We start from the raw sequence: 57,671 nt of genomic DNA on the forward strand, positions 1-57,671 counted from the left end.
TACTTGAAATTTCAACCATTGCGTGACTTTAGTTTAATCTTTAAAGTGAACTGGCACCCACTGATAGCTTTGTCCATCTTTGGAATAAATGTGCCCAAGCCCCGGGAATGGTAAATGCGGTGCTGCAATCAACTGTCCATCTTTGGCATATTCAGCAAAGTACTTTAAGCGAGTTTGGATTGCCGTTTGTGGATCGATATCAAACTCAATCGCGGTTTCAGGTTTGTCGAACTGCAAGGTATGTGAATGTACGATGTCACCAATAAACACCACTTCTTGTCCATCAGCTTTCAATTTAAAGCTGTAATGTCCTGGTGTATGACCAAAGGATGGTTTAAATTCGACATCGCCGAAGCGTAAAGATTTGTCTGAGAAGACTTTAATCTGTTTGGCTTTTTCATATGGTGCAAGCGCTGCTTTGATTTTTTCTACTGTTCCTAAAAAACCTGCTTGTTTGTCTTTTGGTAGTTTTTTAACCGTATTTGGACTCATCCAATAGTCATATTCCGTTTTTGAAATATGCAGGGTGGCGTTTGGATAATTCGCTACGCCATTGTTTGAAATACCGCAAACATGGTCAGGGTGTAAGTGAGTGAGGAAGATGCCATTCACTTGCGTAGGCTCATAGCCCGATGCTTTAAGGTTGTTATAGATTGAACCTAAATGAGTGCCAAAGCAGCTAGCCGCACCGCTGTCGACCATTAAAAGTTGATTGCCTGTATTAATGAGAAAGGCATTGACTGAGGTTTGGATGCCTTTGTCATTCACCGCAGCGTATTTTTTAAGAATCTCGGTTTTTTCACTGTCGCTTAAGCCTTTAAACATAGATGGATTGAGGTAGTTTGTACCATCGAGTAGGGCGGTGATTTGGGTATTACCGATTTGGTGATGGTAGTAGCCAGCGACTTGTTTTTGCGCTGGGATGGTAGTGGGTTCAACTGCTTGGGTGGTGAGGGCTGTGGTGCTTAGAGCAAATATAAAGAATAAGGGTTTTAAAGTTTTCATATGTTCTTTTCGGTTTTAAGGGATTGCTTCTTTTTATCATATTTATCGCGAAAAATTAAAACTAGTGGAATGCTCCTTCTCCCTTTGGGAGAAGGTTGGGATGAGGGAATTCTAATAATTAAAATGTTTGCCTTACTTTTGTCGGGGCAAAAGTAACAAAACCCCTTTGTTCGTTAGAGGGCACGTCCGTGTTCCCCTAACGAACGGGCGACATCCATGTCGCATGTCATGTGATTAAATACTGTTTTAGCTACTTAATAAATTTGATTAAAATCTTTTTTATGAACCGTAATTTTTATTACATTTTTACTATCATGAGGTCGTTTTTGGCGAAAATCTTCAACAATTGCAAATACTGTTGAAAAGATGGCAGATCGAGTAAATTGAAGTAAATTTTCAAGGCTACTTTCAAATTCGTTGATTTTTACATAAGTATGAGTTGAGTCATTAGTGAACTCATATGAATCAGGAACTAAAAATAAAATGTGATGTTCTAATGCATTTCGCCAATTTTTATAAAATCCAAATTGCCCACTTTTTTCATTCAGATCATATATAAGACTATTGATCGCAATCAAAGCAAAATTTTCTTTTTCTTCAAGTTTTACTTTATTTGTATGCCAAAAATTATTAAAAGCCGTATTTTTATTAATTGTTAATCCAAAATATTGGCAAAGAAAAATTGCTAACTTATCTAGTATAGAAAAGCATAATCTAAAACAAGTTCTTAATTTTTCAGATCTTATGTTAATAATCTCTTGATCATATAATTCTGAGTAACAACTTTCAAAATCAAGCTTCGAGCTCTCGGTAGATTTAGATTCATAGTAGAGAACGCGAACCAAAGAGAACTCAGCTTTAATACGGTTTAAGTATTGTTCGTATTGAAGAATTTTGTCAGAAGAAATCACACCTCCTAATAAAGTGAGATTATCTCGTTCATTAGCGATGCATGAACAATACATTCCATGGACATTTAGTGTTAAATTTTCATCTATGCACCATTGTCGAAATTCACTCATTGAGTAATATTCTTTATGGGTTTCTAATTCGTCAATATCTAAATTTTTGGAACTTAATTTTTGAGTTAAATAATCTATTTTACTATTGTAATAGGGAATCCAAGCCTTAGGTATTAAAGGAGATTCGCTAGCAAACTTATATCCTTTGATTATTTCAGTAATCATTTTTTCAGTGCGATGATCTAATAATTGGTCGAATTGCTCTAAACATGATGTTCGATTTAACCATGCTTGAGGGTAGGGAGTATTTTGTTCAATTACGGAATTATAGAGTTGTAAAGCTTCTGAAAAACGAAATTGTTGTTTGAGAGTATTTGCAAGATTAATTATATTTTGCTGGTATAAATCGTAGTTATTTTCCTTTTTAATTAATTTATATGCTTTCCAATATAGGTTTTTAACATCATTATATAAATCTAAATTTTTAAAATTTACTTTTTCTTCGGAATAACCACAGTCATTTGCTAAAGATAATTTTCCATTTGCTAAATTATAATAATAGTTAATATTTGATTGAGTTTCATAATGCTCTGAGTTGGTTTCTAAAATTTGGATACCTTTAGAAACAGCATTTTTATTTCTTAAAGATGTACCTACGTCTATAAACTGCGCTGCTAAATTAAACAATAAATGTAATACTGATTCGGAAGTTTCATACTTTTCGAGTTCATTTAAGATCTTCTCCGAATCTAACAATGCTTCATCATATTGTTCAGCATCAATAGAGTTAGAAATAGCATTTATGACATCATTAATTTCTTGTAATGTTAGTTTCATTTAAATCATTTGTATAAAAAAGCCCCACTAAGAATATAGCAGGGCTTTTTATAAGTGTCTAAAAATTAAGAAACTTTATCACCCGGTTTAGCACCAGATTCAGGTGAAATCACCCAAACACCTTCGCCATTACCCGCAGCTAACACCATACCGTTAGAAATACCAAAACGCATCTTACGTGGTGCAAGGTTAGCAACCATTACCACCAATTTGCCTTTTAAGTCTTCAGGCTTATAGAACTCACGAATACCGCTAAACACGTTACGTGGTTCAGCTTCACCAACATTTAAAGTGAGTTGTAAAAGTTTATCCGAACCTTCAACGTGAGCGGCTTCAAGAACTTCCGCTACACGTAGGTCAACTTTCATAAAGTCTTCGATACCGATAATTTCAGCTTCACCCACTTTCGGCTCAGCTTTCTTCTCTTTGGCTTTCTCTTTTTTCTTCTCAGCTTTTGGTGCTTCAGCAGGGGCAGCTAAAGAATCTTTAGATGCATCCACCATGGCAGCAACCGCTTTCGGATCAACACGTTGCATCAATGGTTGGAACAATGCAATTTCATGTGCAACCAAGATTTGCTTACGAGATTCAAAGTTGAAGCTGTCAAGCTGTAAGAACGCTTGAACTTGTTCTGCCAATGTTGGCAATACAGGCGCAAGGTACACCGCCAATTGACGGAATAGGTTAATACCCACTGAACACACATCATGAACTTGTTGTTCTTCGCCTTCAATTTTTGCTAAAGCCCAAGGCTTTTTCTCATCAATATATTGGTTAGCTTTGTCCGCAAGCGCCATGATTTCACGAATCGCAGTTGAGAACTCACGAGCTTCATAAGCCTGAGCAATTGAATCACCAGCATCAATAAAGCTTTGAACCAACTCAGGCTCTGCACAAGTCGCAGACAATTTATTGTCAAATTTCGTGTTAATGAATTTCGCACAACGACTTGCGATGTTCACCACTTTACCAACAAGGTCAGAATTCACTTTTTGAACGAAATCATCAAGGTTCAAGTCAGAATCTTCAACTTTGTCAGAAAGTTTAGACGCAAAGTAGTAACGTAAATATTCAGGGTTTAAATGCTCTAAATACGTTTCCGCTTTAATGAACGTACCACGAGATTTTGACATCTTCTGACCGTTTACAGTCAAGAAACCGTTTACGAATAGGCTTGTCGGTGTACGGTAGTTGGCACCTTCAAGCATTGCAGGCCAGAACAATGCGTGGAAATACACGATGTCTTTACCAATGAAGTGATACACCTCATTTTTAGAATCTTTTTTCCAATAGTCATCAAAGCTTAAGTCAGGACGTTTAGTTTTGATGTAATTTTCAAAGCTCGACATATAGCCGATTGGCGCATCCACCCAAACGTAGAAATATTTGTTCGGTGCATCAGGGATTTCAAAACCAAAGTAAGGCGCATCACGCGAGATATCCCAATCTGACAAACCTGCTTCAAACCATTCATCAAGTTTGTTGGCAATCGATACAGGTAAACGACCTTCGTCACGTGTCCATTTTTGTAGGTATTCACCAAAGTTAGGCAGTTTAAAGAAGTAGTGATCTGAAGATTTCTCGACAGGTGTCGCACCGCTCAAAGTTGATTTTGGATTGAGTAATTCAGTTGCGTTGTAGGTTGTACCACATACTTCACATGAGTCGCCGTATTGATCTTCCGCTTTACATTTCGGGCAGGTGCCTTTAATAAAACGGTCAGACAAGAACATGCCTTTTTCAGGGTCGAATAACTGGGTTACAGGACGAACTGCAATATTTCCTGCTTCACGGTTCTTAATATAAATCTCAGAAGCACGTGCTTGGTTTTCAGCGCTGTTGGTTGAGTCGTAGTGATCGAAATCAACCTTGAAGCCGGCAAAGTCACGCTCATGTTCTTTTTGCACATTGGCAATTTGCTGTTCTGGAGTAATGCCGTTGGCTTCGGCACGTAGCATAATTGCTGTGCCGTGAGCATCGTCCGCGCAGACATAAGTCACGTTATGACCCATTGCACGCATCGCACGTACCCAAATATCTGCTTGGATATAACCGAGTAAGTGACCCATATGGATCGGGCCATTGGCGTATGGAAGGGCGTTAGTGACTAAGATATTACGCACGGATCTGACTCTCTCATTCGTATTTTATGCAATGGGCGATAATTTTACATGAGATAGGCGAGACTTGCATAAGCCTTTTGATGAATTCTTATTTATTAACAAAGTTAGAGCACGTGGAAAGGCTACTTTGTTACATACTTATCAGGGATAATAGATATCCTGCTATTCACCTGAGTGTTTGACGATGTATGACGATTTTGATGATTATGAAGATGAGCAACCTGTAAAACGCATCAAATTGAATGTGCAGGGCTTACCAACTCTGGGTAAGCAAATTCTTAATCAGGCACAGGATTATCTTGATCAAATCTCACAAGGCGAACATACACTTTTAGTCAATCATTTACGTGAACTTGCCCAGCAAGATGAATATTTTAATGTGCTTGCCGATCAGTTGGATCAACCTGTCGGTTCGAAAGTTGCCAATGATGCGTTAAATCTGATGCGCTTTTGGCAACAAATTCATGCTTATGAAGATGTGCAAAGTTTTAACTTACTTGATGTTATTAACACTGAAGCTTTTCAAAAAGATGTGTTGACCGCTTTCGATGCTATGCAGATCGATGAGCAGAATAAAGCCTTGCGTCGTCCTGTGATTATAGAAGCTTTTAAAATGTATAAACTCGGCTGTTATGCAGGTTGTGTACCATTACTTTATGCCCAACTTGAAGGTTTACTGACAGATGTGCTGATTCAACAAGGTTTCTTAAAGCAAAATGGCACGAAGTTAGTCGATGTTTATAAAATTGTACCGGGTTTGAAAGGCAATGAAATTAAGAGCCTCTGGCATAAATCTAAGATTGCCATTGAGCTTAATCCGTACTTTGCAGAACTCGCGGCTTATAAAATGGATTCAAGCTCGAATGTGACTGCGACACGTCATAATATTTTGCATGGCACGGATGTCGAGCATTTCACACAAGCACGAAGCTTTATTTTATTTATTTGGTTGTTTTCTGCATTGAACTTTATGTCGAGTATTCGCTCCTAAATTCATCATTTTCAAATCAAAAGTTACAGCGTAGTGTTGTTCTACATCATCATGTGAGAAATTGTAGTGATTCGAAACATTTACGATGAGCACTGCAAATCTTCGATATAACTAAGATTCACTATCAAAGCGATAAAGAGGATTGAAGATGTCGAATAATAAAATTGATGACTTAAAAAACAAAGCTTCAGAACTCGGCGATGATCTGAAATTGAAGGCGAAAGAAGCTGAGCTGAAAGGCGAGAAAGCATTGGATCAAGTGAAGCATGGTGCAGCAGAAGCCAAGCTTGAAGGTGAAAAAAAACTGAATGATCTTAAACATGACACGCAGCAAAATTCTTCTGAAGCGCATTCAACTTTAGATGATTTAAAACATAAAGCGGTAGATTTAAAAGAGCAAGCAGCAGATAAATTGCATGACCTTAAAGATCAAGCGAGTGAAAAATTTGCGGATCTTAAAGCAAAAGCATCAGAGAAAATTGATCAACTGAAAAAGTAAATTGATCACAAAAAAGCTCATCATCAGATGAGCTTTTTTTTTAATTTTTTCTAATCCATTCGATTTTTCTAATTTCATTATTCACCACAGTAAACGTGTAAATCAGATCATGAAATTCGTAGGTATAGCTATAAGCCGTAAAACGATTTTTTCCTTCTTTTCATTCATAATGTTGTGTTGAAGTCGGCGTCTGCTTCATGTGTGAGCTTAATTTTGCATAAGAGTCACCTAAGCTGATGATTTGTCCTGAAGGAGTACGAAAACTTCGGGATTCATTGGCGGCATAGCCTAAAATTGGTAGAAGGAGCATTGTGCTCATTAAGGCAGTTATTGAGCGTGTTTTTAATTTAAGTTTCAGATTTATTTGTTTTAAAGACATATCGAAGTGTTATCTTGGTTTTATATTCTTTTCAATTTTAATGTGAAAAATTCGCTATTGTGTTGGTATTTGTTGAAGGAATGAATCACTTGCAACATGAATCAAGGTGTTTAACAGTGAAATCAAGTTTATAGCCCTTATCAATGACAGCATCGGAAATACACCAATAAAAATAATAAAAAAGCTGACTAATTTAGTTGGAATTCGACTAACATATTTCTATTCAAACGGGGATCAATATATTGTTGCTTAACCTTGTTGATATTTCTCGTTAAACTATTCCTTTATCAGTTTCTGTCCAGACTTGGAGTACGGTATGTCGTGGCTTTCTTCACTCAAATCTGTTTTTTCACCCTCAAAGGAGGTGAATGAAGAGTCTGTACAACACGTATTACAACACTACGTTTTGCCGAATTCTGACAATTTTTTGAAAGATCGAATCACACAGGTCAATGTTGAAGGTGATGTACTGCAAATTACCATTAATACCGTGCCAAGTGAAAAAGATCAGTTACAGCAAATTCACGATGAACTCGCTGATGCTTTGGAAAAGTGTGGGATTAAAGAGCTGAATATGCATGTCATTCAGCAGAAAACAGGAAGTCATGCTCAACAACAAGGTGGTTGTGGGCACAACCATGCAGCAGGTGAAAGCTGTTCAAGCAAAAAAGCCGAAGCCCCAAAATCCAATCTGCCTCCTGTTGTAGATGCATCTGCAAGCCAAGATGCGGTAAAACAAGCGAATGCGAATTACCAACCTCAACAAGAAGAAGCCCCGATTCAAAAAGCTGCACCACAGCAACGTGATGTACCTAAGCATCCACGTATCCAGAACGTGATTTTAGTTTCGTCAGGTAAGGGTGGTGTAGGGAAATCAACCACTACGGTAAATTTAGCTCTGGCATTACAAAAGCTCGGGCTGAAAGTAGGTGTGTTGGATGCAGATATCTATGGTCCAAGTATCCCAACGATGCTTGGCAATGCCGGTAAAACCCCAATGATCGAGGCAGAACATTTTGTACCGTTGGATGCTTTTGGTATGGCGGTGTTGTCGATTGGTCATCTGACAGGAGATCACAATACTCCTGTGGCTTGGCGTGGTCCAAAAGCAACAGGCGCATTGATGCAACTGTTCAACCAAACCCTTTGGCCTGATCTTGATGTATTAATGATCGACATGCCACCAGGAACAGGGGATATTCAATTAACTCTGGCACAACGTATTCCAGTGACCGGTGCAGTGATCGTGACGACACCACAAAATGTCGCATTGATGGATGCGACCAAAGGTATTGAATTGTTTAACCGTGTTCAAATTCCTGTGATGGGCGTGGTGGAAAATATGTCGACACATATTTGTTCAAACTGTGGCCATGAAGAGCAAATCTTTGGTACTGGTGGTGGCGATAAGTTATCGGAACAATACGATATTCCATTACTTGGACGTTTACCATTGAATGCGAAAATCCGAGAGCATGCCGATGAAGGTAAACCATCTGTATTGATTGGTGATGATGCCGCAGATAGTTATATTGAAATTGCACAGAAGATTGCAGCTGCATTGCCTAAAGCTGAAAGAGATCAAAGTCGGATTTTCTAACTATTTGAAAAGACTCAATGTTAAACCTGTCTAAGTCTTACTTAGGCAGGTTTTTTTGTTGACCGTTCGTCGTTTTAGGATTATTTACTCTAATTTTTCTACCTAAAATATTTTTTGAAATTTCACGTTATATGGGTATAGAAATGCGTTCAATCACTGCAATGAAGATGGTTATGATTTCTCTCATTCTGTCAACGACAGCTTCTGCTGCCATTATTCCTTATGTTGATTATCCTGAAGAATTCCAAAAGAAATCTTTAAATATTCAGGTTCAAGAAGCTGAACAACAGTCAAATTAATGCTTGAACTCAGCATCACAGCGTGAATGGACTGTGATGCTGAATTTCATCGATGAAGAACGTGCTATAAGCATTTTTGCAAAAGTACATCATGTTTTTCGTTTCGATTACATCGTGTGACTTCAGAGTTATAATTTAAATGACAAACTAACCTGATGAAAAATATTACAAAAAAAATTGTGTTTCATTCTTGAGAAATTTTCACACAAATAATATTTTGCCAATTGAAATAATCCTGATTAATCTGAGCGCATTATCAGCGAGGTCATCCTATGATTTCATGGCTCTTTATTGCGTTGGTTACCACGATTTTATTCACACCCGGACCAACCAATACTTTACTTGCATCTTCAGGCATACAGGTAGGTATTAAAAAGTCATTTCGCTTAATACCCGCGGAAGCATTAGGCTATCTTATTGCCATCACTGCATGGGGGTTTTTAATTGGTCGTGTCACCACTCATTTGCCAATTTTGCCAGTGATATTAAAATTATTTAGTTCATTCTATATTATCTATCTGGCCATCAAATTATGGCGCACTGCCAACGTAGAACATCAGTTGAACCAGCCCACCATCAAAGCTTCTGAATTATTCTGTGCAACTTTACTCAATCCTAAAGCTTTGCTTTTTGCCTCGGCTATTTTCCCTGCAATTGTTTGGGTGAGTGTAGATTATTATATTGCGCACATGTTGATGTTTATTTTATTGATCCTACCCATCGCTTTTATTTGGACACTCATTGGGTCGCTGTTAGCCAATAATAAAATTAAATGGTTAAACCAGTCCAATATGCAAAAAACAGCATCCTTAGTCCTGATGAGTTTCTCAATTCCAATGAGTTATTCGGCATTGTTAAGTCTTTAAGATGATTCACCGCAGCAGACTGAACAGGAATACAAATCGTGGGTTATTTCCATTGACGGGGTTTTCAGTTAAAGTACAGCGCAGTAATTGAATATGTATTCTGGGAATAAATAAATGGCTATTAAGTCTGATCGTTGGATTCGCGAAATGAGCGAAAAACACGGCATGATTGAACCGTATGCAGAAAACCAAGTTCGTTTAGACGAAAATGGTCAAAAACTCATTTCATATGGCGTTTCAAGCTATGGTTATGATGTTCGTTGTGCGCGTGAGTTCAAAGTGTTCACAAACGTTCACTCTGCTATTGTTGACCCAAAAAATTTCGATGATAAAAGTTTTATCGATATCGAAGCTGACGTGTGTATTATTCCACCTAACTCATTTGCACTTGCTCGTACAGTAGAATACTTCCGTATCCCACGTAATGTCTTAACGGTGTGTTTAGGTAAATCAACCTATGCGCGTTGCGGTATTATTGTAAACGTGACGCCACTTGAGCCAGAGTGGGAAGGTCATGTGACCTTGGAATTTTCAAATACAACCAATTTACCTGCACGTATTTATGCTGGTGAAGGTGTTGCTCAAATGTTATTCTTTGAGTCTGATGAAGTGTGTGAAACATCTTATAAAGATCGTGGTGGAAAATACCAAGGTCAAACAGGTGTAACTTTACCTAAAACCTAAGTATTGAATTGTAAGACTTCATGCAAAAAGCAAACTCAATGAGTTTGCTTTTTTTATAAGTGTCTGAAAAATTGAGCTTATTCATTTATCGGAAAAAATGCCAACCCAATCGCAATTTTTTGCAAATTCCACTTCATTTATATACTATAAACTGTGATGTAATCTTAATATTAAAAGAGAAGCATGGAATTCTTCTCTGAACAATTAAAAATATAAATATGGTGCAAGGCATCGTATACGGGAAGGTCGAGATGGCACTTAATTATACGAACATATTTAATCAGACTTTACTTGCAAGTTTAATGACGCTTACTACGGTTTCGGTCTACGCATTGCAGCCTCTTTCGGATGAAAATTTAAGTGCGACGACTGGTGAGGGTGTCGCCATGATTCCTCAAGATGCTTATTTTGTTTTTCAAGGGGAAAATTCAACTGCGGCAGATTTAATGAATCGCCAAAAAGATACTGGATATATTCATCTCATTCCAGTGGGTCCTTTAACAGATGCGGCATTGGATACCAATAAAAATGGAACAGTAGGGTCAGAAGATCATTCCGTCGGTAAGGCTGATTTGTTCGTATATGGTCTCGCATTATCTAAATCTGATAATAATCATAATACGCGCTTAGCTGCGACAGACAAAGATGCACGTATAGGATCATGGGGAACAGCAACCAATCCATGGCTACTTCGAGTCGGTACTGAAAATCAGGTTCCAAATTTTGATTTAAATAAAACATGTATAAGTAATGATCCTAGCTGTCAGGTTCCATTCTTGACGCTTGAAGCTCCATTAATGGACACAGTTCGTCCTACAGATGCAGCTAATGGTCTTGATGCTTATAAATTAAAGATGGCCATGTGGGCGGATGCTTTTGTGCTTGATCCTTCTCGTAAAGAAGGGGATCCACTACTTTACCAATTGGGGGAAAAAGCAGGAACGAGTAATGCGGATCGTGCTAATCGACTTCGTTTACAGGCCATTTGGAATAATTTTTCCATTAATGGAAGTAATATAAAAATCTTTCAAACTTTAAATGGTGCAAATAACCAAGCAGGCATGAGTGCATTTTATAACAACACCTTGGGTGTTGCTGGACTTGTGCGTTTGAACTCAGGTGATGGTCAAAATCTGACGACGGGGAATAAAACAGCCAATATTCTTAGACTGAGTACGCGTGAAACATCAGACACTCCTAATTTACAAACCCCTGCCATCAACAATACTCTGGCACCAGTATTTGATGCCAATGAGGGTATCTTTATTCATAATTTGAATGCCAATATCGTATTGGGTTCACTCTATCAGCCTTTGATTCTAGGCTCTGATGGTAAAAACTTTAGTTTGGAACTCACGCGTATTCCAAATAAACCTGAAATTTATAAAAAAATATACACAGATTATAGCAATCCAAACTCGACAGAATATGCGGGCTCAACCTGTAACTTTTATAAATGTGGTACCAATGGGTTGAATGGCTATCAAGGGACGAATGCAACACATAGCAGTATCACTATTGGAAGTACTTCTTATAACGCTGCGAATAATACTTTAAGTGCTTATAAAGGATCAGATGCAGTAGGTATAAGTTTTGGTGCAGTCAATCCAATTCCCCAAACGCCTAATGCCGCATTGCCACCGTCAAATTTTAAAAATATGGGTTCTGCGGTCATTGATGGTGTTCTTATTCAGCATATGAAAATCACCACAAAAGGATTATAGGAGAGCATTCATGAAAAATTCATTAGTCGCTGTCCTATTCAGTGTTATAGCATCAATGACTTATGCACTTGAGCCCATGTCAGATGAAGCTTTAAAAAATGTTGAAGGACAAGCTGGAGCTGATCTCTCATTAAAACTTTCTTTAAACCAAAAGTTAGTGACTGAGAATAATGTTCAACGTTATGTTTTTGATGATGCACTGTGTAAGGATGTGGAATATTGTCGTCTCGCGCTTGCTGTCAATAATCGCTATATCAAAGATGGTCAAGCAAGTAGTACAGATGGTTTTAAATTATGGCTTGTTTTTAAAGGGATTCAGGGTACTCTAAATATTCAAAAGATTGGCTTGGATGGTGTAGATCTCAGCTATAAAAATGATTCTGGTACTGATCAGCTTAAAGCAGCGATGCAACTAAGCTTTGATGCATCTAAGCCAATTCAAATTCGTAATTTTGGTTTTGATGCTTTGGCTTTTGGTCAGGATAAATTTACCAGTAATGCCACCACTGAGGGTGTAGGAACAAGTCCTGCTGACTATGGTTACCTGCAAGTGACACGTTATGATTCATCTAATGCTCCTCGTTCTGCATATGACCATGGGCGAGAAACTGGTTTTATGGGTTTAAAAATGAATGGTAATTTAGCTGTTCAGGGTAACGTCATGATGTTTGGTTGTGACGGCAGTCACCAGCGTTGTTGAAATTAGACATGCATAAGGAAATGTGATGAACAATAAAAAATATAATCACAGCTCATTGCTGGTTATGAATGCATTAAGCCTGAGTATCTTGCTTGCAAGCGGTCATGCCATTGCTTTAGAAGTGATGCATGACGAAGCTTTGCGAAATGTGAATGGTCAAGATGGTGTTCATATCTCGACAACATTGACTGAAGCCAACATGGATCAGGTCTATTGGCAAGATCAAGCAGGTCGTGGCAGTAGTGGAGCAACCAATAATACATTGCAGGCAACAGCAGATAATGTCTTTATTCGAAAAAGTAATGTATCTAATCAAACACTAGGGGCAGACATTAAAATTAACGCTGGAAGCAATGCGAACCAAGCAGGGTTAGACTTCAATGCCAGTGTGACACCTGCTTTAGTGACCATGAATAATCTTAGAATTTGTGATAATGAGAGTTCAAGCCGTTGTAGTTTTTCAATGGGTCAATTGGCTTTACAAACTACTTCGAATACTGATTTATCGCTTAGAACGATTCATGGATTATTCAGCAAAGAGAACCTTAGCGAAATCGCACTAGGGATTAAGAATGCCAATATCTATTTAGGGCAGACTGATGCACGAAATCAACTCAACCAACTTGTTTTAAACAACTTCAATTTCAACTTCAAAGCACGTGGTGCCATTTTTGTCGATGAGGTTGAGGGATTGAGAATGCAGTCGAATACACGTACAGGGTCGACAGATAATGTTGCCGGTATGAGTAGTACGCCTAATGATAATTTGGGTTATGTGGATTTAAACCGTGTTGCAAATTCGGCTTCAAAAAATGCAGGATTTATTAACACAGGAACCTATGGCAATGGTAAGTCAGGTGCTGAGGGTGAAACAACAAACTCAGGTCTAAATATCGAAGTAATGTTGAATAAGAACGTGAGCTCAAATGACCCATATGCTTTAAATAGCAATACAAATAATCCTCAAGGAGCTAAAGGACTCATCCGTGTAGGTGCCAGCGGGCGAATGGTCAATTCATCGTTGCAATTTCGTGGTACAAAAGGCAAGGAAAGTGTTCTAGGAAATGCCAATAGTCCAACGGCTTCATCCAGTAATAGTGTAATTGGTGATTCTGGAATCGGATTCCGTATGAAAGCTGACTTTACCAAAGACAATGATTCAATGCTCGGAAGTGATGGCCAAGCAACGACTTTAGAAATTGGTGGGGCAGGTCTAAATGCATACGGTTTTGAGTTTAGTAACTTAACAGGGTTAAGACCAAATACTCGAGCATCTTTTGACAGTGGTAATGTGTATCTCAATTTAGCAGATACAAAAACACTGCGCTTACCTGAAAACGAAGTGTTCCAAAAAAGTCGTTTTGGTAATGGAAGTTATTTAACCTTAGCAACTGATTATCAGCACCAAATTCATAATGCAGTAACAGGTGATAATCCATACAGCTTGATTGCTGCGATTCGTGGTGCTGAATTTCAGTCTATTTCCCGCCGTGGACGTTTTACCAATAGTGCAGGAACACCAGGAGCTAACTTGTTTGCGAATACAAATGTTAAAAATGAGTGGGGCTTGGCACTGCCTTTTTATAATCTGAATGCCAATCTTGCTCTATATGGAACATCAGTTCGTGCAGATCAAGCTTTTTATTACACATTAGCAGGCTCCGATGTTGTTAAAAACATGATTGCTACAGCGGGTAATACCTCAAGAATTGGTTTGTCTTTTGCAATGAGTACCTCTGGGGTAGATCGAGCTAATGGTCAAGCGCTAGGCAATAAAACCACGTCAATTTTAGTGGTTGATGGAGGTAAGGTAGGCAGTGGAGATACGGCAACTTCAACAGATTACTATATGGGTTTACGTAATATTGATCTGTACGCGAAGGGAACAGGAAATATGGGCGTAGAAAATGGTAGTGTAAATGTCAGCTTGCGCGATATGTTGATTGTTTTATCAACAGAAGTTGCTGCGGGATATCTGCCAGGTACCATTTATAAAACCTGTAAATTAAATAGTGGAGCAGCAGGATGTGCTACGCGAAGTTCATCACCAGATAACAATTTTGCTTTAGCTGATGATGTGATGTTTGTGGTGAAATCACGTCTTGGTGGTGATGTTGATTTTTCTTTAATTCCAAATAATGCTGCTGAAGATGGTCAGAACTTATCTTTTGTAGGTGAATTAGAGCTGAAAGGTGACAATAACACCTTCCAAATTACCGATCCTCATAATGGTTCAACACTTGGTTTAGACCGTTTGACAGGTAAAATTGCATTTAATAATGCATTGGTTGTTAGTAAAGATCAAAATGGTGCGGGACAATTTGGTGTGAATGCTGCCTTGATGTTCAATCCTCAAAAGACAACTTCGGGTGTTTTTAGAGCAAGAGACATCAACTTCTATCCTCCAACTGTAGGTGCTGGCGCTCGTTTAGGCGAATTGGCCATTACTGGCGGTCGCTTGAATAGTGAATTGCGCATTACACCTCGAAATTAATAAGTAAATATGGAAAGTTGAGGGATAGACTCATGAATATGATAAAAACAAAACGATTCAGTTTACTTATTTTGACCACTGCGGTGGGATTCCCGTGTTTTGCTATGCAACCATTAGATGATCAGTCTCTTTCGTCTACTACTGGTCAAGATGGGATTAGTATTGGTATTGGAATGGATAAGATCGAGTTCACACAGGTTGCGATCATTGATCAAGATGGAATTAAAGATCCAATATTAGGAAAAAATTATTCACAAGCTGCTGGCTTAGTGGTCGCAGGTCCAACTGGTAATCCAATTCAGGTTCAATTTTTAGGTCATACCCCTGGTTCGTCTACAATCAATGCAAAAATTGATACAGACGGAGGTAATGGCACGCCATTTGCCAATATAGGTATCACTTTTGCGGAGCAAATTACTGGGTTTAAATTGAGTCCATTCGCACTCTATATCGCCAGCAGTAATCAGGTGTCTAGCACTACGCAAACTAAATCGATTTATAATGATCTGAAGCAGTTGGTGCCCGGTGTCGCTAAAATTTTAGAAATAGGCAGTGCTGATCGAAACTTTGAAATTACATTAAATCAATCCCAACGTCCTCAGATCAATGTTCAATTAGGAAATGTGCCTCAAGGCTACATGGTCCAGTTTGGAGGCGCAATTCAATCAATCTGTGGCACAGGCTCAGGCTGTCCTATTGCATTCGTATCTGGTAATTCTTCTGCAAAATTCGATTTTCAGGCTAAAGCTACTGATCAAAACAATGGTTTTTCATTATCTGGTTTCCATGCAGGTGTTGCACCTTCAGGTATTTACATCGGAAATACAGGACAATCTAGTAAAATGAATGTTGGTCTCAACAATGTGATGTTGGGACGTGAGGGGGCGAGTAGTCCGACGGTCTTTAATGGTTTAGCGAATGGTTCAATGGGGAGCTTTGGGGCTATTGGTACATCTGTGAAAGATTTGAAAGTGAATATCAACGGTCTATAAAAAATCCCGCGAATCGCGGGATTTTTTATGCTCAAATTATTGGGCGATTTTAGTGAGTATTTCTTCTTTACTCAGGTTGCTTGATTCAGTATCAGAACGACCTTTGTACTCAAAAGTACCAGCATCTAAACCTTTTTCACCGATAACAATACGGTGCGGAATACCTGTTATTTCGATATCGGAGAATTTAACGCCTGGTCGTTCATCACGGTCATCTAAAAGCACGTCATAACCAGCAGCTTGAAGTTCTGCATAAAGTGCTTCAGCAGCCTCTACAGTACGAGGTGATTTATGAGCATTCATCGGAACGATTGCGATATGGAAAGGCGCGATAGCAGCAGGCCAAATAATTCCTTTTTCATCGTAATTTTGTTCAATGGCAGCCGCGACTACGCGAGTCACCCCAATACCATAACAACCCATTGTTACAGTGAATGGTTTACCATCCTTACCTAATACTTTGCAGCCCAGAGCTTCAGAGTATTTTTGACCTAATTGGAAAATATGACCAACTTCAATACCACGTTTAATTTGAAGTACACCTTTACCATCTGGAGATGGATCACCCTCAACAACATTGCGAAGATCATAAACTTCAGTGAATTGAGCATCACGCTCCCAGTTCACACCTGTCGCATGTTTGCCTGCTTCGTTTGCACCTGCAACAAAGTCAGACAATACTGACGCTGCTCGGTCAACGATGACATTAATCCCTTTTTCGACCAGACCTTGAGGACCAACAAAACCAGCGGTTAAGCCTAAAGCACTCAGTTGTTCTTCAGTTGCAAATGTAAGTGGTGATGCAATCAGCGGATGTTTCTCAGCTTTGATTTCGTTTAGCTCATGATCCCCACGAAGGAATAGTGCTACGACAGGCGCAGTTTTACCTTCTTCAGCGATTCCTTGTACCAACAAAGCTTTGACAGACTGTTTTGCATCGGTACCTAAGAAAGCAGATACATCAGCTATAGTTTTTTGATTTGGTGTTTCAACAATTTTTAATTCTTGAGTTGGTGCAGCACGTTCACCTACAAGAATCGCTTCAGCCATTTCGATATTGGCTGCGTAATCTGATTCAGTTGAGAATGCAATATCATCTTCACCGCTAGATGCCAATACATGGAATTCATGCGAACCTGAACCGCCAATTGAACCTGTATCCGCCTGAACTGGACGGAAGTCTAAACCTAAACGAGTAAAAATACGGCAATAGGCATCGTACATCGTGTCGTAAGTTTCTTGTAATGAATCTTGATCTGCATGGAATGAATAAGCATCTTTCATCACAAATTCACGAGAGCGCATAACGCCAAAACGAGGACGAACTTCATCACGGAATTTAGTTTGAACTTGGTAGAAATTAGCGGGTAATTGTTTATAACTTTTGAGTTCGTTACGCGCTAAATCAGTAATGACTTCTTCATGTGTAGGGCCGAGAACAAACGGGTTGTTGTGACGGTCATTAAAGCGTAAAAGTTCTGGACCATATTGCACATAGCGACCAGATTCTTCCCATAAACTTGCTGGTTGGGTCACAGGCATCAATACTTGTAGTGAACCAGCACGGTCCATTTCTTCGCGAACAATCGCTTCGACTTTATTTAACACACGTACGCCCATTGGCAACCAAGAATATAATCCTGAAGCCAATTTACGAATCATACCCGCACGAAGCATCAGCTGATGAGAGATTACTTCAGCATCACTTGGGGTTTCTCTTAACGTTGCAAATAAAAAGCGACTCGCGCGCATGGAATTTGTCCTAATAATGAGCGTTAAAGCATAAGATTATACGATAAAAAATGAGGTGAACATTTTGAATGACACCTCATGACAATTCTCTACATTATGACATGAATTTTCGTGTTTGACGTACCATAAAATTCTTAAAGTCATCTAAGTAGGTAAAGATAACGGGAACGACAACTAAGGTCAGCAGGGTAGAAGTAATGACGCCCCCAATGACAGCATGCGCCATCGGAGCACTTTGTTCACCTCCTTCACCCAAGCCTAATGCCAATGGCACCATACCCATGACCATCGCACTTGTGGTCATCAGAATGGGTCTCAGTCGTGTTTTACCTGCAGCAATAATGGCATCAAAACGTGTCTCACCGCGATCAATAGCTTTCTTAATAAAGTCAATGAGGAGAATCGCATTCTTGGTTACTAATCCCATTAACATGATGATGCCAATAATGGAAAATAAATTCATTGTTGAGTTAAATAAGAATAATGCAAGGAATACCCCGACCAATGACAATGGTAATGAGGCCATGATCGCCGCAGGATGAATAAAACTATTGAATTGAGAGCCTAAAACAATATAGATAAATACAATAGAAAGTGTAACAGCTGTAACAGCGTACCCAATCGATTCTTCCATATCTGCGTTTGCACCTTGTGTTTCAAAACCATAGCCGGCAGGCATCTCGAAGTTATCTTGCAATGCTTTAATATCTCGACCAATATCACCTGCAGGTCGACCTGAAGTATTGGCTTCAACCATGACTTCACGTGCTAAATCACGACGGTTGATTTGAGATGCACCATAACTTTCTTGTGTGCTTGTTACGCTTGAGAGCGGAACCAAGATCGGTTGATTATTCGCATCCACTTTTTGCGATTTTAAATATAAATTATTGATGTCACTTGGAAGCGTACGTTGATCTTCAGAGAGGCGCAAATTGACATCATAGGTTTCACCTTTTTCGTCTTTCCACGTCGTTACATCATCACCAGCAAGGAGAGGGCGGATCACATTGGCAATTTGGCTGACTGATAATCCTAAATCGTTTGCAAGTACACGATTTACATGCACTTCAAGGGTAGGTTTAGGCTCTTTGAGCGAGCTTTCTAAATCGACGACACCATCAATTTTTGCCATTTCCACCATGAAACGATCAGAAATTTTTTGTAATTCATCTAGCTCAGGTCCTTTGATGGAAATCATGACAGGCTTTTGACCACCAGACACAGTTTCATCTGCTGAAGCAATAGAGGTGAGGGTAATACCCGCCACTGTTTGTAGTCGATCACGAAACTCATTGGTTAAATCAGTCAGTGTCTGAGAGCGCTCTTGGCGAGGACTTAAACTGACTCGGATGCTTACGTGGTTTTTCCCGCGATCAGTCACCCCATTAATAACGCCGTACGTTCCTTTAACTTCTGGATGCTGTCGAATAATAGATTCAACTTGTTTTAACTTTGCCTGAGAGTATTCGAGTGAAGCATCTACGGGCGTTTCAAATTTGATCCGAATTTCACCTTTATCTGGAACAGGTACAAACTCTGTTCCCACCATTTTTGATAGCGTGAGCGCGCCAAACAGTGAGGCAACAGCAACGACAATTGTTAGAAAGCGGAATCTTAGAGCCAGTTTTAGCAGCTTCTCGTACACTTCATTTAATGAATCAAGTTTATTTGAGATCCCATTGAAGAAGCGTTTCAATGCGCTCGGTTTTTTATTTGGATGATGACGTTCAGCCCAGTGAGCTGATAGCATTGGATCGAGCGTAAAACTGACAAACATTGAGATCAGTACGGCGGTGCTCACTGTCACGCCAAATTGGTAGAAGAAACGACCGATAATACCGCCCATGAATGCAACTGGTAAGAACACCGCAACAATAGTTAAAGTGGTTGCGAGAACTGCCAGCCCAATTTCTTTGGTTCCATCTAAAGCAGCAGTCACATGATCTTTCCCCATATCAGCATGGCGAACAATATTTTCACGTACCACAATTGCATCATCAATAAGAAGGCCAATACTTAAAGACAGGGCAAGAAGAGTCATCATATTGATGGTAAAACCAAAAGCCCAAATGAACGTTAATGTTCCAAGTAAGGCGATTGGCAGGGTAAGGCCTGTAATAATCGTCGATCTAAATGAACCTAAAAAAAGTAGAACGATGACAACCGCAAGTACACCACCTTCAATAATTGTACGGGCAACATCACCAATACTTGCTCGTATGCCTCGAGATGTATCGACAACTACTTTCAATGTTGTCCCTTGCGGGAGTTGTTGTTCTATACGGTTTAGTGTTTTATAAGCCGCATCTACAACGTCAATTACATTTGAATCAGAGCTTCTGAGAATATCCAACGCGACAGCATTTTGACCGTTAATGAATGCACTCGACTCGAGTTCAGCTTGGCTGTCGTAAATTTCAGCTACTTGTTTTAAGTAGATTGGCGTGCCATTTTTACTCGCGACGATGAGATCCCCAAAGGATTGGGGATGAATTACTCTTGATTTAATTTCAACAACCAGCTCTGAATTTGACTGTTTGAGTGTGCCCCCAGGGACTTCAATGTTTTCGCCTTTTAGTGTGTTAATGACTTGATCAATGCCAACACCAAGACTTTGTAATTTTTGTGGATTAACTTCAATACGAATTTGACGCTGCGAGTCACCTAGCAGGTTAACTGTACCTACCCCACGAACAGTTCTCAATTGAGGAACAATTTTTTGATCTAAATAAGAGCTGAGCTCTCGGAGTGACATATTCTCAGACTCAAATACCACCGACATGATGGCACCTGCGGAAGGGTCATAGCGCTCAACAATAGGATCAGTAATTTCATCACGAAATTCTGCTGTCACTGGCGCAATTTTGTCTCGAATATCTTGCGCTGCAACGGTTGAAGGAACATCCAAATTAAACTCAGTGATAATTGTAGAGAGTCCTTCACTCGACTGCGATATCACTTGTTTAACACCTGAGATCGTATTGATCTGATCTTCCATCTTTTTGGTAATTTCAGATTCAACAGTTTCAGGAGAAGCACCTGGATAAGTGGTATACACGACCACAAATGGGAAATCGACATCAGGGAATTCTTCAACTCCCATTCGTTGCCATGATGATAAGCCCAATACCATCAGGCATAGCATCATCATGATCGTAAAGACAGGATATTTCACACTGATTCGAGTTAACCACATAGTTCAGATCCTGTCTTACTTTGAAGCAATTGAGACTGTTTTATTTAAGTCATCATTATTAAACTTAATTCTACTGATGTAATCCGTTGGCTGAAGACCACTGATCATTGCAATATTCTCGTTGGGTTGTCGATCCAGAATTCGAATATTAGCTTTCTGAATTTTCTGATCACGGATGATCCACAGATAAGGTTTGCCATCTGCATCTTGAATAGTATCAAGAGGAACTTTTTGCCCCTGAATTTGTTTGTCATCTAAAATGAAACCTTCGACAAAAGCACCAATACTCAGTGAATTGATTGATTCATTCGGTTGAGCAAAAAAATCAACCTGACGACTGATTTGATCGGCCATTGGGGAAATGCGTGTTAACTTGGCAGTATAATTTTGGGTAGTCCCTTGAATTTTATATTCAATGTTGTTTCCAATGTTGAGCGCATGTTGAGATTCGACAGGGAGTTTTGCTTGAATCTCCAATTTTTGTGGATCTACGATTTCAAATAATGTTTGACCCATTGAAACGGTTTGACCTGGTTCGACTTGACGTTTGGTAATTACGCCAGAAATGGGGCTACGAATTAATCCATCAGCATCGGCTTTCAGTGCGATATCCACATTTGCTTGCTGAGCTCGTACAGTTTCGAGTTGGGCTTTATGCTCCACTTGACTTTGTTCATATTCAACCTTAGAAATAAATCCTTGATCATAAAGTCGTTTTTTTCGAGTGACCATATTTGCAGCTTGTTGTGCCTGCGCTTGTGCAGAAGCAAGATTAGCGCGAGCTTGTGCGAGTCGGGCTGTATTATCTTGATTATTTAAACGTACCAAGACTTGTCCTTTACTCACCCTTTCACCGACTTGTACAGAGACTTGACTAGCAGTGGCAGTCACTTGCGCTTGAATTGTACTTTGATTCACAGCGCGTATGGTGCCTGTGAAAGCAAATTTCAGATTTGAGACCCCATTTTCAACTTTGACTAAGTCCTGTTGTATTAATTCAATTTTTTGAGGGGTAGATGAGGTTGGCTGTACACTTTCGTCATTTTTTTGACAAGCGGCTAAAAGACAACTCGTACACAGCGTTCCTAATACGAGATATTTCTTATACTGACTGCTGTGACGAGTCGCATTCGGCATGTGATAATTCCTTTCCATTCAGACAAACTCTTCTTTATTCAAGAGTTTTTAAGCGCTTGATAATATTGTCGTATTGTGACTGAGTATTTCGATAGTTTGTTTGTAAAGATTCAATATTTTTTTGGATATTACTCATATTCTGTGCATTATAAGTGATTCGATCTTGTAAGTTTTTAGGGACAGGGTTCCCTTTCTTGATATAGGTCTGTTCCTGCTTTTTAAACAATATTCGATCTTGCTCCAGTTGTTGGTACTGTTGTTTTTGAAAGGTGATTTGTTTGTTGATGTTTTTCAACATATCATCACGTTTGTTCGCAGCCACTTTACTAGAACCATAAGCGCGTTTTAAGCGTAGATCTTGTTCATGTTGTTTGGCTTGTTGCGTACGTACAGCACTTTGTTGCTGTTCTTTATCGGCATCATAAGGTCGATTTTTTTTAATCACTTGCATATTACGGTCAAGTGCTTCATAACCGTGACGAATATGCTCTGGTGTTACCGAACTACTAATATTAGCTACGCCATTTTTATCATAATAACGATACCAAGACGGTTTGGTCACTGTGGTATTAGCAATTGCTTCACTGATACATAAACCAAATGTCATCATGATCACTAAGAATGTTTTATGATGAAGATGCTTTAACCCAATTCTTGATTTGTGCGAAAGATTAAACATTGGAATTGGCCCCCGTGATATCAATTCAATTTTTTAATTTTTGCTTTTAATAACAAGCATTTTATGTGGTTCTGGTAAATTTATAAATATAAACCGTTAAATAATTTACGCTTAATCTGATTCACCCTTAAATTCTATGAAGCTTTGTGACACAATCTCTCCGCGAGTACTCAACTGCATTGAAAATCAATGTAATGTTATGTTAGAAAATAATGGTTATTCTCTAAATTAAGCGTTTCATTTTTCTTTAAATCTCATCTCAGGAAGGATCATTCAATGGATGATAATCTGCAAAATATTAAAGTGATGGTCATTGATGATTCAAAAACGATTCGTCGGACCGCAGAAACTTTATTACAGCGTGAAGGATATGACGTTGTAACTGCAGTAGATGGATTTGAAGCATTATCTAAAATTGCTGAAACTCGACCTGATATTATTTTTGTAGATATTATGATGCCGCGTTTAGATGGGTATCAAACGTGCGCACTGTTAAAAAACTCACAAAATTTCCAACATATTCCAGTGGTCATGTTATCCAGTAAAGATGGTATGTTTGATCAGGCAAAAGGACGAGTTGTTGGATCTGATGAATACCTCACGAAACCATTCAGTAAAGATGAGCTATTGAATGCGATTCGTAAACTTGTCGCTTCACGTTAAGTACTGGGAAAATAAAATATGACACGTATCTTAGTGGTAGATGACTCTCCAACAGAAATGTTTAGATTTAAAGAAATTCTGTCCAAAAATGGCTATGAAGTGCTAGAAGCAACCAATGGTGCAGATGGTGTTACCTTAGCGCAAGCAGAGCAACCAGATCTTGTACTTATGGATGTGGTGATGCCTGGTGTGAATGGATTTCAAGCAACTCGGCAAATTGCAAGAGCTGATGTAACGAAGCATATTCCAGTTGTCATTGTCAGTACCAAAGATCAGGATACGGATCGAATTTGGGGCAAAAGACAAGGCGCTGTCGACTACCTGATCAAACCTGTAGATGAATCAAGATTACTGGATGTCATTCAGCAATATTTAAATACAGGCACAGCATGATCATTCAAGATGAAAGTGATCAACAACACTGGTTAACGCAAGCCAGTAATGCTAATTCGGCTCAAGCAAATGAGTACCGTGATGTACAAAATCAGGACCTCTGGTCTGGTGTATGTTTTAAAGTTGAGCAGCAACAAATTATTACCCCACTTGGTGATATTGCGGAGGTTAGCCCTTTACTGAGCATTACTTCTTTACCACTTACGCCGCCGTGGTATTTAGGTTTGGCGAATTTGCGAGGTCGAGTAGTGACCGTATTAGATCTAAAGCAATTTGCTTTGGGTAAAACCACACAATTACACGCTAATGTTAAAATTTTATGTTTTAACGTGGGGCAAGACTGTGTTGGATTACTTGTGGATGAAGTCCTCGGTGTAAAACATTATAAGAATAATACCTATAGCGCCGGTTCGGATTTGATCGCAGAACCATATAGATCATTTTGCCAAGGTTATTTTCTCGATCATTCAACACCTGTAGCTGTGCTGATGATGAGTCAGCTATATGAGCATGATCGCCTAAAGCATATGTTCACATCTAATTCAATTTAATGTCTAGTCAGCAATAGTTTTTTGGGGGAGCTGAGTGAGTTTACGGTTAAAAAAGACCAGTCGGAATGTGAATGATTCAGATTCCAACACACAGGGATGGAAAGCTTCACTTAAGTTAAAACTTGAACAGTTTTCAGAGCTGTTTGGGCAATCTGCCCAAACGAAGTCTTATTTAATCATGGCTATTATTAGCCTCGTTTGTGCTTTTCTGATTTTATTGTTTCTCATGTTTAATCTCCCACGTACGGTGGAGCAAAGTCGTGGGGTGGGGGAACTGAAATATCTCAATCAAATGATGATTATTCAGATTCAACAGTTTGAGGATAATCCTACAGATTACACATTACAGATTCTCAAAAACTCTCAGCTTATTTTTAGTTCACAACTTGAAAATGTAAAATCAGTTTATTTTTATAGTCCGGCTTTAAATGAAGTAGATCGACTATGGTTAGAGTCTCAAAGCAATATCACGGAGTCTCAGTTACAAAAAATTCAAGTTGCTCTCAATGAAATTCGCACAGGTTCTACGTGGTTACTGATTTTACTGTCACTTTTATTGTTGATTAGTTTATCGAGCTTCACCTTTGCTGTAATTAAACTTTTTATTTTGAGAAGCCAAGAAGATCGTCTGCGTTTGATTGAGCTAGTGGATAAAGATAAGAAGAATCAAACCGCGATTTATCGGCTTTTAGATGAAATTGGAGATTTAGCTGAAGGCGATTTGACCAAATATGCTGCGGTTTCTGCAGATTTTACGGGGACAATCGCGGATTCAATTAATGTAGCGATAGATCATTTACGTGATTTGGTGATGAGAATTAATCAGGCTTCTCAACAAGTTACCCAATATATTCATCAAACTCAGCATATGAGTTCACAATTGGCTCAATCTTCAGAGCTGCAAGCTCGTGAAATCCAAAATACATCGCTCGCCATTCATGACATGGCAGACTCAATTGATCACGTTTCTGAAAATGCAGCGCAATCTGCAAAAGTTGCTCAGCGCGCGGTACTTATCGCAGCGAAGGGTGGGGAAGTGGTTGAACGATCAATAGATGGAATGGATCAAATACGAGGGCAGATTCAAGAAACATCTAAAAAAATTAAAAGGCTGGGTGAATCTACTCAAGAGATTGGAAACTTTGTTGCAACCATTGAAGACATTGCAGGGCAAACGCATCTGTTGGCATTAAATGCAGCCATTCAAGCCGCAATGGCTGGCGATGCTGGACGAGGTTTCGCTGGTGTTGCTGATGAGGTGCAGCGTTTAGCTGAACGTTCAACTGCTGCGACCAAACATATTGAGATATTAGTAAAAAATATTCAATTAGATACGCATGAGGCTGTTCGCTCTATGGAGCAAACAACTTCTGAGGTGGTTAAGGGGACTGGACTTGCTCAAGATGCAGGAGCAGCACTTGCAGATATTCAGTTGATTTCAAAACAGTTGGCTCAACTGATTGCGAATATTTCAGCATCTTCAAAAGTTCAGTCAGCTGCTGCGGGGCAAATTGCGAAAACAATGTCGCTTGTGCAAGATGTCACACGAGAAAATCACGCTTCAACCTTAGATACTGCTCAATCGATAGCAGAACTCACTCAAATGGCTGATTCTTTAAGGAAATCAGTTGCAAACTTTAAATTACCTGAGTGATTGAGCCATGAAAAATAATAATCCTAATAAAATACAATTATATCTTTCAGAAGCACTCTATCGTGCATATATAGATATGCAGCTTCCTCAGGATGAATTAAATTTTGAAGATGAGGAGCTTATTACCACCTTTGCTGAAGAGCTTAAGGAATTACTTCTAGAAATATCAGAAAATTTTCAAGTCTTATCGAATGATTTAGAACAGGTAAATATTTGGCAAGCATTGCGCCGTAATTTTCATACCTTAAAGGGTTCAGGTCGAATGCTTGGATTCAACTCAGTTTCTGAGCTTGCATGGACCGTTGAGACAATACTGAATATTAGGCTTGATCAGCAACGTTCATGGAGTCAACTGGTCCTTGAGTATGTTGAGCTGATCTCTCGTATATATCGCTACATCATTGTGCCTAGTTTAATAGTGAAACAAGCGATTCAATTAGATGTTAAACCTCTATTGCTTTTAGGTCGGCAATTAGAACATTCAAATATCATAGATCAATCATTGCATCCTTTGTTGGCGATCAACGCTCATCTCACACAGCTAGATCTATATTTCAGGATTGAATGTCATTGTTTGAGTGACTCAAATTCACTCTCAGCAGCAGCCACAATTGAGAATACTCAAATATGGGATAACGAGGTTCTGCAAAGTTTTTATGCTGAAGCTTCAGAACAATTGAAATCCCTGCAAGATATGTTAGATAAATCCAATCAACAATTTCAGGTGGATACGCTTGCACGTGTTGTCCATTCTCTCAGGGGGAGTTCTGCAATTGTTGGACTTGAGAAAATTGAAGTATTGAGTCAGTCATTCGAAAAAATAATACAACGTAATCCATCTCTTGATGCCAACAATAAACAATTGCAAGCACTCACAACGCAGTATATTGATTTAATCAAGTATTACTTAGAAAGCTTGCAAACAACAGGTGACAACGTAACGAGGCAACAACAGTTTCAGGCATTAGAGCATACATTTTTAATCGCATTGAGAGACTTCTCAGAACAGATTACACAGAACGATCCAAATCTTGATCCGCAAGAGTTACTCAAGAAAATTGTAGATTTGGGTGTAGAAGATGTTTTCCTTATAGATACCTTTGTACAAGATGGTATTTCTAACCTCGTTAGCTCTACACGTACTACTGAACGTTCGACCTTACTGAGTCAACAACTCAGTTCAATTGCTAAATTTGCCATTAAAGTTGATTTTGATCTCCTTCAAAAAATTTCAGAAATTTTGAGTTCAATTCACTCCAACATTGCAAGAGAACCGAATTCAATTGCCTACTCAAATGTCCAGCGAGTTTTACAACAAGGGCATGAAAAACTCTTAGAAATATTTGATGAACTTGCTATAGGTCAATTGGCTCAAAATAATGAGGCTTCTCAGCAGCTATTAGGTGATTTAAAACAACTTAATCATGAATACTTCAGCTTTTCCAATCAATCAAATTGCATTTCCACTATAGAGCAGGAGAGCGAAGTATCTGCTCGCTCCTTAGATGAAACAATTCTGACATTACTCAATATAGATTACGCACTCAAAGATTCAGCGAAAGCAAAACAGGGCTTAGATCGCGAAGTAAGTGGTTTTTTTGTCGAGGAAGCGGAAGAAATCTTGTCTCAAATCGAAGACTTGTTCAATACATGGTTAGAGTATCAAGAAGATGCTACGTGTATCCAAAAAATTATGCGGCAATTGCACACGTTGAAAGGTGGTGCATACATGTTGCAAGCAGATTACTTTGCAAATCTAATCCATGAGCTTGAATCTGTATATATTCAACTCATTTCAGAGCATCAAATTGATATAAAAAGTTTCATTATTTTGATTAAAGCCTTACAGCAGGATTTGGTACGGCGTGTCAATATCATTAAAGTTGAGTCTGTCGATTATCCGGTGGAGCAGGCATCAAGGCTTATTCAGGGTTTAATTGAGCTTGGACATTTAAATCTTAAGGGTGGTGACTCGAAGCTGAACTTAGTACATTCGATGCAAAATGATATCAGTCACCACATGTCTTCAGATTTTAGTATTCATTCAACTTTATCAGCGGACCTTGAAACCAATTTAAGAGATTTAGTCACTACGCATAATAATTCATCAAAGTTTGACTCTTCTTCCATTCAGCAAAACTCACATCAGAATGAACCATCTAACGCTAAGGAGAGTGTTTTACCGCCTCCAATGAGTGGCAATTTGCAAAAGTTTGTGCAATCTGCCGTAGCGAACGAGACACTATCAGTCTCTACTGCTGTAATTGAAGCAACCCTTAATTTGATTGGGGAGGATTTGATTCAACGTTCGCAAGTCGAAGTAGAATTAAAATCATATCGGTCAAATTTGGTAGAAATGGATCAAACCATTCAGCGCCTTACTTCACAATTGAGACGGATGGAAGGGGAATTAGAATCCCAAATTTTATTACAACGTAGATCACATAATTCCGCCGAGCATGGATTTGATCCCTTAGAAATGGATCAATATTCATCACTTAATCAACTCTCAAAATCAATATCAGAGTCAACATCAGACTTGTTAGATATCAGAAACTCTCTGCATGAAAAGCTTCAATCTGCAGAAAGTATATTGATTCAGCAGGCAAGAATACAAAACAACATCCAACACTCGTTGATGCGTACTCGTGTCGTACCATTCAAGACGATAAAAATGCGTCTTGAACGCTTATGCAAGCAACTTTCGATGAATCTGAATAAATCTGTTCAGTTACAGATTGAACATGCAGACATCGAATTAGATCGTAGTATTCTTGAAAAGTTGATCACCTCACTTGAGCATATTCTGCGTAATGCGATTGATCACGGAATTGAGTCAGCAGAACAGCGGTTGAAATTAAATAAACCTGAACAAGCAGTCATGCAACTGACACTGGTGAATCATCACAATGAGCTGAGTATTTTGATCAAGGATGATGGTCGAGGAATTGATTCACAAGAGATTAAGCAAAAAGCTGTTGAATTTGGTTGGCTCAATACTGAACGGGATTATTCTGAAACTGAACTATTACAATTGATTTTTAGACCAGGCTTTACCACTGCTGCAAAATTAACAACCGTTTCAGGACGTGGTGTCGGTTTAGATGTCGTTAAAAGTGAAATACAGGCACTGGGTGGGCATGTTCATGTTTCTTCGGAAAGAGGACAAGGAACTTGTTTTGAAATCAGAATTCCTAAATCTTCAATTATTACAGAAGCATTGATGGTAAAAGTTGCGGACCAATTCTTTGCCTTACCGTTACATCAAATACAACGTGTTGAAATGATCGATAGACATGATTTAAATCACGCGAAACAACAGAGTCAGTTGTTGAGAGTGCATGAAGCAAGTTATCAATTAAACGATTTGGCTGACTTCGTGTTGTTAAATCAAAATATAAAAAGAAATTCACCATATTCAGAAACCCAAAAAGTTCCAGTGATTTTGGTGAATATGCACCAGTCTCAACCTGTGGCTTTATTCGTTGATGAAGTCTTAGGAACTAATTCACAAATTATTGTGAAACAGACTGGGAGGCTGATCCATCAAATTGATTATCTCAGCGGTGTAACCATTATGGGTAGTGGAGAAATTTGCCCAATTTTAAATGTAAATCGTGTGGTTCAATATCTCACTCAGCAGGATTGGTCTATACATCTAGAGTCGAAGCCCTCTAATTTAGAGCATGACAATGAAGCACCTACGATTTTAGTGGTTGATGATTCGGTCACAGTCCGTAAAGTGACATCTAAACTACTTGAGCGTTATGGTTACCAGATTGTCACAGCTACAGATGGCATTGAAGCACTTGAATATTTACAGTATTCAACACCTGCCTTAATGTTAATTGATGTTGAAATGCCAAGAATGGATGGTTTTGAAGTGATGCAATGGCTGAGAAATCAACCACATTTGCAGAACTTACCTGTGGTTATGATCACTTCACGGGTGGGGGATAAGCATAAACAACATGCTCTTGAACTTGGTGTATCGGCTTATATGGGTAAACCTTTCCAAGAAGCAGTGTTGATTGAGCAGATCAACCAGCTTTTAAAACAGGATTGAAGTATTTTAAGCGAATTAAAAAAGGATGCATTCGCATCCTTTTTTATATTTCATTGCTCTTAAATTTTAATGTTATGCCAATAGCTCAATTAAGATTTTTTCATAAATTTCAGCCAAAGGTTCCAAATGTGCGATTTCAACATGCTCATTAATCTGGTGGATCGTGGCATTAAGTACTCCCAGTTCGAGAACCTGAGCTCCAGTTGGTGCGATAAAGCGGCCATCTGATGTACCACCACTGGTTGATAATTCTGTTGTCGTACCAGTCACATCCAAAATCGCTTTTTTGGCAGCATTGACGAGCTCTCCAACAGGGGTAAGGAATGGTAAACCTGATAGTGTCCACTCGATATCATACTCAACGCCGTGGCGATCTAAAATTTCATGTGTACGTGCTTTTAATTCATCAGCAGTAACTTCTGTAGAATAGCGGAAGTTAAATAATAAGTTCATCGTGCCAGGCACAACATTGGTTGCACCCGTTCCAGCAGAAATATTCGAGATTTGGAAAGACGTTGCAGGGAAATACTCATTGCCTTGATCCCATTCTGTCTCACATAATTCAGCAATTGCTTTTGAGGCTGTATGAATTGGGTTAATGGCCAAATGTGGATAGGCCACATGCCCTTGCTTACCTTTCACTGTTAAATTGGCATTGAGAGACCCACGACGGCCATTTTTAACAATATCACCTAAAGTATTCGTACTTGACGGTTCACCAACTAAACACCATGTCATTTTTTCTTGGCGTGCTTCTAAAGTTTCTACAACTTTCACTGTTCCATTGATAGATGGACCTTCTTCATCTGAAGTGATCAAAAAAGCAATCGAACCTTTGTGGTCTGGATGCTTAGCAACGAAACGTTCAGAGGCAATTACCATGGCTGCCAACGCCGTTTTCATATCTGCACTGCCACGCCCGTATAACTTTCCATCTCTAATTTCTGGGGCGAATGGATCGGAGTTCCACGCTTCTAGATTGCCTGTAGGAACAACATCAGTATGACCCGCAAAACAAAACACAGGTGATTCAGTCCCGCGACGAGCCCATAAGTTATCTACATCTTCAAAACGCATATTTTCAATGTTAAAACCAATCTTTGATAATCGATCAGCCATAATATTTTGACAGTTATGATCGACTGGAGTCACTGAAGGTTGGCGAAGTAATTGTAAGCTTAAATCGAGTGTTGCAGATTGGGTCATGGAAAGAAATCGAATTGGTCAAAGTCGAACTATCATAAAGTATGTTGAATTTGATGCAAAATATTAATCATTCAAGGGAATCAAATTTAAATAAAAAAAGCCCTATTAAAAAATAGGGCTTTTAGCTTCAACTTCGAATTAGTTGTTACGAATTTCGTTTGAAGTTTTTTCAGCAGTATTTGTTACAGTTTCCCCAGCTTTTGAAACGTCTTGTCCAAAACCTTTGAATGTATTACAACCAGTTAATACAAATGCAACTACGAATGAAGCGGCTAATACTTTTTTCATCATTATCTCCAATGATTGTAAATTATTTTGATGCTTAATCAGAATAAAAATTAATCATTTAGAAGAATATGAGAGTTTTATTATCAGAATGTTATTAATTGTATTCGATACATTTTTTTATTACACGAACTACACGTAAGGAAGCTTTAATGCTGGTTGACGGTACATATAAAACTGATTTGTCTGTACATTGTGATAAAGCCCATTGCTCCACCAATGTGCTTCATTTGAAGTCTGACTCGCATTCGGACAAATCCATTCCTGTCTTTCCAGTCGATAAAAAGATGATCGTAATTGATGTCCCCATGTGCCTATACGACGATGTGGGCTGACCCAGTTGGGTAAGGTTTGAAGTTCGGTATGATACGGAAAGTAGAGTTGACCTTTCATCACCGCAATTTTTCGATCAATTTTATAAGTATTGGCTTGAGTAAATTGAAATTGCTTTTGCGTAAAATGATTGAGCTTTCTAAATAGAGTGTCGCTTCGATTTAATCCGTACCAATGTTGAAGTTGAAAGTCTTGTTCTGCTAAATAAAATTTCAGTGCAACTTCCCATTGTTCAATTTCTTGGGTGTGATGATTTAATATCACAAAGTCAATTTCACCCAAAGTATGGCGGCCGTCAATGATTTGAACACTGTGATCTAACAGCGAAAAATCAGCTTGATCGCGTTGATCATCTTGCAGCCAGAACCACATTAAATATTCAAAGCGCAAACCTAGACGCGTACTTTTAAGTTGCTGAATAAAATCAATCAGCTCTTGAGGGTTTTGATCTAGATCATGCAGTCTGGAGATATATTTTTCGTACTGAGTTTGCCAAAATTGTTCATGGTGCAATTCAAAAGGATGAACGATCGTTAATTCTTTAGGCGCAAAACGAATAATATTAGGACTTGCGATGACAAAAGCCAGTTGACGTACAATTGTATGATGAAAGTTCTGCCATGGCTCATAAAAATCAGATTGCACCGTTTCTCCAACTAGAATTCAAAATTGAAAATAAATTTACAATCAGACACTACCACAAAAGCATATATACTAGTGAGATTCAACTGAATGAGTTGCGGTATGAAAATCGTGTTTTGGCGGAGCTTGGTCATTATTTTTGTGACTCTAGGTTTTATTGGTGCGCTATTGCCAGGATTGCCAACCACAGTCTTTTTAATTCTTGCCGCATGGGCTGCTTCAAAAGGTTGGCCACAGGTTGATGATTGGCTACTCAATCATCCTAAATATGGACCAACACTGCGAAATTGGCGTGAGCATGGCACGGTTCCACGCAAAGCAAAATGGCTCGCCTCGATGATGATGTTGATCAGCGGTATTCTTATGCTTTATACCAATGCTCCTGATTTAGTAAAAATTTTTACGAATCTCACCATGCTAATTGTCGCGATTTGGTTGTGGTTAAGACCTGAATCAAAAAATATTGTTTAAATAAATGATTAAAAATAATTTAACGCTGAGTTTTGTATGAACCCAAATCTTGAAAGTTATACCCTAAGTCAGGCGGATATCCTGATTGATATGGCGAAACAAGTTCTATATGTACCACGTATGAAAAAAAGCTATTTGGTGTCTACTGGATTGAACGGTATAGGTGAACAGGAAAATTCAGGTAAAACACCAAGAGGATGGCATCGCATTGAACAAAAAATTGGCGATGACCACCCAATCAATGCTGTTTTTAAAGCACGTATTTGGACTGGGGAGATCTATGATGTGGAACTTGGTGAGCAATCTCCAGAACGTGACTGGATTCTAACTCGAATTCTTTGGTTAGCAGGTTTAGAACCTGGTTTTAATCAAGGGGAGGGTTGTGATACCTATAATCGATATATCTATATTCATGGTACGCCAGAGTCAGAACCTTTAGGTATTCCTAAATCACATGGATGTATTCGAATGCACAGTGCAGATGTCATTGAGCTATTTGATATATTGGACGAAGGCGCTTTAGTCTATATTTCAGAACAAGAGATCCAATTGGATCAAATTTAAATCAGAATCGTAAAATGTGTTGTGATAAAAACTTTGAATAAAAATAAAAACATATCTCTAATCTGGCAAATAATAGACAAAAAAGCGATTTTTCAAGAGAAATGATCTATTTTTTAATCATTCAAACTGAAAAACTGAGAAACCTGTAGAAAAGCGTTTGACAGTATCTGAGGATTCTCTATAATGCACCACACAAACGATGAAGTCGTAAAGGGCGCTTAGCTCAGTTGGTAGAGCGTCTGCCTTACAAGCAGAATGTCGGCGGTTCGATCCCGTCAGCGCCCACCAAGCCTTTACGTTAAGTTTTAGTGCAGCGGTAGTTCAGTTGGTTAGAATATCGGCCTGTCACGCCGAGGGTCGCGGGTTCGAGTCCCGTCCGCTGCGCCACTATTAAACTTAATAGATTGTTTGTACTTTAATAGAGATATTACATAAGTGCAGCGGTAGTTCAGTTGGTTAGAATATCGGCCTGTCACGCCGAGGGTCGCGGGTTCGAGTCCCGTCCGCTGCGCCAATCTATGTAATGACCTTATTAAGGGCGCTTAGCTCAGTTGGTAGAGCGTCTGCCTTACAAGCAGAATGTCGGCGGTTCGATCCCGTCAGCGCCCACCAGATTTTTTGTGATGCAGCGGTAGTTCAGTTGGTTAGAATATCGGCCTGTCACGCCGAGGGTCGCGGGTTCGAGTCCCGTCCGCTGCGCCATCCTAAAAATCAAAGCCTAATAAGGGCGCTTAGCTCAGTTGGTAGAGCGTCTGCCTTACAAGCAGAATGTCGGCGGTTCGATCCCGTCAGCGCCCACCATATTCAAGCTGTAAAGCTTATATGACCCTAATTGCGTAAGCAGTTGCCGTTGCAGCGGTAGTTCAGTTGGTTAGAATATCGGCCTGTCACGCCGAGGGTCGCGGGTTCGAGTCCCGTCCGCTGCGCCATTTTCTAGATCCCTTGTCTAGATATGATGGTTTAAATCAGCAAGATTTCTTTCTTGCATCTTAAAAATAGCGGTGCTATTTTTATTCCTCAAGGGCGCTTAGCTCAGTTGGTAGAGCGTCTGCCTTACAAGCAGAATGTCGGCGGTTCGATCCCGTCAGCGCCCACCATATTCTTTCTATAAAATGTCTTTTAAGTTTCTATAATTTATATAAAATATGATGAATTCATGTTTATAATAGAATTATGAGAAATCCATACCAGCGTAAGCCTTCAAGTACCTCTATTGCCTCTACAGTTGTCTCTCCAAAAGAACAATACCAACAATTTATGGAAACAATTGTCGCTCAGGCTAAAGTTTATAGTTTATATAATGATGGCTGGGCATTGTGCTCCACTCCATCTGGTCAGCGCACGCTTGCTGTTTGGCAAAGTAAAGGTATGGCACAATTATTGGTTCGTGATAAGTGGGAAAAATATCATGTGGAGGAAATCCAACTGATACCATTTATTGAACAAGTTGTTCCTTATATTCGACAACACAATACTCATTTGTCACTTAACTTGATGCCAGAAGGTCAAAATGTTTTGGTATCGGGGCGACAATTTCTAATTGACCTAAAAGCTTATCTATACCAGTTATCGATTGATCAACCTGAAAAATTAAATAAAGAAGGGGTTCCTTCGCCTCGAAAAATCCGAATACATGATAAATAAAAAATTTAGTATTCTCTTAAGATCCAGCCACTAATATAAGCAAAATATTCTCTAAGCCATGCGTTATATCGTGTGGCTAAAGGAGTTTCAGCACTGACTGATGTGATTTGGGTATAACCTTGAAATCGGGCAATGGCTGCAGCACGTGGTGTATGAAAATCACTAGTCACAACTACAATATGACTATTTTGGTTTAAATCTATTCTGTTTAGCAGCGGAACACTGTTTTTTAAATTGAGTTCGGTGCTGGTGCTTTGACTTTCTTCAACTATACGCTGTGGGTGAATAAGATATTTGTCGATCAAATATGCTTTCATCACTGCAGCTTCAGTAATTTTCTGATCAAATCCCAAACCGCCAGTCACAATAACAAAACTATTGGGATATTGAGCGGCGATCGTTGCACCTTGGTCTAATCGAGCCTGAAGCGTTGGGGAGGGTTGGTTATTGATTAAACCACTACCCAAAATAATAATCGCATCAGGTGGTGTATTTATGATGGGGGAATGATTTGATTTAGCTAAAAAATAAAAAAAAATAGCCAAGCTGATTAACCAGATGGAAAAAATTGTCCATCCCATTTTCCAAAACAAGTTAAAGTTAGAATGATTCAAACGGTAGTGTTGGATTTTCCTATTAAAAAGTAGACATACAATGATCACTATGCCAATAAATGCTGGAAGTACAGTACCCAAATGAATTTTATTTTGACTCATTAAAATGATTCCATCGATTAATAGTATCAATGCTATTAACCAAGCGAAAAATTTTAAAATCTTTATATACATTGGATGTCATCACTAGTGGGAAATGAGAAAAAGTATATCGCATAAAAAAACCGAGCAGATTAAATAAAAATCGTGCTCGGTTCTGATCATAATAACCGTGTTAGTAAACGTCTCTACGGTAGCGACCAGCTTGTCTTAATTCATCTACAGTAGTTTCACCTAAGATTTCAACTAAGGCTAGATCAACATCGCTTGCCATACCATTGATACTGCCGCACACATAGATGACAGCACCTTGATGAATCCATTTAACGACTTCATCCGCATTTTGGCGCAGAATATGGTGTACATAGACTTTTTCTGGTTGGTCTCGAGAGAACGCAAGATCAATACGCTTTAACATCGCTGTATTTTGCCAAGCTTCGATTGTTTCTTTATAAAAGAAATCATGTTCGCGTTGACGTTCACCGAAGATGAGCCAGTTGTCAGTGTAGTCCAAGCGTACGCGAGCTGAAATCAAGCTCATTAGCCCTGCGATCCCTGTCCCGTTACCGATACAGATAATCGGTCGATTATCATCAATTAAATGGAATGATTCATTGGTTCGAATACGAAGTTGTACCTGAGCACCAACCGCAACATGATGTGTTAACCAGCCTGAGCCTAAGCCGAGTTGCTGCTGTTCATCACGTTGTTGACGTACCACCAATCGCATCATGCCTTGAGTCGGAATACTAGCAATCGAATATTCACGAGTAGGTAAATTTTCAAGCTGCTCAACGAGTTCTTCAGCTGTAGCAAATGGCTGAATCTCGCTATTTAAATTTTTATTCCACAGGCTTTCAACTAAGGTTTGACCTGTAGTTGTGAGAACTAAAGCCTCATCTAAGTTGTGCTGTTGTAAAAATGCTTGAATACGTTCAATGCTATTGCCGGGTTGAATTTCCGCAATATCTCCAGCTTGCCAGATCGCGTCGTGATCAGACTCAAGCTCTAAATTATAAGCAGGTTGACCCAAACTGTTTGGATTGAGCAGTGTGCGTTTTTGCAGTTTCCATTGATCAAAGACTTTATCAATAGATAATGTTGCTAATTCCAAATGAGCAGCTTGTGCGAGTGCATCTGTCCAATTTTGAATATCTTGGTTATTGGCATTGTCTACTTCAATTACCTTAAAGAGCGGAGTTGCACCAGATGCATTGAACCAATCATAGATACGATGACCAAAACTACAATAAGTGTCAGGATATTCACGTGAACCAAGTGCCATAACTGCAAATTGAACATGACTTAGATTCAGTGGATGAGACATTAATTTCTTTTCAATACTTGCAGCTAAGTCAGGAGCTTCACCTGTACCATAAGTACTTGCGACCACCAGAATTTGAGATGCTGTTTGTAGCTCATTAGTGGTCAGGCTTTGCACTGATTTAACAGTAACGGGTTGGCGTGCTGATTGCAGAATTGAAGCTGTACGCCAAGCCAATTGCTCGGATACACCAGTTTGACTTGCATAAGCGATGAGCCAAGGTTTAGCATTTGGATCAACATCAACCACTGCTAAATTTTGCTTCGCTTCAAGGGTCAATTGTTTTTGCTTGCGGCGTTTGAGGTAGAGCATCCAGCCCGTCACAAAGAATAACGGCATAGCGAGTGCAGCTAACATCGCGAAGAACTGGTAAATAGGACCAAAGAAGCTGCCACGGTGTACAGGTAACATGCTGCTCATGATTTTTTCATTGAGCTTTTTGTCTTCATACAATTCAACATCTTTCAATAGATTCGTATTTAAGTCGACAGTCGCTTTGTTACGAGCACGTTCATGTTGCGGAACAGGATCAACGAAACTCAGTTCTAATTCACCGTTTGCACGTTTAGGAATGGTGAAGGTTACGGAAGAAAATTGATTTTTAAACTGTTGATTAAAAGTAGACCAAGATTGGTTGAGCGCAAATTGAATCTGTTCTGTTTGGAGTGATTTACGCTCTTCACGTCCTTCACGTCCTTCACGTCCTTCACGTCCTTCACGTTGAGCGTTTGGTCCAGTGTTTGAACCAGGGCCACCCGCTTGCATTTGGGGTTGCGGGCGCTCAACACCAAGCACTTTAAACATGCCGTTGCGCCACCAGTCATATGACCAATATAAACCTGTACAAGCCAACATGAGATAGAAAATAGCCACCCATGTTCCAACGACTGCGTGTAAATCCCAAATAAAGTTTCGACCTTTTAATTTGGGTTTAACTGAAAACCATTGTTTGAAACTGTGTTTTTTCGGCCAACGTAGATATAAGCCACTGAGGACAAAGAAAATAAGAATCAGTGTACATGCACCGGTAATTTGTTTTCCAACTGGTCCGACTGTCAAGTTGCGATGAAGTTGTTGTACGAATGCAAAGAATTTTCGACCTTTAATTTCAGGAAGTAATTCAGCACTGTAGGGGTTGATCATCATGGTCAAACCACGACGTTCGCCTTCCTTCGCAACATTGATACTCGATGAGTCAGTAGGTTGAGCAGCAATTGTAATGCTATTGATTTTAAGATCAGGATGCTCCTGCTGGAAATGTTGATAAATTTCAGCTGGCGTTAATTTTGGGCGTTGTTCAGCAACAACTGTATAACTTTCCTGATTGATCAGCTTGATAATTTGCTGCTCATACGAATATATTGCCCCAGTGACACCCATAAGTGCCAAAATAAGGCCTGCTGTTATTCCGAAAAACCAGTGTAACTGGAAAAATATTTTCTTGAACATAAGGGTCTGAGTAAATTGGAATTTTTGAATGGTGCGATTATAACCTAACTCAAAAAAAGTGGAATGTATTTGAAGATAATATTTATTCTCATTCTCATATAAAAAATTGTGATAAAAAAACCTCCAAAGTTGGAGGTTTTAATATAAAGCCGTATTTACAGTGATTTTGGCTCACCAACGCTTTCTTTAAGATGTTTACGGATGGTCTCGAAAGAGAAATTTTTGCTGTTCATTCGTTTTGGCAGGATATAAGCACCTTGCTGACCTTTAACTTTAAAGTTCACCAAAATGAAATCTGACGTGTTATACCACTCATAGATATCTTTCCAACCAATTGAACCTACACCTTCTTGTAGTCCCATTTTTTGACGCATCACGATACCATGAGGCTGAACACCTAATTTAATTCCAGTAATTTCTTGTACTGGAAACTCATTCATTTTACGTTTAGCGTACCATTCTAGTCCAAACTTTCGCACTAAAAAGTATGTCAGCACACAGACTAAAGCCACCCAGCAAAATACAGTAGAGTAATTTTTAATAAAAATTAGACCCAAAATTGCAAGCGCAGTAATTGCACCCATAATAGCCCAAGCTTTAGTTCCAATTTTATTTGTGCTGCGCCAGATTGCGAGTTGCGCATGGCGTTGTTCAGCTTCAGTAACCTCGTAAGGAACGGGTTGTAAAGTGTAGGCGTATAAGTTTTTTGCAGTCATAGTTTCGTTAACAAAATGTATATATCTGAGCAGAGTTTAGCATTAAATTAATACAATCAGGGAGTATATTGTACTAATTTACTGCCTTGAAAATTCAACATTTACAGTGATGCCAATGCGCTGGATTGAGTATCATGTTCATGACTTAAACTTTGTTTTAAGGTACTTAATCGTCTTAATACACCAAGCATTAAAGAAAGTTGCTGTAAAACAATCAATGATTTATGTGAATCCTGATCATCTTTATTCAAACGTTCACGAATCGCGGACTCCAAATTTGTCAGATTTAGCTCAGGGAATTCATCTCGCAAAAAAGCACCTTGGATATCATTTAACGCTTGTTGAAGTAGTTCTAATGTTGACTGATCTTGAATTTTTTCACGATGTGCACCTAGCGCAGCAATATAGCTGATAAATGTATGATTGAGACAGAGGAACTCAAATGCTAAAGCTTTTTGTGTTGGATCAAAATCAGGTTCTGTTGCTAATGTCGATATGAGTGATGCAACATCCGCATCACGATTATGTGCAGTGCGGCGGACTACGCGGTAGTTCAAACTGTTATTACGTCCATGATGATACTGTTGTACGACTTCAGTAAGATACTGGCATTGAGCTTCAAGTGAACGTCTGATTGAATGGGGGAGTCGTCTGAATTTCCAATCTGGAAAAATAAAGCTCACCCCAAACCATGCCAATGCACAGCCAATTAAAGTATCTAACATTCGAGGAAATGCCGCTTGAAAACCTAAACCGTCCAAATTGAAATTAATTAAGGCTAAGATCGTAATAAAGGCAGTGGCTTGCGCATATTGCTTACTGCGTAATTCAAAAAATAGTACACCACTCACAATTAATAATAAAAGTTGACCTTCGACAGAAGGAACGAAATACAGAATTGCAAAACCAAGAATAATGCCACCAAGTGTTCCCATGATCCTGAGTCTTAGTCGACGTTTTGTGGCGTTGAAGTTTGGTTGACTAACAAATAGGGCTGTTAACAGTACCCAATAACCGTATTCGATATTGGTGACTTGAACAAAAACATATCCGATGAAAAGTACGATGGAAACACGAATTGCATGTCGAAAGAGTACGGATTCAGGGGTTAAATTTTGTTTGATACGAGAAACGATATCTTCCCAACCTTTCAGATCGTCATCTTTAAGTTGGTTTTCTAAATGTTTAGTGCGGTCAAATTTAATATGCCGTTCAGTTTCAAGATTTCGTAATTGAGCATCGATGGCTTTTAAGTTCTGGAGTAAGGCAAAAAGAGCATTAACCCAGATAAGATCATGTTTTTGTTCATCACGGATTTTTTCTAATGACTTTCTGAGATTACTAAATGCATGTTCAAAACGTGGATTATGCTGGTAAGTTGTGCGATTTAAGATGCTTTCACTTAAATCTTTACATGCTTTTGCTTGCAGTGTAAGAATACGTTGGAAGCGAAATAAAATATCACTATGTTCAAAGGCTTTGGTTAATTGTTGATAATCAATATGTGCCGAGTCAGCTCGCTCGTGAATGTCCTGTGCAATAAAATAATATTGTAAGCTGCGACGGGTATCACTTTGACCACGATCTCCTTTTAATCGGGTAAGGAGTGTGGTTTTCATATCATTGAAAATACCTACTAATTTCCCATTTTCCAGCGACAAGCTGATCATACTTTTTTGGTAGCTATTTGCTGTCATATCCACATCAAAGAGATTAGATTTAGCAAAAAGGAAATCACCGAGTGAAGAATAGCTTTTCGAGAGCTGATCTTGAACTTGTCGAGCTGGAAAAATTAAGAAACTAAGCGTAGACAAAATCCCATACCAAATGGCACCAATCACCAAAAGACTGGGTTGCATGTACCATCCGTCAAAAATATCAACACCTAGCATGGCATAGACAGAAATCACTAAGCAACCATATGAGATGGTGGCATAACGTCTGCCTAATGAGCCCAGTAAAATGAGACCAATACAAGAGATGATCAGACCTGAAGCAAAAAGTACAGGATATGGGAATAACAGTTGAACAGAAGCTGCCGCAATAAAGAAACCAATATAGGTATAAATCAGATTCATGATACGTACTGAGAAGCGATCATCGATGTCGCTCAGCCCAGCAGCAACAACCCCTAATGTTAATGGGATCGTCATTAATTGCTGATCTAACAGATAGGGAATAAACGCGGTACCTGCGAAAGCTACGATCATCCGCAGGTTATACATAAATGAAGTATTATAGGTCGCTTTTTTAAGCTGAATCAGCCATTTGTTCAAACCAGAATCCTTTATGAATAGAGGATAGGGGGAGATGAATATAAGTTGAATATTCATCTAATTTAAATAGGGATTATATGCTTGAAATTAACTGTTTGTCTTTATAAAACCACCCTAACTGAATGAGCGTTTTGATCCTTAAAAAAATCAGTCTTCCAAGAAAACAGCAAACTCTTCAACTGGAACTCGAGGTGTTCTGAAAGTATTCACAAGCGCATCTGGGTCGGCATAGCCTAAAGCCATCCCACAAACGAGTTCTTCGTTGGCAGGAGCATCCAGAACATCAGTGACGATTTGATGAAAATGATTCCATGCCGCTTGAGGGCATGTATCTAAACCACGTGCTTTTGCTGCAAGCATAACATTTTGAATCATCATGGAAATATCCATTTTAGACCCAATGCCCATGGCTTTATCCACGGTAAAGAAAATGCCAACAGGTGCATCAAACAATTGATAGTTTCTGAGATGTTGTGCAGCCATCTTATCCTTTTCACCTTTTTGAATGCCCAGCAATCCATAAAGTCCCCAACCATTTTCACGACGACGATCGATATACGGGGAAATCCATGTTTCTGGATAATAAGCAAAAGTCTCTGTGTATTGTTGAGTAAGTTCAGGGTTTTGATAAAGTTGCATTTGTGCATGACAAACTTGATCAATTAACCGTTGACGACGTGCGCCTGTCACCACATAGACTTTCCAGGGTTGAGTATTTGTGCCAGAAGGTGCTCTTGATGCGACTTCTAAGATTTCTTGGATAAGTTTTGTGTCTACGGGGTGATCTAAAAAGGCACGTATAGATTGGCGGCCAGTGATCACTTCATCAACGGCTTGAGTATGTTCTGTGGACATTGCAACTCCTATTTGAATAATTATGGATGATCCATGATGTCTCTACGACTAAGGTATAATTTTGAATATGCTTTTAAATAAAGATTTTATAAATTATACAGATATAAACTTTTTTCAATTCATCATCAGAAATTGTGATTGAGAAAATTGGTTTTGACAATAAAAAACATTTAATTATGAAACATAAGTTGCTAGATTAAGTTACAACGAATACACATTATGTTACGTATTTATTTTAATCAATTCATCAAATTTTAAAAAAAGCAGTTTAGTGCATCGTTGATTATTTTGAATTAATCAAACGTTGTGATTGGGATTCAGCAGGTTGACCAAGCATATATGCACGGATGCAAGATGAAATAATTGGAGATTTTTAATGAGTCAATCAAAACATCAAACATTTTTAAAGAAAAGCTTAGCAATCGCAGTTGCAACTTTTGCAGTTTCTACTGCACAAGCAGCGACTGAAAAAGATGAAATTCAAAAATTACGCCAAGAAGTTGAAGCATTAAAAGCTTTAATTCAACAGCAACATCAAGTACAACAACAGCAACAAGTGCAATTGGCTGAAGTTAAAGCTCAACCAGTAGCAGCAGCGCCTACAAATTTGAAAACTAAAGCGGGTGCTGAAGTGAATCTGTATGGTTTTGTACGTGGGGATGCGAACTATATCATTGAAGGTGCTGATAATGACTTTAATGCTGTAAACAGCGTTGGAACGAGTAATAATCCGTTAGTTGAAGATAAATTACGTGCAACGGCTAAAACAACACGTCTTGGTTTAGATTTCAAATCTAAAGTAGAAGGGGCTGATGTTGGTGGTAAAGTAGAAGTGGACTTTGCAGGCTCAAATGAAGCACTACGTATTCGTCATGCATATTTAACACTGAATAATTGGTTATTCGGTCAAACTACTTCAAACTTCTTGTCAAATCATGCTCCAGAAATGATCGATTTTGGTACCAACATTGGTGGCGGAACAAACCGTTTACCGCAAGTGCGTTGGTCTCACAAATTAGCACCAACAACTCAATTATTTATTTCAGCTGAAGAGGGTAATTCTACTGGAGATGGTATTAAATACCGCCTTCCAACTTTAACTGCAAAAGTCACGCAAGCTTATGCAGAGGGTAAAGGTAATGCTTCAGCTCGTGCCTTAATCGAAAATTATAAATCTGATACCGCTGGTGATGATAAGACTGGTTTTGGTGTAGCGATCGGTACAAATTACCAAATTAGCGAACCACTCAAAGTATCTGCTGACGTGTCTTATGTAAAAGGGAACAGCAACTATTTATATGGCTCAAATAGTGCTTATGTTGTCGATGCAAATAACAACATTGAACAAAATGAGTTTATTGCAACGCAAGTGGGTGCTACATATAAGTTCTCATCTCAGTTACGCTCAACACTGGCTTATGGCGCACATTATGCTGATGACAGCACGGGATATGCTAAAACTAACCCAAGTGCAAATGAAACTGTTCAACAAGCCTGGATTAACTTCATTTACACACCTGTGAAACCTGTTGATCTAGGTGTTGAATATATCAATGGTAAGCGTGAGACTTTCGCAGGTCAGAGCTATAATGATGACCGTGTAGGCCTAATGGCGAAATACAGCTTCTAAGCATGATTTAAAAAAACCGAGCATAGTCTCGGTTTTTTTTCACTTGTCATTCATCAGTTCAGACTAAAGAATGTCTGAATTTTGCTGATTGAATAAACAAAAGTAATGCGAATTATAAAAAAAAGTGCATAATGTTCGGCTTAAACAGTGAGCAGTCCTGATCATCAGGAATTTCTTAATCATTTTAAGTTCGCTAAAACATATTTAAGTGTTTGTTTGAGCCATAAATCAATTGTATCTAGCAAAACGCATGTCTAAGAATAGAGTGCGTTTTGTGCTACTGATTTATTTTGAAAAGTGTATGTTTTTTATTAACAAGATTGAATCCAATGAAATCGAGGAATTAATATATTGTTACTCAATTAAAAAATTTATCTATTCCTTTAGATAATCAATATTGAATAAGGATATGTTTATTTTTGGATGTGAGATTCGAAATAAATCTTATTGATTAAAAAACAAGCATAATTTGAATTAACAGTCATCTGTATTTGCTGAGAATTAATGATGGAATTTACTTTTAACGCTTTTTACACGTTAATTGCTGCAGTAATAGTTTTATTGCTTGGCCGTTTTCTTGTCAACAAAATCGACTTCTTAAAAAAATATAATATCCCAGAGCCTGTAGCTGGTGGTTTGGTTGCTGCCATAGTTTCGTTAATTGTTCACAATTTGTGGGGATACAGCATCACCACGAGTAGTGAATTGCAAACCAGTTTTATGCTGGTGTTCTTTGCTTCTATCGGTTTAAGTGCAAACTTCGCCAAACTCAAAGAAGGTGGTATGGGACTGGTGATCTTCCTGATCTGTGTCGCATCATTTATTATCGTACAAAACTTTGTCGGTATGAGCCTTGCAACGTTACTTGGTATTGATCCACTTATTGGTTTAATTGCAGGTTCTATTACCTTAACGGGTGGTCATGGTACTGCTGGTGCATGGGGTGAGATTTTAGAAGTCGAGCATGGTATTCAAGGTGCTTTAGCACTGGGTATGGCCAGTGCGACATTTGGTTTGATTATTGGTGGTTTGATTGGTGGTCCATTAGCGAAATTATTGATTAATAAGCACCAGCTTTCATCACCAGTGACTAATTCGGTTGAAAAAGACACACGTGATGCGAATGCAATTGCAAATCCGAATGATCAAGGCGAGTTTGTGCCTTTTGAAAACCGTAATCAAGTTCGTTTAATCACTGCGGATAATGCGATTACCACATTAGGGTTATTTGCTGCGTGTTTGGCATTTGCTGAATTTATGACAGGTTATAGTAAAGGCACTTGGTTTGAGCTTCCAACTTTCGTTTGGGCATTAGGTGGTGGTGTTATCCTGCGTAACATCCTCGAAGGTCTGATGAAAGTTGAAATTTTTGATCGTGCAATTGATGTATTTGGTAATGCCTCTTTATCATTATACTTAGCAATGGCACTTCTTTCACTTAAATTGTGGCAATTGGCTGATCTTGCAGGACCATTGGTTGTGATCTTAACAGCTCAAACCTTAACTATGGCATTGTACGCAGCATTTGTCACTTTCCGTGTGATGGGCAAAAACTACGATGCAGCAGTTCTTGCAGCAGGTCACTGTGGTTTCGGTATGGGAGCAACACCAACAGCTGTTGCAAATATGCAGGCGATTACAAATATGTATGGTCCTTCACATAAAGCATTCCTCATTGTACCTTTATGTGGCGCATTCTTTGTTGACTTAATCAACGCAACAGTGATTCAGATGATTCTAAAATTCTTTGCTTAACATAAAATCTTCTTAATCAAATGTCATGTACAAAAAGCCCCGCATCTGGGGCTTTTTGTCATAAAAAATTCATACAGACGACCTGTCAATGATATGCTTTCATTCAGTTTAGATTTTTAATTTCTGATGCAATGAAGAAGTTTGTACTCCTGATTTCCCTCTTATCTTTGATTGGCTTACAAGGCTGTCAACAGGTTGTAACCAAAGCTCAGCTTTCAAAATCAGTGTCTACTCCTTTGGTGGATGCTTCATCTCATATCATTAAAAATAAGCATAAGAAAACTGACGCTCCGAGTATTGCATTGGTGCTTGGGAGTGGAGGAGCACGAGGCTATGCACACATTGGTGTCATTGAAGTTTTAGAGCAACGTGGAATCAAGCCTGATTTTATTGTTGGTACCAGCGCAGGGAGTATAGTTGGGTCAATATATGCCAGTGGAAAATCAGCAAAATCGTTACGTGAAGTTGCATTAAATATGCAAGTCAGTGATGTACGTGATTTTAACATTGGTATTCAAGGATTTTTTGATGGCGCTAAGGTTGAGAACTATGTCAATAAACAAGTGGACTTTATGCCCTTAGAACAGCTTCCTATTCCGATGTATGTGGTGGCAACAGAGTTAAAAAATGGAAATTTAACAGTATTTAACTATGGTAATACTGGGCAAGCAGTGAGAGCTTCTATCTCTATTCCAAGCATGTTTATTCCCGTAAAAATTGCTGATAAGGATTATGTTGATGGCGGTTTAGTGAGCCCTGTAGCAGTCAATGTGGCGAGAGAATTAGGGGCAGATATTGTCATTGCTGTTGATATTTTGGCCCAGCCAGAGCACACGGAAACCTCGAATGTGTGGGGGATGTTTAATCAAAATATAAATATTATGCAAAATAAGATCGCGTATAACGAGCTAAAAAATGCAGATATTGTGATACAGCCAGATCTAAGAGAAAAAGCACATATCTTTGATGTTAAGGGTCGTGAAAATACGATTCAAGCAGGTATGACTGCAGCATTGAATAAAGTTAGTTTATTAGATCAGATACGTCATCGGACGATAGGACAATATGATGCTCATCAGTATCCTGCCCATGATGATAGTAAAAAAGCTGTTTGTTTAAATTGCTAAGTTAAATCAGATCTCAATTGTCTCATAAAATATATATAAAAAATAAGTAAAATCATTGTTATAAATTGAATGATTGGTATATTGGGGTGATAAAAACGAGGGTTAGTACTTTATCTAACCCTTAAAAAGATGAAATATAAATTAAGGTGTAGTGTGTCAGTTTTTCAAGTTGGTCAAATTGTTTATTTAGCGTCAAATTCAGATATTACATTCGAAATAATACGAATTAACTATGATGAAACTTATGAAATCCAAGTTAAGAATCAAGCATCATTAAAGTTAGAATACGATAATATTTCTGCTGAGATGCTTCGTTTAGTCAAAGATGAATAAATTTTAAGCAAATTTATCATAGCTTCTGAGAGTGAATGATTTCCTCTGATACTTTTAAGCTATCAAGCCTTGAAATTATTGGAGTTTGTTTCTGATTTAAACATTTTATAATCAAGAAAAAAGTTATAATAGTGTATTAAATCTCCTGTCATGATTGAGTTCTAATATTTATGTCCGAATTTAACCAAGCGTTACCGCTTGCAGATGATCAGTCTGAATTAACGATGTCTGTATTAATGACGCCGGATATGGCGAATTTCTCAGGTAATGTACATGGTGGAACAATTTTAAAGCTGCTTGACCAAGTTGCTTATGCGTGTGCAAGTCGATATTCAGGTTCTTATGTGGTAACTTTATCTGTTGATAAAGTGAACTTTAAAGAACCAATCCACGTGGGTGAGTTGGTGACTTTTTTAGCCAGTGTGAATCATGTGGGGCGTACCTCAATGGAAATTGGGATCCGCGTTGAAGCACAAAATATTCAAAAACGTACGGTACGACATACCAATAGTTGTTATTTCACAATGGTCGCTGTGGATGAAAATGGGAAACCAAAACAAATTCCACCGCTAAACCTAGATAATGACTGGAAACGCTGTCGTTTTGAAGCTGCTGAGCATCGTAAAATTGCTCGTTTGAATGAAAATCATCATCCTTCTTGCAGTATATATAAGAAATCGGTTTAAGAAAAAAGACTTCACATGGTGAAGTCTTTTTTTTTATGGATTTTGTAGCTTGGCGAGGGTATGCCCATCGACAATCATATACCAGTTGCCTTGTGCATCCTTGTAGGGTTGACGAGTGACAATAAATTTCGTGTTGATAGGACCTAAACCTGTTTCAAATCCAGTATCTGAAAACTGTTTAATTGGAGCTGAAACGGCGGTTTTTTTACTGAGCTGATTGTTACTATATTCTATACGACCATTAGCAGTAATATTCAATTGAACACGACTGTCCGCGCTAATCCAATGTCCTACATAATCCAGTTTATCCTCTGGTAAAGGTTTGGAACATGCAACCAACCATAGGCTGAGTATAGCTATCCCAAGAAATTTCTTCATTTTCATGTTACGTGCTTAGAATTAAATTGGCTTTTTGGTTAAAATATGTGATTTATTTGTCATTTATATCGTTTTGTAATAATTGTGTATATGTGTTTATCGTAATTTATAGAGAATAATTCAAAAAAACAGGCATAAAAAAAGTAGAGCTGTAGCAAAGCTCTACTTTTAATCAGATCAAGCCATCGGGGGAAGACTTGGTCTAAAATTCAGTCAATTTATTTTTGATTAATTACTGAGCAGGTTGAGCTACAGGAGCTTCAGTACCTTCTTCAGCTGCAACCTCTGTACCCGGTTGAGCAGCTGTTGGTTGACCAGCAGCAGTAGTTTCAGCATTCACTGGTTGTTCTTGAGAAGAAATCAACACTTCCTGTTTTTTTTCATCTTTTGCTTCTGTTGCAGCAAATGTTGAGAAAGCTGTGAAGGCAAGTGTAGTTGCTAATAAAGTTTTAACTAAATTCATGAGTGGCATCCTTATTCAATAAAATAAATTAGAATTTAATCTCATAAGCTTTCCGAGGAGAGAAGCGAATATGAAATTAAATCTAGGTCATCGCGTAAAATGTTAAAAGTTGAATCGCATCTAATACGGTTAGCGAGTCAACGAAATTCATCCTAAGTCCAGAAGCTCAATTGGGCAATCAATGCAACAAAGTGAAACACGATAGTTAACGCACGACTAACAAACCAAGGTCTAATGTAGTTTTTTTGTCTCAATGAGAGTCAATATGCCTTATAAAGTTGTCAAAAAATATGTCATGGTGAAGAAAAAAACAGCAATTTTTTTACGTAGTTTTACATTTGAAAAGGTTCGATTAGAAAATCAAAATTGAAGTTTTGAATTAAATTCAGAGTAATGATCTGTGAAATAGATTTACATATTTTTAATTTTGATTCAACAGTTCACTTATCCTATTTAATTCCAATCATTTAGTCTTTTGAATTCATGCATTCATATAAATTATGAGGAAAATTATCCTAGACTTGTTTTTTAGATAAATTCCGACAAGAATCCGTACACCTCTTCAAATTCAGAGATCCATTTTGAAAGTACTTGCAACTCAGTCAGTGCCTACACATATCATTACAGGTTTTTTAGGTGCAGGGAAAACCACGCTTTTACAACAACTTCTCAAATTTAAACCTAAAAATGAGCGATGGGCTGTATTGATGAATGAGTTTGGTCAAATTGGCGTTGATCAACAGTTATTGCCAAATAATGATGGCTATGAAATCAAAGAGCTATTGGGTGGATGTCTGTGTTGTACAAGTCAATTGCCAATGCAAATTGCATTGTCTCGGTTATTACAAGAATCTCAACCAGATCGGCTATTTATAGAGCCGACAGGGTTGGGTCATCCTGCACAGTTGGTTGAACAACTGACTGAACCACATTGGCAACATTTAGTTGCGATGCGTTCTGTAGTAACAGTGATTGATGGATCTCGTTTACATGACTCTGATTGGATGAGGCAGAGTTTATATCAAGATCAGTTAAAAGCGGCTCAAGTTGTGGTTGTGTCTCATGCTTCGGACATGAATGACATGGATCGAAAAAAATTGGCTGGTTTAAAACAACAATATTTAGCTTATATTCCGCATTGGCTTGAAGCTGATCAAGGTAATATTCGCTTAGAACAAATTGATTATCCTTATGTGGGAATTCAGCGTTCAATGAAACCCTTATTCAAGGTTCAACGTCAGTTCGAAACTGATGAGGAAATGCCAGCCGTAAAGCAACTGCCGTATCATTACGTCGAACAGGCTCAAGGGTATATTGTGGCAGGATGGAAGCTTCCAAAACGTTGGCAGTTTGATTTTTATGAATTATTAGACATCCTTTGTGAGCTAAAACACTGGGTACGTATTAAAGGCATCTTCAATACCAACAAAGGTTGGATGACATTCAATTTTAATCCTGATCAATTCAATTACAAATCAGGCGAAGAGAATATGGATAATCGGATTGAAGTGATATCCCAGCAGAATCAAGATTGGGAGCATTTAGAGCAATCAATTCTTAAGGCTCGAATCGATGATCAATAAAATCGTTAGATCATTCAACTCAGAATACAGACGGATTGAAAAGCATTTTCTCAATGTACGCTGAATCGGGTATGCTTAGCACCAAATTTGAGGATACCCCTTATGGCGTTAAAAGCGACGATTTATAAAGCAGATTTAAACATAGCCAATATGGATGTTCATCAATATGGCGACTATCAGTTAACGATGGCTCTACATCCGTCGGAAACGATTGAACGTTTGATGGTTCGAGTATTGGCATATGCTCGTTTTGCAGATGAGCATTTAGAATTTACTAAAGATTTATTTGAAACTGATGAGCCAGCACTTTGGCAGAAAGATTTAACAGGTCAGTTGGAAAAATGGATTGAAGTGGGTAGTCCAGACGAAGATAAAGTAAAAAAAGCGAGTGCGCGTTGTAAAGAAGTTACGGTGGTCACTTATGGATCATCAGTGGATGAATGGTATAAGCGCAACAGTAAATTGAAAACATTGAAAAATGTGCAAATCTGGCAACTCAGTGAAAAAACAACGGCACAAATCCAAGCTTTGTGCGAACGTACAATGCAACTGCAATTGAATGTGATGGATGGCGAGTGGACTTTGATTTCAGATCAAGGTCAAGCTGAGATTGAGTGGACTCAATTACAGTAAGCCACTAAGATTTTAAAGATTAAATTTGGAGTAAGCACATGACGGCTGAATTAGAAATTATTGACTTGGTGGTAGGTGAAGGTAAAGAGGCTGTAAAAGGTGCTTTAATTACCACTCATTATACTGGTTGGTTGGAAGATGGTACGAAGTTTGATTCATCATTAGACCGTGGCAATTACTTTGAGACTGTGATTGGTACAGGTCGTGTCATTAAAGGTTGGGATCAAGGTATTATTGGAATGAAAGTTGGGGGTAAGCGTAAACTGATTGTGCCTGCACATTTGGCTTATGGTGAGCGTAAAATGGGGAATATTATCCCAGCCAATTCTAATCTAATCTTTGAAATTGAATTGTACGATGTAAAAACTCGTGATTAATTAAAGTCGATGAAAAGCCCTGCATTGCGGGGCTTTTTTATGTTACAACAATGCTGAGCGTGCAATAGATATAACAAAAAATTTCTAAAAAACGCACCGACTCAGCAGAATTAGGATTACTATTCAGAAAATTCATTCAAACAAAATTAGGGATATAAGCGCTGAATGTTTAAGTCATTTTTTCCGAACCCAAAGTGGTTTTTTCTCTCTGTCGTCTTATGGTTTTTTATTAATCTCGCTTTATGGTTTTTTGCGGATGGAAAACAATGGGGCGAATATTTAGGTTTTCCTCAAGGTTATGCAGAAGCTGAACTTGCGATTAATATCAGTCGTTTTTGGTCACCGCAATTTTTGTGGTTCTATCTATGGTTCTTGGTGGCGACCGCCTTATTTGCACTGTTTTGGAAAATAAAATCAGACAATCCGTGGCAGCGTTGGTCGGTATGGGGTTCTGCATTTATCCTTTTTAATATTTGGTTAACGGTACAAGTCAGCGTTGCTGTGAATGCATGGTATGTACCATTTTGGGATTCTATTCAACAGATTTTAAATTCTGGTGGTGGTGAGGTGGATAAACTCTATGCGGAATCATGGACCTTTATCAGCTTGGCCAGTATTTCAGTGACATCAGGCGTCATCAGTGCTTTCTTTACCAGTCACTATATTTTTAGATGGCGTACAGCAATGAACGAATACTATGTTCAGCATTGGGAGAAATTGCGTCATATCGAAGGTGCTTCGCAACGTGTACAGGAAGACACCATGCGTTTTGCAACGATCGTTGAGGATTTAGGGGTCGAGTTAGTACGAGCAGTACTGATGTTAATTGCCTTTCTTCCTTTATTATTTGCATTGTCTGCGAAAGTGCCTGTTTTACCATTCATTGGTGAGTTGCAATATTCTTTAGTATGGGCTGCGATTGGATGGGCGGTATTTGGTACTGTCTTATTGATGGTGGTGGGTATGAAACTGCCAGGATTAGAATTTAATAATCAAAAAGTGGAAGCGGCATATCGTAAAGAGTTGGTATACGGCGAAGACCATGAAAATCGTGCGCAACCTGCAACCTTAAAACAACTTTTTAAGAATATTCGTGCTAACTATTTTAAATTGTATTTCCATTATGCCTATTTCAACTTGTTTGCACGTTGGTATGGACAACTGGATAATCTGTATATGTTATTTGTGTTGTTCCCCGCGATTGCAGCAGGCCTGTTGACACTGGGATTGATCCAACAAATTATGGGTGTATTCAATCGTGTTCGTGAGTCATTCCAATACTTGGTGAGTTCGTGGAAAACAATTATTGAACTACTCTCCATCCGTAAACGTCTAAAAGCATTTGAATCCATTTTGGATAAGTAGTGTTCATCATGGATTTCAATTGTTAAAAAAGGCTCGTATATACGAGCCTTTTTATGTCTGAGTGGGAACTTAGAGCGTACTGAAAATATTTTTTAGAATCTTACAAAACCACTTACGTGCGTCTAAGTCATCCTTATGGTTATACCAGTTAACACTGACATTGAATGGGCGAACTTCAAAGGGGAGTTCAAATATTTGGATATCCGTATGCTGTTGATAAACCTTCGCGGCTCTCGAAGGCAGAGTAACCAGAAGTTCTGAGTGTTTTACCACGTTCTGCAAAACACTGAAGTGGGGGACTTCAAGCATGATCTGACGAGAATGACCGAGTTCTTTTAAACGCTGATCAATTTCAATATGACCAGTACTCGATTTGATCGCAACATGTTTTTCCGATAAATACGCTTCCATGCTGAGCTTGTGTTGTATGCGCGGATGCTCTCTGTTTGCGATACAAACATAACGCTCCTCAAACAAATTTCGAGATTCAATATTTGGCATAATGGTGTGACTGCTATTAAAAACAGCCACATCCAAAAAGCCTTCAACCAGCCATTCCTCTACTTTTTCAGAGTGAATTTCCTCAATTTCAAGTTTGATATTGGGAGCATGTTGTTCTAAATATTCAATCAGCGAGGGAAGTAAACAAATTTCTCCTAAATCAGAAATGCCTAAACGAAATACTTTTGAAGAGGTTAACGGGTCAAAATGCTTGGCAGAATCAATCGCCATATCAATTTTAACAATCGCTTCGTAGAAACTTGGATAAAGACTTTGTGCAAGCTTTGTGGGTTTAACACCAAACTTGTCACGTACAAAAAGCTGATCATTCAGCATTTTCCGCAGTCGATTTAAATTATAGGTGACGGAAGGTTGGCTGAGATTCAAGCGCTCTGCGGCGTGACTGATATTTTGAGTTTGATAAATAATAATAAAAACTTTAATCAGACTTAAATCGATCAACTTTACATTCCTTGTAAATATTTAGAGACAGTCGCTATATCGAATAACCACTGTAACAAAAAAAGAGAGAGTTAACTCTCTCTTTTATTTTTAATGACTTAGATGTTATTGATGAATCATTTACTCATAAGCCACGTTTTTAACGTCATTTGCTGCGCCTGCAATTTTTTTATTGCGCAGATGGATCGCAGTCACACTGATCACTGCAATCATACAGGGGATAGATAAAGCAATGAAATTATATTGCACTGGCAAATTAAGGCTGAGTAACCATCCACATAAGATCGGACCCAAGATCGCGCCTAAACGACCTACGCCAAGTGCCATACCTAGACCTGTTGCACGTATGTTAGATGAATAATATTGTGACATATAAGCCAACAATAAAATTTGTCCGCCAATCGATGCTGCACCTGCGACTGCTACACAGAAGTAAAGCACCATGGTTGGTAAGTTATAGCTTAACAAGAATAGGGAAATTGCGCCGCTCACAAACAAGGTACAAAGAACTTTAGGTAAACTGAATTTATCAGCAAAAAAACCACCAAAAATTGCACCCAGCATACCGCCAATATTGAGCGCAAATAGGAACACTAAACTGGTAGAGAGGTTGTAGCCAGCTTCCATCATCAGTTTAGGTAACCAGTTACCAAGCGCGTATACCAATACCAATGCCATAAAGACACTTGCCCAGAATAGAACAGTGGTTACACCACGACTTTCAGTAAATAAGTCTTTCACTGGTGATTTAGACGACTCTTGGTTTTCTTGATGCAGACTAATGCGCATATCAGCAGGAATTCTTAGATTTGTGTCAATTTGTTCTAAGATGTGAGCAGCTTCTTTATGCTTATTTTGACGAACCAAGTAATCGATGGATTCAGGCAATAACTTCCAAATGATTGGCAATAGAATGAGTGGAATACCTGCAATCATAAACATGATTTTCCAACCAAACTGCGGTACTAGCCACATGCCTAAAATGGCAGAGCACATTCCGCCTACAGCGTAACCACTAAACATCAATGACACTAAGGTGGAGCGTAAACGTTTAGGCGCATACTCCGTCATTAGTGTAATAACGTTCGGCATCACGCCACCAAGACCTAAGCCAGCAATAAAGCGATAGATCCCGAACTCTTGAGGATTGCTCGCTAGGCCACACATCATGGTAAAACCACTAAAAATGACAATACAAACTGCAATCAGTTTCTTACGGCTAAAGCCATATTTTTCAAGTTTGTCACTCATACTGCCAAAAATGATGGCTCCAAACATCATGCCAAAGAGGGCAAGACTTCCTAAGAAGCCCGCCGTCATTGGATCGATTGCCCATTCTTGCATGAGTTTAGGCAATGCCACACCGTAGATGACTAAGTCATAGCCATCAAAAATAATAATCAATGCGCTGAGTAAGATTACTCGCCAGTGAATGGCTTTGAGTTTGGCATGATCAATAATTTCATTTGCATTTAACGTATTCATGGAGACCTCCCTGGTCAATGAATCGGTTGATAACAGTCCTGTTAATGTTTTTGCTTATTTATATGGCTTCAGCCACGAGATGTTTCTCTATTGCTTGGTCTAAGCGTTGTTGTGCAAGTTCAACGTCTTTCTCTAAATCGTGTTGCCATAACCAATCAAAACGGTGTGCCAAATGTTGACCTACACTGTCAAAGTCTGGATATAGGGGGGAAAATAATTCGTAAATCTCACCAGATTCGCGTGACGTGTTTTGTACACGGATGGCACGCTCTTTGCGCAGTTGCTCATAGACATGAGAGAGTTGTGCAAGGTCTTCAGAGCAGATTTGCGCTGAGTGATGTTCCAGATGTTTGAATAATGCAGAAAGAATTAAAGCATCTTCAAGACCTTGACCAGCACCAGCTCCTTGGTGTGGCAACATCGCATGTGCTGCATCACCAATCAAAATGACATTGTGTTCGCTGTTTTGATAGGTCTTAAGTGGCTCAATCTCATGAAGGGCCCAGATGGTAGGTTTTTCAATTAAGTTCAGTAATGCGCGACAGCTCTCACTCCAATCCGCAAAATCAGCCAGCATTTCAGTTTTGGTTGTTGGTCGTGTCCAAGGAGTCCCTTCTGGCAGAGTTGTATTCTTGCGATCTGATTTAAAGGCAACAATATTGATTTCTTCACCTTTACGAATAGGGAAAGTTAAGATGTGTTTGTCTTTACCCAATAACATTTGTGGGACATCTGCAAGTTCAGGATCGTGTCCAAGTTCTGCAATAACCTGTTTAAAATCTAAATACTTGATAATGCCGCGATAAGCCCATGTTCCTGAAAACTGAGGATCGACTTTTGGAAGTTGATGCGATGCCAATACATGATCACGCACAACAGAATGGATACCATCACAACCAATCACGTAATCTGCTTCAACCACTTCACCATCTTGAAAGATTAAACGTACTCCAGCGCTCGAAGCTTCAACAGATTGCACACGTTTATTGAAATGTGCATTTTGTGAAGGAACGAATGGAATAAGTGCATCTAAAAAATCAGCACGATGCACTGAAGATTGACCGACTTGAGGTGCGATTGAAGCCGATAGGTATTCATCGGTATAGCCATTACGCCATTGGAACCAGATATCTTGATAAGGCGCAGCAACTGTATCCGCAATGGCGTGATATTCTTCACCCAAGCCTAGAAGTTCAATTGCTTTAACAGCATTGGCACCAAATGAAATGCCTGCGCCAATTTCTGAAAATTGTGCTGCTGACTCATATAAATGCACATCAAATTTTTTATTCTTTACCAGGTTGGTCATTAAAGCTAATCCAGCAATACCACCACCAATGAGCGCAATCTTAATTCTTCTTTCCATGATTCAATTCCGAGTTTTTTGCCCTGAATAAGATCATTACTGATTTTTAACCACTTATCCAATTTATATATTTTGGTGAAAACTATTTAAAAAATTGATAGTTTGAATTTGACGTCTATTACCACTGGTTTTGAAGCTTTATTGTCAATATATGATCATTGATGTGCATGATTTAGCAAATTTACTACCTAAATTTTCATGTGCTTACTTGTTTTACAGTGTATCTGTAGGGAAATGCGTTCAGGATGTGATACAACAAAAACATAATGACAACGATGAAAATTGAGTTTAAGTGATGACAGTAAAAATGCATAAAACTGCTTTACGCACATTGTGTGCATCGGCTTTGATCATGGGTGTATCGACATTTTCGAATGCGGGACCAGCTGTAGATCAATTGAGTGATTGTTTGGTCAAGTCGACGACCGCTGCTGATAAAACGACAGTACTACAGTGGACATATTCAGCATTATCTACTCATCCTGATTTAAAAGGCTTTAGTAATGTCAGTGCTGAGCAACGTACGGCATTGGATCAAAAGTTAGCGCAAGTCTTGCAACGTGTGATCGTAGAGCAATGTTCAACACAGACCAAAGCGGTGATTCAAGCTGAGGGTATTCAAGCTGTTGGTGAAAGTTTCCAAGCATTGGGTCGTACTGCAGGCGAAGAAATTATTAAAAACCCTGAAGTGAATAATCAGCTGAAAGGGGTGGTGCGTTATATTGATTTAAATAAATTGGTGACAACATTCCTTACCCCTGATATTTGGAACAAGCTTGGGATCACTCGTTAATCTCGAA

48 protein-coding genes, 8 tRNA genes and 1 pseudogene are annotated in these 57,671 nt (G+C 38.7%); 36 read left to right on the forward strand and 21 right to left on the reverse strand.

The window, feature by feature from the left end:
* Positions 1-33: 33 nt before the first annotated feature.
* From AC1M9C_RS07030 to metG, 3 genes are all read right to left on the reverse strand, one after another.
* On the reverse strand, positions 34-1,005 hold the full coding sequence (locus tag AC1M9C_RS07030) for an MBL fold metallo-hydrolase (RefSeq protein ID WP_481587288.1): 972 nt from the start codon (positions 1,003-1,005) through the stop codon (positions 34-36).
* Between the two features lie 254 nt (positions 1,006-1,259).
* Positions 1,260-2,804, reverse strand: a complete 1,545-nt coding sequence (locus AC1M9C_RS07035) for an LA2681 family HEPN domain-containing protein (protein WP_481587287.1) — start codon at positions 2,802-2,804, stop codon at positions 1,260-1,262.
* Between the two features lie 65 nt (positions 2,805-2,869).
* Positions 2,870-4,927 (reverse strand): methionine--tRNA ligase, encoded by a 2,058-nt coding sequence (gene metG / locus AC1M9C_RS07040; protein WP_481587286.1) that lies wholly within the window; start codon positions 4,925-4,927, stop codon positions 2,870-2,872.
* Between the two features lie 184 nt (positions 4,928-5,111).
* On the opposite strand from metG, the gene AC1M9C_RS07045 reads away from it, so the two are divergent.
* Both AC1M9C_RS07045 and AC1M9C_RS07050 read left to right on the forward strand, forming a co-directional pair.
* Positions 5,112-5,918 carry a hypothetical protein gene (locus AC1M9C_RS07045; protein WP_481953436.1) on the forward strand — a complete coding sequence of 269 codons (807 nt, stop codon included), beginning with the start codon at positions 5,112-5,114 and terminating at the stop codon, positions 5,916-5,918.
* Between the two features lie 148 nt (positions 5,919-6,066).
* The gene (locus AC1M9C_RS07050) at positions 6,067-6,417 is read left to right on the forward strand and encodes a hypothetical protein (protein WP_092766966.1); all 351 of its coding nucleotides are present in this window, start codon (positions 6,067-6,069) and stop codon (positions 6,415-6,417) included.
* 160 nt (positions 6,418-6,577) lie between these two features.
* Here the strand turns inward: AC1M9C_RS07050 and AC1M9C_RS07055 are convergent, their stop codons facing one another.
* The gene (locus tag AC1M9C_RS07055) at positions 6,578-6,727 is read right to left on the reverse strand and encodes a hypothetical protein (protein WP_481953437.1); all 150 of its coding nucleotides are present in this window, start codon (positions 6,725-6,727) and stop codon (positions 6,578-6,580) included.
* A 385-nt stretch (positions 6,728-7,112) separates the two neighbouring features.
* Between AC1M9C_RS07055 and apbC the strand changes: the two genes are divergently transcribed.
* From apbC to AC1M9C_RS07095, 8 genes and pseudogenes are all read left to right on the forward strand, one after another.
* Positions 7,113-8,396: an iron-sulfur cluster carrier protein ApbC gene (apbC, locus tag AC1M9C_RS07060; RefSeq protein ID WP_481953438.1), complete on the forward strand. Its 1,284-nt coding sequence runs from the start codon at positions 7,113-7,115 to the stop codon at positions 8,394-8,396.
* 143 nt (positions 8,397-8,539) lie between these two features.
* Complete coding sequence (locus tag AC1M9C_RS07065) at positions 8,540-8,695, forward strand: hypothetical protein (RefSeq protein ID WP_179999384.1); 156 nt, start codon at positions 8,540-8,542, stop codon at positions 8,693-8,695.
* A 272-nt stretch (positions 8,696-8,967) separates the two neighbouring features.
* Positions 8,968-9,561: a LysE family translocator gene (locus AC1M9C_RS07070; protein WP_035269555.1), complete on the forward strand. Its 594-nt coding sequence runs from the start codon at positions 8,968-8,970 to the stop codon at positions 9,559-9,561.
* A 114-nt stretch (positions 9,562-9,675) separates the two neighbouring features.
* Positions 9,676-10,245 carry a dCTP deaminase gene (gene dcd / locus AC1M9C_RS07075; RefSeq protein ID WP_004694514.1) on the forward strand — a complete coding sequence of 190 codons (570 nt, stop codon included), beginning with the start codon at positions 9,676-9,678 and terminating at the stop codon, positions 10,243-10,245.
* A 218-nt stretch (positions 10,246-10,463) separates the two neighbouring features.
* Positions 10,464-11,873, forward strand: a pseudogene (locus AC1M9C_RS07080) (hypothetical protein); the annotation flags it as partial.
* Positions 11,874-11,979: 106 nt separating this feature from the next.
* Positions 11,980-12,669 (forward strand): hypothetical protein, encoded by a 690-nt coding sequence (locus AC1M9C_RS07085; RefSeq protein WP_481953439.1) that lies wholly within the window; start codon positions 11,980-11,982, stop codon positions 12,667-12,669.
* A gap of 25 nt (positions 12,670-12,694) precedes the next feature.
* A complete protein-coding gene (locus AC1M9C_RS07090; protein ID WP_481587281.1) occupies positions 12,695-15,163 on the forward strand; it encodes a DUF6160 family protein in 2,469 nt (822 codons plus the stop codon).
* Positions 15,164-15,195: 32 nt separating this feature from the next.
* Positions 15,196-16,155 carry a DUF6160 family protein gene (locus AC1M9C_RS07095; RefSeq protein WP_481587280.1) on the forward strand — a complete coding sequence of 320 codons (960 nt, stop codon included), beginning with the start codon at positions 15,196-15,198 and terminating at the stop codon, positions 16,153-16,155.
* A gap of 36 nt (positions 16,156-16,191) precedes the next feature.
* Here the strand turns inward: AC1M9C_RS07095 and AC1M9C_RS07100 are convergent, their stop codons facing one another.
* From AC1M9C_RS07100 to AC1M9C_RS07115, 4 genes are all read right to left on the reverse strand, one after another.
* Positions 16,192-17,907: a proline--tRNA ligase gene (locus tag AC1M9C_RS07100; RefSeq protein WP_481587279.1), complete on the reverse strand. Its 1,716-nt coding sequence runs from the start codon at positions 17,905-17,907 to the stop codon at positions 16,192-16,194.
* 94 nt (positions 17,908-18,001) lie between these two features.
* Positions 18,002-21,106, reverse strand: a complete 3,105-nt coding sequence (locus AC1M9C_RS07105) for an efflux RND transporter permease subunit (protein WP_481953440.1) — start codon at positions 21,104-21,106, stop codon at positions 18,002-18,004.
* 15 nt (positions 21,107-21,121) lie between these two features.
* Entirely contained in the window at positions 21,122-22,243 is a 1,122-nt protein-coding gene (locus tag AC1M9C_RS07110; RefSeq protein WP_481587277.1) for an efflux RND transporter periplasmic adaptor subunit, read from the reverse strand.
* 34 nt (positions 22,244-22,277) lie between these two features.
* A complete protein-coding gene (locus AC1M9C_RS07115) occupies positions 22,278-22,922 on the reverse strand; it encodes a hypothetical protein (RefSeq protein ID WP_257227584.1) in 645 nt (214 codons plus the stop codon).
* 276 nt (positions 22,923-23,198) lie between these two features.
* Between AC1M9C_RS07115 and pilG the strand changes: the two genes are divergently transcribed.
* Genes pilG through AC1M9C_RS07140 form a run of 5 tightly spaced genes read left to right on the forward strand, consistent with a single transcriptional unit; the run spans position 23,199 to position 30,249 of the window.
* Positions 23,199-23,585 (forward strand): twitching motility response regulator PilG, encoded by a 387-nt coding sequence (gene pilG / locus AC1M9C_RS07120; RefSeq protein ID WP_035269072.1) that lies wholly within the window; start codon positions 23,199-23,201, stop codon positions 23,583-23,585.
* An 18-nt stretch (positions 23,586-23,603) separates the two neighbouring features.
* Complete coding sequence (locus AC1M9C_RS07125) at positions 23,604-23,978, forward strand: response regulator (RefSeq protein WP_035269071.1); 375 nt, start codon at positions 23,604-23,606, stop codon at positions 23,976-23,978.
* The gene (locus tag AC1M9C_RS07130; protein ID WP_481587276.1) at positions 23,975-24,529 is read left to right on the forward strand and encodes a chemotaxis protein CheW; all 555 of its coding nucleotides are present in this window, start codon (positions 23,975-23,977) and stop codon (positions 24,527-24,529) included. The genes AC1M9C_RS07125 and AC1M9C_RS07130 overlap by 4 nt, the downstream gene beginning before the upstream one ends.
* A 34-nt stretch (positions 24,530-24,563) precedes the next feature.
* Positions 24,564-26,183: a methyl-accepting chemotaxis protein gene (locus AC1M9C_RS07135; RefSeq protein ID WP_481587275.1), complete on the forward strand. Its 1,620-nt coding sequence runs from the start codon at positions 24,564-24,566 to the stop codon at positions 26,181-26,183.
* 7 nt (positions 26,184-26,190) lie between these two features.
* Positions 26,191-30,249 carry a hybrid sensor histidine kinase/response regulator gene (locus AC1M9C_RS07140; protein WP_481953441.1) on the forward strand — a complete coding sequence of 1,353 codons (4,059 nt, stop codon included), beginning with the start codon at positions 26,191-26,193 and terminating at the stop codon, positions 30,247-30,249.
* Between the two features lie 72 nt (positions 30,250-30,321).
* On the opposite strand, the gene dapE is transcribed toward AC1M9C_RS07140, so the two are convergent.
* The 3 genes from dapE to AC1M9C_RS07155 all read right to left on the reverse strand — a co-directional run bounded on the left by dapE (position 30,322) and on the right by AC1M9C_RS07155 (position 32,718).
* Positions 30,322-31,455, reverse strand: a complete 1,134-nt coding sequence (gene dapE / locus AC1M9C_RS07145) for a succinyl-diaminopimelate desuccinylase (RefSeq protein ID WP_035269063.1) — start codon at positions 31,453-31,455, stop codon at positions 30,322-30,324.
* 138 nt (positions 31,456-31,593) lie between these two features.
* A complete protein-coding gene (locus AC1M9C_RS07150) occupies positions 31,594-31,746 on the reverse strand; it encodes an entericidin A/B family lipoprotein (protein ID WP_092766976.1) in 153 nt (50 codons plus the stop codon).
* A gap of 126 nt (positions 31,747-31,872) precedes the next feature.
* Positions 31,873-32,718 carry a DUF1853 family protein gene (locus AC1M9C_RS07155; RefSeq protein ID WP_481589088.1) on the reverse strand — a complete coding sequence of 282 codons (846 nt, stop codon included), beginning with the start codon at positions 32,716-32,718 and terminating at the stop codon, positions 31,873-31,875.
* A 99-nt stretch (positions 32,719-32,817) separates the two neighbouring features.
* On the opposite strand from AC1M9C_RS07155, the gene AC1M9C_RS07160 reads away from it, so the two are divergent.
* The 11 genes from AC1M9C_RS07160 (at position 32,818) to AC1M9C_RS07210 (ending at position 35,394) form a co-directional block, all read left to right on the forward strand.
* Positions 32,818-33,186: a YbaN family protein gene (locus tag AC1M9C_RS07160; RefSeq protein WP_035269059.1), complete on the forward strand. Its 369-nt coding sequence runs from the start codon at positions 32,818-32,820 to the stop codon at positions 33,184-33,186.
* 36 nt (positions 33,187-33,222) lie between these two features.
* Positions 33,223-33,750, forward strand: a complete 528-nt coding sequence (gene elsL, locus AC1M9C_RS07165) for a cell wall-recycling L,D-carboxypeptidase ElsL (RefSeq protein WP_481587272.1) — start codon at positions 33,223-33,225, stop codon at positions 33,748-33,750.
* A gap of 212 nt (positions 33,751-33,962) precedes the next feature.
* Positions 33,963-34,038 (forward strand) — tRNA-Val (locus AC1M9C_RS07170).
* A 22-nt stretch (positions 34,039-34,060) separates the two neighbouring features.
* Positions 34,061-34,137, forward strand: a tRNA-Asp gene (locus tag AC1M9C_RS07175).
* 50 nt (positions 34,138-34,187) lie between these two features.
* Positions 34,188-34,264, forward strand: a tRNA-Asp gene (locus AC1M9C_RS07180).
* Between the two features lie 22 nt (positions 34,265-34,286).
* A tRNA-Val gene (locus AC1M9C_RS07185) sits at positions 34,287-34,362 on the forward strand.
* A gap of 13 nt (positions 34,363-34,375) precedes the next feature.
* A tRNA-Asp gene (locus AC1M9C_RS07190) sits at positions 34,376-34,452 on the forward strand.
* A gap of 23 nt (positions 34,453-34,475) precedes the next feature.
* Positions 34,476-34,551, forward strand: a tRNA-Val gene (locus AC1M9C_RS07195).
* Between the two features lie 51 nt (positions 34,552-34,602).
* A tRNA-Asp gene (locus AC1M9C_RS07200) sits at positions 34,603-34,679 on the forward strand.
* 92 nt (positions 34,680-34,771) lie between these two features.
* Positions 34,772-34,847: transfer RNA gene (locus tag AC1M9C_RS07205), tRNA-Val, on the forward strand.
* 76 nt (positions 34,848-34,923) lie between these two features.
* The gene (locus AC1M9C_RS07210) at positions 34,924-35,394 is read left to right on the forward strand and encodes a DUF2750 domain-containing protein (RefSeq protein WP_179999352.1); all 471 of its coding nucleotides are present in this window, start codon (positions 34,924-34,926) and stop codon (positions 35,392-35,394) included.
* Positions 35,395-35,399: 5 nt separating this feature from the next.
* On the opposite strand, the gene AC1M9C_RS07215 is transcribed toward AC1M9C_RS07210, so the two are convergent.
* The 5 genes from AC1M9C_RS07215 to AC1M9C_RS07235 all read right to left on the reverse strand — a co-directional run bounded on the left by AC1M9C_RS07215 (position 35,400) and on the right by AC1M9C_RS07235 (position 42,727).
* Positions 35,400-36,182, reverse strand: a complete 783-nt coding sequence (locus tag AC1M9C_RS07215; RefSeq protein WP_481953442.1) for a YdcF family protein — start codon at positions 36,180-36,182, stop codon at positions 35,400-35,402.
* Between the two features lie 100 nt (positions 36,183-36,282).
* A complete protein-coding gene (locus tag AC1M9C_RS07220) occupies positions 36,283-38,880 on the reverse strand; it encodes a PepSY domain-containing protein (RefSeq protein WP_481953443.1) in 2,598 nt (865 codons plus the stop codon).
* A gap of 155 nt (positions 38,881-39,035) precedes the next feature.
* Positions 39,036-39,596, reverse strand: a complete 561-nt coding sequence (locus tag AC1M9C_RS07225; RefSeq protein WP_481953444.1) for a YcxB family protein — start codon at positions 39,594-39,596, stop codon at positions 39,036-39,038.
* Positions 39,597-39,697: 101 nt separating this feature from the next.
* The gene (yccS, locus tag AC1M9C_RS07230) at positions 39,698-41,872 is read right to left on the reverse strand and encodes a YccS family putative transporter (protein ID WP_481953445.1); all 2,175 of its coding nucleotides are present in this window, start codon (positions 41,870-41,872) and stop codon (positions 39,698-39,700) included.
* Positions 41,873-42,019: 147 nt separating this feature from the next.
* Positions 42,020-42,727, reverse strand: coding sequence for a nitroreductase (locus AC1M9C_RS07235; protein WP_481607730.1), 708 nt, complete (start codon positions 42,725-42,727; stop codon positions 42,020-42,022).
* 376 nt (positions 42,728-43,103) lie between these two features.
* Here AC1M9C_RS07235 and AC1M9C_RS07240 point away from each other — a divergent pair, with 376 nt between their 5' ends.
* The 5 genes from AC1M9C_RS07240 (at position 43,104) to AC1M9C_RS07260 (ending at position 48,258) form a co-directional block, all read left to right on the forward strand.
* Positions 43,104-44,357, forward strand: a complete 1,254-nt coding sequence (locus AC1M9C_RS07240) for a DcaP family trimeric outer membrane transporter (protein ID WP_481953446.1) — start codon at positions 43,104-43,106, stop codon at positions 44,355-44,357.
* 507 nt (positions 44,358-44,864) lie between these two features.
* Positions 44,865-46,112 (forward strand): sodium/glutamate symporter, encoded by a 1,248-nt coding sequence (gltS, locus tag AC1M9C_RS07245; RefSeq protein WP_180028146.1) that lies wholly within the window; start codon positions 44,865-44,867, stop codon positions 46,110-46,112.
* 131 nt (positions 46,113-46,243) lie between these two features.
* Positions 46,244-47,239: a patatin-like phospholipase family protein gene (locus tag AC1M9C_RS07250; protein WP_481953447.1), complete on the forward strand. Its 996-nt coding sequence runs from the start codon at positions 46,244-46,246 to the stop codon at positions 47,237-47,239.
* Between the two features lie 153 nt (positions 47,240-47,392).
* Positions 47,393-47,572 (forward strand): hypothetical protein, encoded by a 180-nt coding sequence (locus AC1M9C_RS07255; protein ID WP_481953448.1) that lies wholly within the window; start codon positions 47,393-47,395, stop codon positions 47,570-47,572.
* A 170-nt stretch (positions 47,573-47,742) separates the two neighbouring features.
* Positions 47,743-48,258, forward strand: a complete 516-nt coding sequence (locus tag AC1M9C_RS07260; RefSeq protein WP_179998589.1) for an acyl-CoA thioesterase — start codon at positions 47,743-47,745, stop codon at positions 48,256-48,258.
* Positions 48,259-48,291: 33 nt separating this feature from the next.
* Here the strand turns inward: AC1M9C_RS07260 and AC1M9C_RS07265 are convergent, their stop codons facing one another.
* Together AC1M9C_RS07265 and AC1M9C_RS07270 are read right to left on the reverse strand one after the other, a co-directional pair.
* On the reverse strand, positions 48,292-48,597 hold the full coding sequence (locus AC1M9C_RS07265) for a hypothetical protein (RefSeq protein ID WP_481953449.1): 306 nt from the start codon (positions 48,595-48,597) through the stop codon (positions 48,292-48,294).
* 271 nt (positions 48,598-48,868) lie between these two features.
* On the reverse strand, positions 48,869-49,099 hold the full coding sequence (locus tag AC1M9C_RS07270; RefSeq protein WP_035268355.1) for a hypothetical protein: 231 nt from the start codon (positions 49,097-49,099) through the stop codon (positions 48,869-48,871).
* 581 nt (positions 49,100-49,680) lie between these two features.
* Here AC1M9C_RS07270 and AC1M9C_RS07275 point away from each other — a divergent pair.
* The 4 genes from AC1M9C_RS07275 to sbmA all read left to right on the forward strand — a co-directional run bounded on the left by AC1M9C_RS07275 (position 49,681) and on the right by sbmA (position 53,057).
* Complete coding sequence (locus AC1M9C_RS07275) at positions 49,681-50,682, forward strand: CobW family GTP-binding protein (protein WP_481952231.1); 1,002 nt, start codon at positions 49,681-49,683, stop codon at positions 50,680-50,682.
* 102 nt (positions 50,683-50,784) lie between these two features.
* Positions 50,785-51,315: a YaeQ family protein gene (locus AC1M9C_RS07280; RefSeq protein WP_481952230.1), complete on the forward strand. Its 531-nt coding sequence runs from the start codon at positions 50,785-50,787 to the stop codon at positions 51,313-51,315.
* A 38-nt stretch (positions 51,316-51,353) separates the two neighbouring features.
* The gene (locus AC1M9C_RS07285; protein ID WP_035268363.1) at positions 51,354-51,692 is read left to right on the forward strand and encodes an FKBP-type peptidyl-prolyl cis-trans isomerase; all 339 of its coding nucleotides are present in this window, start codon (positions 51,354-51,356) and stop codon (positions 51,690-51,692) included.
* Between the two features lie 165 nt (positions 51,693-51,857).
* A complete protein-coding gene (sbmA, locus tag AC1M9C_RS07290) occupies positions 51,858-53,057 on the forward strand; it encodes a peptide antibiotic transporter SbmA (RefSeq protein ID WP_481589098.1) in 1,200 nt (399 codons plus the stop codon).
* A gap of 69 nt (positions 53,058-53,126) precedes the next feature.
* Here the strand turns inward: sbmA and AC1M9C_RS07295 are convergent, their stop codons facing one another.
* The 3 genes from AC1M9C_RS07295 to salA all read right to left on the reverse strand — a co-directional run bounded on the left by AC1M9C_RS07295 (position 53,127) and on the right by salA (position 56,871).
* Complete coding sequence (locus AC1M9C_RS07295) at positions 53,127-54,017, reverse strand: LysR family transcriptional regulator (protein WP_481587326.1); 891 nt, start codon at positions 54,015-54,017, stop codon at positions 53,127-53,129.
* Positions 54,018-54,140: 123 nt separating this feature from the next.
* The gene (locus tag AC1M9C_RS07300; protein ID WP_481953450.1) at positions 54,141-55,505 is read right to left on the reverse strand and encodes an aromatic acid/H+ symport family MFS transporter; all 1,365 of its coding nucleotides are present in this window, start codon (positions 55,503-55,505) and stop codon (positions 54,141-54,143) included.
* A gap of 58 nt (positions 55,506-55,563) precedes the next feature.
* Positions 55,564-56,871 carry a salicylate 1-monooxygenase gene (salA, locus tag AC1M9C_RS07305; RefSeq protein ID WP_481953451.1) on the reverse strand — a complete coding sequence of 436 codons (1,308 nt, stop codon included), beginning with the start codon at positions 56,869-56,871 and terminating at the stop codon, positions 55,564-55,566.
* Positions 56,872-57,178: 307 nt separating this feature from the next.
* On the opposite strand from salA, the gene AC1M9C_RS07310 reads away from it, so the two are divergent.
* On the forward strand, positions 57,179-57,664 hold the full coding sequence (locus AC1M9C_RS07310; RefSeq protein ID WP_481953465.1) for a hypothetical protein: 486 nt from the start codon (positions 57,179-57,181) through the stop codon (positions 57,662-57,664).
* Positions 57,665-57,671 lie beyond the last annotated feature (7 nt).

It is taken from the genome of Acinetobacter sp. 24-47-39 (assembly GCF_056783825.1).

Excerpts from the sequence above, each read along its gene's own strand:
- AC1M9C_RS07030 (WP_481587288.1), bottom strand. The coding sequence starts at position 1,005 with ATGAAAACTTTAAAACCCTTATTCTTTATATTTGCTCTAAGCACCACA.
- AC1M9C_RS07035 (WP_481587287.1), bottom strand. The coding sequence starts at position 2,804 with ATGAAACTAACATTACAAGAAATTAATGATGTCATAAATGCTATTTCT.
- AC1M9C_RS07045 (WP_481953436.1), top strand. The coding sequence starts at position 5,112 with ATGTATGACGATTTTGATGATTATGAAGATGAGCAACCTGTAAAACGC.
- AC1M9C_RS07050 (WP_092766966.1), top strand. The coding sequence starts at position 6,067 with ATGTCGAATAATAAAATTGATGACTTAAAAAACAAAGCTTCAGAACTC.
- AC1M9C_RS07055 (WP_481953437.1), bottom strand. The coding sequence starts at position 6,727 with ATGCTCCTTCTACCAATTTTAGGCTATGCCGCCAATGAATCCCGAAGT.
- apbC (WP_481953438.1), top strand. The coding sequence starts at position 7,113 with ATGTCGTGGCTTTCTTCACTCAAATCTGTTTTTTCACCCTCAAAGGAG.
- AC1M9C_RS07065 (WP_179999384.1), top strand. The coding sequence starts at position 8,540 with ATGCGTTCAATCACTGCAATGAAGATGGTTATGATTTCTCTCATTCTG.
- AC1M9C_RS07070 (WP_035269555.1), top strand. The coding sequence starts at position 8,968 with ATGATTTCATGGCTCTTTATTGCGTTGGTTACCACGATTTTATTCACA.
- dcd (WP_004694514.1), top strand. The coding sequence starts at position 9,676 with ATGGCTATTAAGTCTGATCGTTGGATTCGCGAAATGAGCGAAAAACAC.
- AC1M9C_RS07085 (WP_481953439.1), top strand. The coding sequence starts at position 11,980 with ATGAAAAATTCATTAGTCGCTGTCCTATTCAGTGTTATAGCATCAATG.
- AC1M9C_RS07090 (WP_481587281.1), top strand. The coding sequence starts at position 12,695 with ATGAACAATAAAAAATATAATCACAGCTCATTGCTGGTTATGAATGCA.
- AC1M9C_RS07095 (WP_481587280.1), top strand. The coding sequence starts at position 15,196 with ATGAATATGATAAAAACAAAACGATTCAGTTTACTTATTTTGACCACT.
- AC1M9C_RS07100 (WP_481587279.1), bottom strand. The coding sequence starts at position 17,907 with ATGCGCGCGAGTCGCTTTTTATTTGCAACGTTAAGAGAAACCCCAAGT.
- AC1M9C_RS07105 (WP_481953440.1), bottom strand. The coding sequence starts at position 21,106 with ATGTGGTTAACTCGAATCAGTGTGAAATATCCTGTCTTTACGATCATG.
- AC1M9C_RS07110 (WP_481587277.1), bottom strand. The coding sequence starts at position 22,243 with ATGCCGAATGCGACTCGTCACAGCAGTCAGTATAAGAAATATCTCGTA.
- AC1M9C_RS07115 (WP_257227584.1), bottom strand. The coding sequence starts at position 22,922 with ATGTTTAATCTTTCGCACAAATCAAGAATTGGGTTAAAGCATCTTCAT.
- pilG (WP_035269072.1), top strand. The coding sequence starts at position 23,199 with ATGGATGATAATCTGCAAAATATTAAAGTGATGGTCATTGATGATTCA.
- AC1M9C_RS07125 (WP_035269071.1), top strand. The coding sequence starts at position 23,604 with ATGACACGTATCTTAGTGGTAGATGACTCTCCAACAGAAATGTTTAGA.
- AC1M9C_RS07130 (WP_481587276.1), top strand. The coding sequence starts at position 23,975 with ATGATCATTCAAGATGAAAGTGATCAACAACACTGGTTAACGCAAGCC.
- AC1M9C_RS07140 (WP_481953441.1), top strand. The coding sequence starts at position 26,191 with ATGAAAAATAATAATCCTAATAAAATACAATTATATCTTTCAGAAGCA.
- dapE (WP_035269063.1), bottom strand. The coding sequence starts at position 31,455 with ATGACCCAATCTGCAACACTCGATTTAAGCTTACAATTACTTCGCCAA.
- AC1M9C_RS07150 (WP_092766976.1), bottom strand. The coding sequence starts at position 31,746 with ATGATGAAAAAAGTATTAGCCGCTTCATTCGTAGTTGCATTTGTATTA.
- AC1M9C_RS07160 (WP_035269059.1), top strand. The coding sequence starts at position 32,818 with ATGAAAATCGTGTTTTGGCGGAGCTTGGTCATTATTTTTGTGACTCTA.
- elsL (WP_481587272.1), top strand. The coding sequence starts at position 33,223 with ATGAACCCAAATCTTGAAAGTTATACCCTAAGTCAGGCGGATATCCTG.
- AC1M9C_RS07210 (WP_179999352.1), top strand. The coding sequence starts at position 34,924 with ATGAGAAATCCATACCAGCGTAAGCCTTCAAGTACCTCTATTGCCTCT.
- AC1M9C_RS07215 (WP_481953442.1), bottom strand. The coding sequence starts at position 36,182 with ATGTATATAAAGATTTTAAAATTTTTCGCTTGGTTAATAGCATTGATA.
- AC1M9C_RS07220 (WP_481953443.1), bottom strand. The coding sequence starts at position 38,880 with ATGTTCAAGAAAATATTTTTCCAGTTACACTGGTTTTTCGGAATAACA.
- AC1M9C_RS07225 (WP_481953444.1), bottom strand. The coding sequence starts at position 39,596 with ATGACTGCAAAAAACTTATACGCCTACACTTTACAACCCGTTCCTTAC.
- AC1M9C_RS07235 (WP_481607730.1), bottom strand. The coding sequence starts at position 42,727 with ATGTCCACAGAACATACTCAAGCCGTTGATGAAGTGATCACTGGCCGC.
- AC1M9C_RS07240 (WP_481953446.1), top strand. The coding sequence starts at position 43,104 with ATGAGTCAATCAAAACATCAAACATTTTTAAAGAAAAGCTTAGCAATC.
- gltS (WP_180028146.1), top strand. The coding sequence starts at position 44,865 with ATGGAATTTACTTTTAACGCTTTTTACACGTTAATTGCTGCAGTAATA.
- AC1M9C_RS07250 (WP_481953447.1), top strand. The coding sequence starts at position 46,244 with ATGAAGAAGTTTGTACTCCTGATTTCCCTCTTATCTTTGATTGGCTTA.
- AC1M9C_RS07260 (WP_179998589.1), top strand. The coding sequence starts at position 47,743 with ATGTCCGAATTTAACCAAGCGTTACCGCTTGCAGATGATCAGTCTGAA.
- AC1M9C_RS07270 (WP_035268355.1), bottom strand. The coding sequence starts at position 49,099 with ATGAATTTAGTTAAAACTTTATTAGCAACTACACTTGCCTTCACAGCT.
- AC1M9C_RS07280 (WP_481952230.1), top strand. The coding sequence starts at position 50,785 with ATGGCGTTAAAAGCGACGATTTATAAAGCAGATTTAAACATAGCCAAT.
- AC1M9C_RS07285 (WP_035268363.1), top strand. The coding sequence starts at position 51,354 with ATGACGGCTGAATTAGAAATTATTGACTTGGTGGTAGGTGAAGGTAAA.
- sbmA (WP_481589098.1), top strand. The coding sequence starts at position 51,858 with ATGTTTAAGTCATTTTTTCCGAACCCAAAGTGGTTTTTTCTCTCTGTC.
- AC1M9C_RS07300 (WP_481953450.1), bottom strand. The coding sequence starts at position 55,505 with ATGAATACGTTAAATGCAAATGAAATTATTGATCATGCCAAACTCAAA.
- salA (WP_481953451.1), bottom strand. The coding sequence starts at position 56,871 with ATGGAAAGAAGAATTAAGATTGCGCTCATTGGTGGTGGTATTGCTGGA.
- AC1M9C_RS07310 (WP_481953465.1), top strand. The coding sequence starts at position 57,179 with ATGCATAAAACTGCTTTACGCACATTGTGTGCATCGGCTTTGATCATG.